Annotated in this window: 48 protein-coding genes and 3 pseudogenes (1 of these 51 running past the window's edge); 20 read left to right on the top strand and 31 right to left on the bottom strand. The window is 41.7% G+C overall.

Translation table 11 applies throughout. The features are described from left to right. The 3 genes from HWQ58_RS02050 to HWQ58_RS02040 all read left to right on the top strand — a co-directional run. A protein-coding gene (locus HWQ58_RS02050) for an alpha/beta fold hydrolase (protein WP_292857071.1) crosses the window boundary here: on the top strand, positions 1-209 show its final stretch. 2,122 nt of this gene lie to the left of the window's left edge; only the last 209 of its 2,331 coding nucleotides appear in the window; its start codon lies beyond the left edge, outside the window; it ends in the stop codon at positions 207-209. Positions 210-307: 98 nt separating this feature from the next. Further along, positions 308-997, top strand: coding sequence for a TIGR00266 family protein (locus tag HWQ58_RS02045; protein WP_292857068.1), 690 nt, complete (start codon positions 308-310; stop codon positions 995-997). 88 nt (positions 998-1,085) lie between these two features. Continuing rightward, positions 1,086-2,270 (top strand): PrsW family glutamic-type intramembrane protease, encoded by a 1,185-nt coding sequence (locus HWQ58_RS02040; protein WP_292857066.1) that lies wholly within the window; start codon positions 1,086-1,088, stop codon positions 2,268-2,270. 429 nt (positions 2,271-2,699) lie between these two features. Here HWQ58_RS02040 and HWQ58_RS02035 read toward each other — a convergent pair whose 3' ends face one another. From HWQ58_RS02035 to HWQ58_RS02025, 3 genes and pseudogenes are all read right to left on the bottom strand, one after another. After that, positions 2,700-3,401, bottom strand: coding sequence for a hypothetical protein (locus HWQ58_RS02035; protein WP_292857064.1), 702 nt, complete (start codon positions 3,399-3,401; stop codon positions 2,700-2,702). A gap of 383 nt (positions 3,402-3,784) precedes the next feature. Further along, a complete protein-coding gene (locus HWQ58_RS02030) occupies positions 3,785-4,552 on the bottom strand; it encodes a phosphatase PAP2 family protein (protein ID WP_292857087.1) in 768 nt (255 codons plus the stop codon). Between the two features lie 36 nt (positions 4,553-4,588). Beyond that, positions 4,589-5,831, bottom strand: a pseudogene (locus HWQ58_RS02025) (hypothetical protein). 94 nt (positions 5,832-5,925) lie between these two features. Between HWQ58_RS02025 and HWQ58_RS02020 the strand changes: the two are divergent. Next, positions 5,926-6,075: a hypothetical protein gene (locus HWQ58_RS02020; RefSeq protein ID WP_292857062.1), complete on the top strand. Its 150-nt coding sequence runs from the start codon at positions 5,926-5,928 to the stop codon at positions 6,073-6,075. A gap of 3 nt (positions 6,076-6,078) precedes the next feature. On the opposite strand, the gene HWQ58_RS02015 is transcribed toward HWQ58_RS02020, so the two are convergent. The 4 genes from HWQ58_RS02015 to HWQ58_RS02000 form a co-directional block, all read right to left on the bottom strand. Continuing rightward, the gene (locus HWQ58_RS02015; RefSeq protein WP_292857060.1) at positions 6,079-6,813 is read right to left on the bottom strand and encodes a glutathione peroxidase; all 735 of its coding nucleotides are present in this window, start codon (positions 6,811-6,813) and stop codon (positions 6,079-6,081) included. A gap of 77 nt (positions 6,814-6,890) precedes the next feature. Further along, entirely contained in the window at positions 6,891-7,820 is a 930-nt protein-coding gene (locus tag HWQ58_RS02010) for an alpha/beta hydrolase (RefSeq protein WP_292857058.1), read from the bottom strand. 22 nt (positions 7,821-7,842) lie between these two features. Continuing rightward, positions 7,843-8,667, bottom strand: coding sequence for an SDR family oxidoreductase (locus HWQ58_RS02005; RefSeq protein ID WP_292857057.1), 825 nt, complete (start codon positions 8,665-8,667; stop codon positions 7,843-7,845). Between the two features lie 109 nt (positions 8,668-8,776). Further along, a complete protein-coding gene (locus HWQ58_RS02000; RefSeq protein WP_292857055.1) occupies positions 8,777-9,262 on the bottom strand; it encodes a glutathione peroxidase in 486 nt (161 codons plus the stop codon). A gap of 898 nt (positions 9,263-10,160) precedes the next feature. On the opposite strand from HWQ58_RS02000, the gene HWQ58_RS01995 reads away from it, so the two are divergent. Further along, positions 10,161-10,616: a DUF2141 domain-containing protein gene (locus HWQ58_RS01995; protein ID WP_292857053.1), complete on the top strand. Its 456-nt coding sequence runs from the start codon at positions 10,161-10,163 to the stop codon at positions 10,614-10,616. Positions 10,617-10,841: 225 nt separating this feature from the next. Here the strand turns inward: HWQ58_RS01995 and HWQ58_RS01990 are convergent, their stop codons facing one another. Next, positions 10,842-11,984 carry a peptidoglycan-binding protein gene (locus HWQ58_RS01990; protein WP_292857051.1) on the bottom strand — a complete coding sequence of 381 codons (1,143 nt, stop codon included), beginning with the start codon at positions 11,982-11,984 and terminating at the stop codon, positions 10,842-10,844. A 335-nt stretch (positions 11,985-12,319) separates the two neighbouring features. Then, entirely contained in the window at positions 12,320-13,390 is a 1,071-nt protein-coding gene (locus HWQ58_RS01985) for an EamA family transporter (RefSeq protein ID WP_292857085.1), read from the bottom strand. 126 nt (positions 13,391-13,516) lie between these two features. On the opposite strand from HWQ58_RS01985, the gene HWQ58_RS01980 reads away from it, so the two are divergent. After that, positions 13,517-13,654: a hypothetical protein gene (locus tag HWQ58_RS01980; RefSeq protein ID WP_292857049.1), complete on the top strand. Its 138-nt coding sequence runs from the start codon at positions 13,517-13,519 to the stop codon at positions 13,652-13,654. A gap of 47 nt (positions 13,655-13,701) precedes the next feature. Continuing rightward, complete coding sequence (locus HWQ58_RS01975) at positions 13,702-15,042, top strand: cytochrome P450 (RefSeq protein ID WP_292857047.1); 1,341 nt, start codon at positions 13,702-13,704, stop codon at positions 15,040-15,042. Between the two features lie 305 nt (positions 15,043-15,347). On the opposite strand, the gene HWQ58_RS01970 is transcribed toward HWQ58_RS01975, so the two are convergent. The 6 genes from HWQ58_RS01970 to HWQ58_RS01945 all read right to left on the bottom strand — a co-directional run bounded on the left by HWQ58_RS01970 (position 15,348) and on the right by HWQ58_RS01945 (position 25,981). Beyond that, entirely contained in the window at positions 15,348-16,616 is a 1,269-nt protein-coding gene (locus tag HWQ58_RS01970; RefSeq protein ID WP_292857045.1) for a bifunctional sterol desaturase/short chain dehydrogenase, read from the bottom strand. Between the two features lie 192 nt (positions 16,617-16,808). Beyond that, the gene (locus HWQ58_RS01965) at positions 16,809-17,756 is read right to left on the bottom strand and encodes a fatty acid desaturase family protein (protein ID WP_292857043.1); all 948 of its coding nucleotides are present in this window, start codon (positions 17,754-17,756) and stop codon (positions 16,809-16,811) included. A gap of 87 nt (positions 17,757-17,843) precedes the next feature. Continuing rightward, positions 17,844-18,467: a Uma2 family endonuclease gene (locus HWQ58_RS01960; protein ID WP_292857041.1), complete on the bottom strand. Its 624-nt coding sequence runs from the start codon at positions 18,465-18,467 to the stop codon at positions 17,844-17,846. Positions 18,468-19,254: 787 nt separating this feature from the next. After that, a complete protein-coding gene (locus tag HWQ58_RS01955; protein WP_292857039.1) occupies positions 19,255-22,608 on the bottom strand; it encodes an efflux RND transporter permease subunit in 3,354 nt (1,117 codons plus the stop codon). Positions 22,609-22,727: 119 nt separating this feature from the next. Further along, positions 22,728-24,206, bottom strand: coding sequence for an efflux RND transporter periplasmic adaptor subunit (locus tag HWQ58_RS01950; RefSeq protein WP_292857037.1), 1,479 nt, complete (start codon positions 24,204-24,206; stop codon positions 22,728-22,730). Between the two features lie 323 nt (positions 24,207-24,529). Beyond that, complete coding sequence (locus tag HWQ58_RS01945; protein WP_292857035.1) at positions 24,530-25,981, bottom strand: MFS transporter; 1,452 nt, start codon at positions 25,979-25,981, stop codon at positions 24,530-24,532. A gap of 100 nt (positions 25,982-26,081) precedes the next feature. On the opposite strand from HWQ58_RS01945, the gene HWQ58_RS01940 reads away from it, so the two are divergent. Together HWQ58_RS01940 and HWQ58_RS01935 are read left to right on the top strand one after the other, a co-directional pair. Then, positions 26,082-26,600, top strand: a complete 519-nt coding sequence (locus HWQ58_RS01940; RefSeq protein WP_292857033.1) for a phosphoribosyltransferase — start codon at positions 26,082-26,084, stop codon at positions 26,598-26,600. Positions 26,601-26,648: 48 nt separating this feature from the next. Beyond that, entirely contained in the window at positions 26,649-26,921 is a 273-nt protein-coding gene (locus HWQ58_RS01935; protein WP_292857090.1) for a hypothetical protein, read from the top strand. Between the two features lie 245 nt (positions 26,922-27,166). Here HWQ58_RS01935 and HWQ58_RS01930 read toward each other — a convergent pair whose 3' ends face one another. The 6 genes from HWQ58_RS01930 to ftsH form a co-directional block, all read right to left on the bottom strand. Beyond that, positions 27,167-27,862 (bottom strand): hypothetical protein, encoded by a 696-nt coding sequence (locus HWQ58_RS01930; RefSeq protein WP_292857031.1) that lies wholly within the window; start codon positions 27,860-27,862, stop codon positions 27,167-27,169. A 155-nt stretch (positions 27,863-28,017) separates the two neighbouring features. Beyond that, positions 28,018-30,183, bottom strand: a complete 2,166-nt coding sequence (topA, locus tag HWQ58_RS01925) for a type I DNA topoisomerase (protein ID WP_292857029.1) — start codon at positions 30,181-30,183, stop codon at positions 28,018-28,020. Positions 30,184-30,340: 157 nt separating this feature from the next. After that, on the bottom strand, positions 30,341-30,565 hold the full coding sequence (locus HWQ58_RS01920; protein WP_292857027.1) for a type II toxin-antitoxin system HicA family toxin: 225 nt from the start codon (positions 30,563-30,565) through the stop codon (positions 30,341-30,343). A 2-nt stretch (positions 30,566-30,567) separates the two neighbouring features. Then, positions 30,568-30,774: a type II toxin-antitoxin system HicB family antitoxin gene (locus tag HWQ58_RS01915; protein ID WP_292857025.1), complete on the bottom strand. Its 207-nt coding sequence runs from the start codon at positions 30,772-30,774 to the stop codon at positions 30,568-30,570. 1,013 nt (positions 30,775-31,787) lie between these two features. Next, on the bottom strand, positions 31,788-32,708 hold the full coding sequence (locus HWQ58_RS01910) for a DUF928 domain-containing protein (RefSeq protein ID WP_292857023.1): 921 nt from the start codon (positions 32,706-32,708) through the stop codon (positions 31,788-31,790). Positions 32,709-33,027: 319 nt separating this feature from the next. Continuing rightward, positions 33,028-34,917 carry an ATP-dependent zinc metalloprotease FtsH gene (gene ftsH / locus HWQ58_RS01905; RefSeq protein ID WP_292857021.1) on the bottom strand — a complete coding sequence of 630 codons (1,890 nt, stop codon included), beginning with the start codon at positions 34,915-34,917 and terminating at the stop codon, positions 33,028-33,030. A 400-nt stretch (positions 34,918-35,317) separates the two neighbouring features. Between ftsH and HWQ58_RS01900 the strand changes: the two genes are divergently transcribed. Then, positions 35,318-35,863, top strand: coding sequence for an NADPH-dependent FMN reductase (locus HWQ58_RS01900; RefSeq protein WP_292857019.1), 546 nt, complete (start codon positions 35,318-35,320; stop codon positions 35,861-35,863). A gap of 739 nt (positions 35,864-36,602) precedes the next feature. Beyond that, positions 36,603-37,949 carry a glutamate-cysteine ligase family protein gene (locus HWQ58_RS01895; RefSeq protein ID WP_292857017.1) on the top strand — a complete coding sequence of 449 codons (1,347 nt, stop codon included), beginning with the start codon at positions 36,603-36,605 and terminating at the stop codon, positions 37,947-37,949. Positions 37,950-38,158: 209 nt separating this feature from the next. Here the strand turns inward: HWQ58_RS01895 and HWQ58_RS01890 are convergent, their stop codons facing one another. From HWQ58_RS01890 to HWQ58_RS01875, 4 genes are all read right to left on the bottom strand, one after another. Beyond that, entirely contained in the window at positions 38,159-39,274 is a 1,116-nt protein-coding gene (locus HWQ58_RS01890; protein WP_292857015.1) for a ferrochelatase, read from the bottom strand. A 251-nt stretch (positions 39,275-39,525) separates the two neighbouring features. Then, positions 39,526-40,053, bottom strand: coding sequence for a DUF3137 domain-containing protein (locus HWQ58_RS01885; RefSeq protein ID WP_292857013.1), 528 nt, complete (start codon positions 40,051-40,053; stop codon positions 39,526-39,528). A gap of 75 nt (positions 40,054-40,128) precedes the next feature. Further along, positions 40,129-41,547 carry a hypothetical protein gene (locus tag HWQ58_RS01880; RefSeq protein ID WP_292857011.1) on the bottom strand — a complete coding sequence of 473 codons (1,419 nt, stop codon included), beginning with the start codon at positions 41,545-41,547 and terminating at the stop codon, positions 40,129-40,131. A gap of 5 nt (positions 41,548-41,552) precedes the next feature. Continuing rightward, entirely contained in the window at positions 41,553-42,116 is a 564-nt protein-coding gene (locus HWQ58_RS01875) for a LemA family protein (RefSeq protein ID WP_292857009.1), read from the bottom strand. 193 nt (positions 42,117-42,309) lie between these two features. Here HWQ58_RS01875 and HWQ58_RS01870 point away from each other — a divergent pair, with 193 nt between their 5' ends. From HWQ58_RS01870 to HWQ58_RS01855, 4 genes are all read left to right on the top strand, one after another. After that, positions 42,310-42,903 carry a hypothetical protein gene (locus HWQ58_RS01870; protein WP_292857007.1) on the top strand — a complete coding sequence of 198 codons (594 nt, stop codon included), beginning with the start codon at positions 42,310-42,312 and terminating at the stop codon, positions 42,901-42,903. Positions 42,904-43,081: 178 nt separating this feature from the next. After that, positions 43,082-44,344, top strand: coding sequence for an MFS transporter (locus HWQ58_RS01865; RefSeq protein WP_292857005.1), 1,263 nt, complete (start codon positions 43,082-43,084; stop codon positions 44,342-44,344). Positions 44,345-44,470: 126 nt separating this feature from the next. Then, positions 44,471-46,366: a biosynthetic-type acetolactate synthase large subunit gene (ilvB, locus tag HWQ58_RS01860; RefSeq protein ID WP_292857003.1), complete on the top strand. Its 1,896-nt coding sequence runs from the start codon at positions 44,471-44,473 to the stop codon at positions 46,364-46,366. Between the two features lie 667 nt (positions 46,367-47,033). Further along, positions 47,034-47,348 carry a hypothetical protein gene (locus HWQ58_RS01855; RefSeq protein WP_292857001.1) on the top strand — a complete coding sequence of 105 codons (315 nt, stop codon included), beginning with the start codon at positions 47,034-47,036 and terminating at the stop codon, positions 47,346-47,348. A 369-nt stretch (positions 47,349-47,717) separates the two neighbouring features. Here the strand turns inward: HWQ58_RS01855 and egtD are convergent, their stop codons facing one another. Together egtD and HWQ58_RS01845 are read right to left on the bottom strand one after the other, a co-directional pair. Continuing rightward, the gene (gene egtD / locus HWQ58_RS01850; protein ID WP_292856999.1) at positions 47,718-48,752 is read right to left on the bottom strand and encodes an L-histidine N(alpha)-methyltransferase; all 1,035 of its coding nucleotides are present in this window, start codon (positions 48,750-48,752) and stop codon (positions 47,718-47,720) included. A gap of 164 nt (positions 48,753-48,916) precedes the next feature. Next, the gene (locus tag HWQ58_RS01845) at positions 48,917-49,123 is read right to left on the bottom strand and encodes a hypothetical protein (RefSeq protein ID WP_292856998.1); all 207 of its coding nucleotides are present in this window, start codon (positions 49,121-49,123) and stop codon (positions 48,917-48,919) included. Positions 49,124-49,204: 81 nt separating this feature from the next. On the opposite strand from HWQ58_RS01845, the pseudogene HWQ58_RS38300 reads away from it, so the two are divergent. Next, a pseudogene (locus tag HWQ58_RS38300) lies at positions 49,205-49,737 on the top strand (nucleotidyltransferase domain-containing protein). Between the two features lie 920 nt (positions 49,738-50,657). Here the strand turns inward: HWQ58_RS38300 and HWQ58_RS01830 are convergent. The 3 genes from HWQ58_RS01830 to bchM all read right to left on the bottom strand — a co-directional run bounded on the left by HWQ58_RS01830 (position 50,658) and on the right by bchM (position 52,834). Next, entirely contained in the window at positions 50,658-51,038 is a 381-nt protein-coding gene (locus HWQ58_RS01830) for a DUF423 domain-containing protein (protein ID WP_292857083.1), read from the bottom strand. A 122-nt stretch (positions 51,039-51,160) separates the two neighbouring features. Then, positions 51,161-51,640, bottom strand: a complete 480-nt coding sequence (locus tag HWQ58_RS01825; protein WP_292856993.1) for a hypothetical protein — start codon at positions 51,638-51,640, stop codon at positions 51,161-51,163. A gap of 507 nt (positions 51,641-52,147) precedes the next feature. Next, a complete protein-coding gene (gene bchM, locus HWQ58_RS01820) occupies positions 52,148-52,834 on the bottom strand; it encodes a magnesium protoporphyrin IX methyltransferase (RefSeq protein WP_292856992.1) in 687 nt (228 codons plus the stop codon). Between the two features lie 692 nt (positions 52,835-53,526). Between bchM and HWQ58_RS01815 the strand changes: the two genes are divergently transcribed. The 4 genes from HWQ58_RS01815 to HWQ58_RS01800 all read left to right on the top strand — a co-directional run bounded on the left by HWQ58_RS01815 (position 53,527) and on the right by HWQ58_RS01800 (position 57,055). After that, positions 53,527-54,636 (top strand): LLM class flavin-dependent oxidoreductase, encoded by a 1,110-nt coding sequence (locus tag HWQ58_RS01815; protein WP_292856991.1) that lies wholly within the window; start codon positions 53,527-53,529, stop codon positions 54,634-54,636. A gap of 130 nt (positions 54,637-54,766) precedes the next feature. Further along, entirely contained in the window at positions 54,767-55,204 is a 438-nt protein-coding gene (locus tag HWQ58_RS01810; RefSeq protein ID WP_292856989.1) for a hypothetical protein, read from the top strand. A gap of 15 nt (positions 55,205-55,219) precedes the next feature. Further along, positions 55,220-55,699, top strand: a complete 480-nt coding sequence (locus HWQ58_RS01805) for a MetQ/NlpA family ABC transporter substrate-binding protein (RefSeq protein ID WP_292856987.1) — start codon at positions 55,220-55,222, stop codon at positions 55,697-55,699. Positions 55,700-55,717: 18 nt separating this feature from the next. Next, a complete protein-coding gene (locus HWQ58_RS01800) occupies positions 55,718-57,055 on the top strand; it encodes an LLM class flavin-dependent oxidoreductase (RefSeq protein WP_292856985.1) in 1,338 nt (445 codons plus the stop codon). 125 nt (positions 57,056-57,180) lie between these two features. On the opposite strand, the pseudogene HWQ58_RS01795 reads toward HWQ58_RS01800, so the two are convergent. Further along, positions 57,181-57,495 (bottom strand): annotated as a pseudogene (locus tag HWQ58_RS01795) (DUF5615 family PIN-like protein); the annotation flags it as partial. Positions 57,496-57,671: the final 176 nt, after the last annotated feature.

Below are 57,671 nucleotides of genomic sequence, written 5' to 3'. Positions count from 1 at the left end.
CTACAACTTTGGGCAAACAGGCACTAGCAGGATTAACAAATGGCACATTGATAGAATTTCCCAATTTTGGGCATGGCGCTTTTGTATTTTCGCAATGTGCTAGAGATGTAGGAGCCGCATTTGTGATGAATCCCACTTCTTCTCCCAATGCAGCGTGCAGGGAAGCTTTGAAAACCAAGTTCGTGCTGCCTTCAACTTCCTCAAACTAGGTTGTCATGCAGCATCCTGCTAAAGCGGCAGCGATTTGAACGGGTGCAAAGTGCAATTTGTCAATTCAATAGCGCGTCGAAATTAAGGAGCGAATTTTATGGAAGTTGATTTGATGTATCAACACGCCTACACCCTTGGGCAGGTGCGTTTCACGGGAGGAGAAAAGGTACAGATCGAGGCTGCTTCAATGGTGGGGATGTCTCATGGTGTGACGCTGGAAACTCGGGCAACGGGAGGCTTTTTGCAATCCCTGAAGCGATCGCTCTTGGGCGGTGAAAGCTTTTTTCAGAATATCTATACAGCACCCTCGCAGGGCGGTGAAGTGTTGGTGGCTCCGTCTTTACCCGGCGATCTGTTGACGTTAGACATCACCGAACCGATGTTAGTACAAGCGGGTGCCTATGTTGCCTCTGATATGAGTATCGAAATTGATTCTAAATGGGGCGGTTCTAAATCGTTCTTTGGTACAGGCGGATTCTTTATGCTGCGGGTACAGGGCAACGGCAAAATGATTGTGTCGTCCTACGGCGCGATTCATGAAATCACCCTGGCTGCGGGAGAATCCTACACCATTGATACGGGGCATTTAGTGGCACTGAGTGAGTCAATGCCGTTCCAGACCCGATCGGTGGGCGGCATGAAAACATTCTTATTTAGTGGCGAAGGTTTTGTAGTAGATTTGAGGGGCCCTGGCAAACTTTTGATTCAAACGCGATCGCAGGATCAGTTCCTCTCCTGGCTAATTCCTAAATTGCCCAGGAGCAGTAGTAGTAGTAGTAGTAGTTAATTCAGTGGTCATTCAATTCGAGTAGGGTTGCTGATGTCGCTTTTGACCCCATTGGAGCCATGATAAATGTAGAAAAAAGACTGAGACAGTGACCAATCTAATCGATCCGGTTGTCAAAGATTACCTGCTTCACAATTCTCGCTGGCGATCGCCTGTAGGTAAGGCAATCTTGTTGATGATTGTGCTAATAGTATCGGTGCTGGCGTATTTAGGTATTTACGCGGACAAGAACCCATTTGTCATTTGGCTTTGGGTTCCCTACTCTATCGCCGGCTCGATTGTGGGTTATTTCCTGATTTCCTTTCTAGACCGCGAGCGGCGAGTCCGCTTCTTTCATTTCCTCACGATAGCTAGTGTTTTCTTCATCACTGCCCCTGCCGCCGCGTTTTTCAACAATATCTCTCCTTACCCAAGGGCAACAGTTGGATTCGTCGAGGAGGGGCTGAAGATTCTGCCAGTTCTTTTATTGGCAATTTATATCCCGAACCTGATCCGGACTAGAAAAGACGGAATCGTCTATGGAGCACTGGCAGGCATGGGCTTTAACATCATTGAGATGGGTCTCTATATCGCTAATCTGATCCATGACTCACCTATGCTAGATACGCTGGTTCAGCAATCGACGCGCTTCGGACTGTGGGGATTAAGTGCTCACATTATCTGGTCGGGTTTTGTAGGCATGGGTATTGGATTCGCGGCAGAGTCAACACAGCGTGGATGGAGTAAGTGGAAGCGATTCGTCCTATTTTATTTGATCGCTGCTATCATGCACAGCGCGTATGATTCAGGTCTTTTGGCGTTTGGAATAATCGTCATAGCTAGTATTGTGAGTTTCTTGAAAGGTATTCCTATTGACTCTGACAGGGTGGGCAAGCACTTTGGACCGCTGTGGGACGGAATGCGATATGGGTCATACATCTACAACATTGTGTTAATCATTATCCTGCTCGTGCAAATCAAGCGGTCATTTCGCTTGGAAAACAGGCTGCAAGCGGCTGAACTGTCAACTGAAGAATCGACTGTGGTTCCAGAAGAGGAGCTGAAGAAGATAAGGAGCGAACGACTGTTCTTTAAGCGCAAGTATAAGAACTTTCCGAAGGCGATTGGGTCAAAGATTGTGCTCTACCAAAATCTGTTGGCAATGCAAAAACATACAGCGACACAGCTTGGTCTTCGCATTGATAAAGTAGAGCCTGTTGTCGTGCTACGGAAAGCAATTCAATTGCTCAGGACAAATCATCTGCAAGGGCGGGTCGAGAGTGTCGTTGATTGACATAGCAGATGCGATCCCCTTACTGCTAATGAGCAAACAACTTGTACCTTTTCTCAATGTTAAGGGAATGTATCCATCGCAGATGGTGGAGAATAAAGCAACGGCAAAATTTTCAGATCAATACACTGTTCAAATCAACCTGCTTTAATCTATGAAAACATTGCGAATCTTGGCTCCTGTCATGTTGGGTTTGTCCGCTCTCACCCAATACGGTTCGGTTAAGATCCCCCCGCCTACGGCGACCTTCTTAAAAAGGGGGTAAATAGGAGGAAAAGCCCCCCTTTTTTAAGGAGGGTTGGGGGGATCTCCGAGAGCCAAATATACATACTAACCGAACCGTATTGACAGTTGAAGGTGCGGAATGTGAGATAAAAACTGCGAAGACATGGGTTTCGTCTTTGTCTTGACGAAACCCAACAATACAGCAGACTAGAAACGAGTTCTGCCAGTGCTCCAGTCGCCTGAATCGCAACTACCACGGAAATCCTCAATCCCATTAATGGCAATCCGTCCACTGCGTCGATCAATCTCAACACGCGGATGATTTAGCCCATTCACGCGGTATTTTCCCGTGATTTGCTCAGGTGTGACACGGAGATCGTTGAGGTTCCACCATCCATTAGTACCGCCTGAATTAATTGGCGGGATGAGCCTTCCGCCCAGATGAATTTTTCCCTGCATATTACGAATCTCGACTTGAACCTCGGAATCGAACTCGTTTGTCGAAGATTCTACACGATTTTGCAGTTCATAGCGATGACGACGTGAGTTCCATTCATAGCTGTTGCGGCTTTCAAGACTTGGTTTGCGACCTTCACCGTAGCAGATTAAGGTCAGTCTTTGCCGCATTGAGTTGTCACTGTTGCGCTCAGGTGCGCCTTGCTCGCGGAGATAGGTATCGATCGCAGTTTGAGCTTTACCAATTTCTCTTGAACTACAGGAACGACCATTTTGAACTAGCTCCCCTTGAGGGCTAAAAAGGACAGTGCAACCGCTTCCTCGTGTCATCCCCGTCACACTAAAATTACCGTTGTCTACAGTGTCAATTATCGCTTGAGCATTCACAGAATTCGCGACTGTAAGTGTAAGTAAACCCAGCGCAATCGGCGTTAAAGCTCGCAATGTTTTCATTGTTATGTTGATTGTTGTTTTGAATAGATATGAATTAATTGGATCACTCTATCACCAAGAGGTTGAATGGTAAAGTCAGTAGACCAAAAAGTTTTGCCAACGCCAAAAATAATAGCCGATGATACCGTTTTTGGATAATTAAGTTGTTAGCTTTACTTACAAAACGAGTTCCTGACAAAAAAATAAAAGACCATATTTTGAAATACAATTTTTGAATTCAAAATAAGCTTACTGAAGCCATGCTCTGGTTTTAATAATCATCTTGCACAAATGCAAAATTTGCCCTCATCCCCCAACCCCTTCTCCCAATTTTGGGAGAAGGGGAGCCAATTTTAAAGTCCCTCTCCCAAGCTTGGGAGAGGGATTTAGGGTGAAGGCTGATATTACTCCTCATTTATCGACTTTATTTCTTCTGGTAGTAAAGTAGTTTCATCTTTAGGAGGTTCGCCATCTACGGATTTGGCTATAGTTGTATACGGATTGATAATTAGACTGACACCAATTGTCCAACCTAATGAAACCATCCAACCTGCGAGAATGTCACTGGGAAAATGAACCCCCAGGTAGAGACGACACCACGCAATAGCTATGATGTATAAGCTGCCAAATATGAGAACCAACCAGCGCCAGGAACTAGCCCAAGTTAAGAATAGCAAAATTGCTACCAGAGTTACACTCGTCATCGCATGAGCGCTGGGAAATGCAAAACTAGACTCAGGTGCAATGGACTGCCACAATTGTGGACGCACTCGATGCATTAATTCCTTTGCTGTGCGGTTGATGATAATGCTTCCTGCTGAGGCGGTGAGTAGATAAGCTAGCGATCGCCAGCGTTTTTGAAATAGTAACATCAGGGCGATCGCACCTAAAATCAGCATCGCCGTCAAAGGCAACCCAATTGTAGCTAGGGTGACAGCTAAAACATCTAACTGTGGGTTTTCTGTAGAATGAACTGCTAACAAAATCGGTACATCCCACGGAAAGCCCGCTTGATTCTCCCATATCTTTACTGTCAGGATTTCAAAAACCTGCAAAGGTAAATAGACTCCGATTAAAAGGAGTAACAGCGATCGCCAACGAGCAATCAACAGGTTTTCGAGAAAATCAAACGGCGACTGACTCTCTTTATTGATTTGTTTCGCTTTTTCCATATCTAAGTTAAAAAGACCGATCGACGGCTTCACTGATTACAAATTATTGGAAACTTGAGAAGTTCCACAATGTTTACAGTACGACAAATGTTTATAAGTAAGATTATGACAGTTCTGGCATTCAATGTACTGATAATAACCGCAGTGTGGACAGTAAGTATCAAGATGTCGAATTTTCTTGGCACAATTAGACACATCGTGATTTTTGAACTCTGCTAGCTGCTTGGACTTTAGCGTTAAAGACAAATTTTTGAAAAAATTGGATGATTCCAAAACCAATAACTGGAATCAGCAAGATATAAACATAATTTATCAGGAAAAGTAAACCGCCAAAAATGGCGCTGACTATATCAAATAAAAATCTAAATATTGCACCTACTTGGAGAAATTCAAATATTTTAACGATTAATGGGATAAAAAAGATAACTAGCAAATGCCAGCTAATTAGCGAAACGAGTCCATATCCTCTTCTTTGGGCAAATTTATGAACTGATAAAGCAATGAAAATCAATGGTAAAAGAAAGAGAGACTGAAAACCAAGCTGAATACTTGGATACCAAAATGATGCCTGCTGATAGCCTTTATCGACTTCTTGAAATCGATTTTCATCTTTAAGAAAATTTATAAAACTAATGCTTTCCGGTTTGGAAAGTAGTTCATTTTTAAGAGTAGAAGTTTCTTGTTTAAGAGTAGAAATTTGACGATTATTTTCTTCTAATGCCTGTTTAGCTTTTTCTGCACTGACTTGATTAATTGATTGTTCGCGGTTCTGTGCGGCAATTTTTTCTAATAGCGTTGAGTTATATTGAGATTTAATAGTGCCATTGGCTTGTTGAAGGCTAGTAATTTTCGCTTGTTTCTGCTCGATAGTTTTGATAATTTGCTGCTTTTCAGGATTGTTAATCTTATCTTTGTAATCGGCATATTGCAAGCACGTTTGAGAAACCTTACCCAGATGTCCTGCTTCGGCTTGTTGATAGTTTCGCCGAAAACTGAGTTGATTGTTCGTGTAAGATGACAATGAAAATCTAACAATTTCATAGTCTTTATCTTTAGTAGTTTTTGTCCGGTAATTTTGCCACTCTGAATAACATGGATAAGCCTCAGTCGGACTGATATGCCATCTGCTAATATCATCAAGTCCGGTAAAAACATTAATTAAGATAAAAATATCAATGATAATAATGACAATCAAACTTACTTTATTCAGTGGTTCGTTGTTGATTGTCCTTGATTGATTAAAAAATTGACTCAAAATTCGGCGGATTCTGGCAAACATATTATATTTTAAATAAAGAGAAATTCAATCCGAATCGATTTTATCCGATCGGTAGTGAATAACTGGAAAAAAATAAATTTATTCATCTGAAGATTTGTTAACTGCTGACGAAAAACAAAATCCCCGACAACTTTTACGAAATCGGGAATCTGTGGTTTTCAATTCTCACAAATCAGGCTACGGTCAAAAATATCATGACTTTCACCTGAAGTTGACACAAGTAACGGCTGTGTATGCCAACTGAACTCTATTTAGCAGCGAAGTAAGCTTCTAGTGCCTCAGATCCACCAATTAATTTACCATCGATAAATACTTGGGGAACTGTTGTCGCACCTGTAACTGCTTTTAACGACCGTGTGGTGATATCTTTGCCCAAGGTAATTTCTTCGTAGTTGATGCCATGTTCTTTGAGCATAGCCTTAGCACGGGCACAGAAAGGACAACCCACTTTCGCAAACAGGGAAACTACTTCGGGCTTCACTGCTTGAGGATTGATATATCTGAGCATTGTCTCAGCATCAGACACCTTAAAGGGATCTCCTGGCTCCTCTGGTTCAATAAACATTTGGTCAATTACGCCATCTTTCACTAGCATAGAATAGCGCCAGGAGCGCTTACCAAACCCCAAGTCTGATTTATCCACTAGCATACCCATGCCTTCAGTAAATTCACCATTCCCATCGGGAATTACTGTAATATTTTCTGCCTCTTGATCCTTTGCCCATTCGTTCATCACAAAGCTATCATTAACAGAAATACAGATAATGTCATCGACACCATTTGCTTTGAAAACAGGAGCCAATTCGTTGTAGCCAGGAAGATGAGTGGATGAACAAGTTGGAGTATAAGCACCCGGTAAAGAGAAGACAACTACTGTCTTATTAGCAAATAGCTTATCGGTTGTCACATCCACCCAATCGTTGTTATTGCGAGTATGAAAAGTGACATTGGGTACTTTTTGTCCTTGATGATTGGGTAACATAATTTTGCTTGCCTTTAGTAATCAATTCCAGTCATAACCTATCATGAGAGAACTGGTACAATGTAACTATTAATCGGCTAAGAAACTTCATTAATGAATGGAGCGATCGCTGCTACAAATTCAGTGGTTGATTCATAGGGTAAAACATTACGCCCGTTTATTTTTATACCTCGACTTTTAGGCAAACAAGCAAGATAGTGAGCCAAGCGTTCATCTGGCGTTTCTTTTTTATTATCTTGGCTAATACTCGATGCAGTTTCTCCTACAACCGCTAATGTTGGTTGCTGAATAGAGGCAATAAAACTAGTATAATCATCTCGCCAAAACCCTGCTAAAAAAGAAAATACTGCATGACGGCTAGCAGGATTTTCTGCACCTGCAAGCAATGTATTCAACCACTCTGCATCCACAGCATTTTCAGAAGCAAAGAGTTGACGAATCGAAAAAGAACGTAAAAATTTTGGGGTGCGTGCATAGCGATAAAAAGCACTGCCAAAAGGCGAATCTAACACATTCCAAAGGAATTTTTCCTGCCATTCTGGTGGTTTATTTGTCATCAAAGCCCACGCTGGCGGCCCAGAAAGTACCAGTCCGGCAATTAAATTTGATTCCTTTTGCACTAGTTGGATGGCAACTGGTAATAAAGCACCTTGTACTACTACAATAACAGGTTTTTGAACTACTTTTTGTAAAAAGAACTGCAACTGTTCTGCCCAATCACTAGGAGTGTAAGCTATACGGGGCATATCACTTTCACCACATCCTAGTAAATCAGGGTTGTAAATTGAATTACGCTGACCTGTATTATACCACTCGCGACAAAATCGCTGCCAAAATCGCCGCGACAATCCTACGCCAATCGGATGAATTAATAGTAAGGGAATGCCCTCAGATGTTGTATTGATTGGTTGATGAACTTCGTAGGCGCAACGATAATTCTGCAAACTGTAAAACTGGCTAGGAGATGCTGTCAAATTGGTTGTGTTAGCTACAGCAGATGGTTGCATAATTCCTAGTTTTTAATACTTGCTAAAAAATCATCTGTGGATGAATCAACTCGTATCCAGCTTCTTTGAGCTTTTCATTCGATACCCAAGCATTATATGGGCGAGTACTCTTGATAGATGTATCCCATTCTACTTTGGGTAAACTATGTTTTTCAAATAAGTTATCTAGCAAGTCTCGGCTAGTGAGATGTGCATCATCTACCAGATTGTAAATTCCTTGCAACCGACGGTGACGAGCAAATTCTATCGCACCAACAATATCATCTAGATGAACCCAATTTGTGATATCCTCGCCATTGCCTGGACGGGTTGTACCAGAATATCTACCAAATATTTTCAACAGTTCTCTACCAGTTCCATAAATCCCTCCTAAGCGAAAGATACAAACACGGAGATTTTCGCTAGATGCTGATAGCAACACATCTTCTGTTTTTCGGAGGATTTGTGCATTTAAATTAGCAGGTGCAAGCGGTGTTTCTTCATCTACCCATACACCATTTCTATCACCATATACGGCATAACTACCTGTGTATATTAATTGTTTTACACTCTTAATCTGTTGTAAGCACGAAACTAAAGTTTGGGCAGTTTGTAGATAGGTTTCTTCATAAACTTCTCCACTTTTTGCCCCAACACTCAAAAGTACAATATCTTGATTGTGCAAAACTGATTTTAGACTATCTATGTCATTACCACAGGTAACTACAACTTTTTGAGATACTGATTGTAGTGCAGGGACACGCTCAGGCGAAGTTGTGGTTACACTGACAACAAAATTCATATCTTGCTGCCAATATTGAGCAACTTTATAACCAACATAACCACAACCAATGATTGCAACGTTCATGACAAATTAGACACAAATAAATTAAACTACTCATTGAGAAAGCTTTCTCAATTAAGGGACTGCCAAAAATCAATATCAATAGTACAACCTAATCACTAATGACTAATGACTATTTCGCTAATTCTTTCTCAATTATGGCAATTATCTCTGGTGAATTTGGCTGAACACTACTATTAAATCGAGCTACTACTTCACCTTGCTTATTAACTAAAAATTTTTCAAAGTTCCAAGCAACAGTTCCTGTTGGCTCAACGGCTTTAGTAAGTCGCTCATAAAGTGGATGCTGCTGTGAGCCTTTGGCATGAACTTTATCGAATAGTTCAAAGGTAACACCATATTTACTCGTGCAGAATTGCACAATTTCTTCATTGCTTCCTGGTTCCTGCGCTCCAAAATCGTTACAAGGAAACCCCAAAATACGTAAACCTGCTTCTCCATACTTTTGGTTCAACTTTTCTAACCCCTCGTATTGAGAAGTATAACCGCAGAAGGAAGCCACATTTACAATTAAGAGTACTTTCCCGGTGTAGTCGTTTAATTGCTTATCTTCACCGTTGATGGTCTTGACTGCAATATCCGAAATTGTGTTACTCATCTTGAATCTGATTTATAGGGAATATTGCCAAGTCTCCCATATTACAGGTACTCTAAATCCGGTTTCTTTAAGGAAAATTAGGTTTGTTAGCCTTGTTGTAACAATTCTAGGTGAGTCATGTAGTTGCAAAATGCTGTATCTTGTATAAATAGCTTGACCAAGCTGCTATCTCAGGATAAGTGTGGAAAATCTGCGTTGCTTTTAATACAAAATTTTGAGTGCAGTGATGAATTGATATACCTTTAAAGTCATAAAGAATTAACTCTTTGTATAAAAAGTTAACAACATCTAGAATTGTGCAATTATGACATCGGAAAATACGTAGCTAGAAAGGATATAGTTGCTTTTTTGTTGCATCATGAGTTATATTTCATCACAAAAATCCAAAAAATGTGTTTTAAGATACAGTTTTTTTGGTTTTAGTAAATAGACAATCAGTCAAATTTATCCGTTTAGGCATAAATTTACCAAAGTGAAATCAGGAACTAGTACCGCAAGGCGGAAGTCAAAAATCAAAAATCAAAAGTCAAAAGTATTATGGAATGGTCTTTTTAGGGATTTTAAATGGTTGCTCTATTTACGCCGTGGCGTACTAGTCTCATAATTTCTGTGAAGGAATGTTTATGTTTTGATTGAGTCAGAGTTTTTAATATTAGAAAAATTGTGTTTCCAGAAAAATAAATAAGTAACTGATACGGAGAATGAGATGATTATTTCCTAAAAGTATTGACTAAAAGCTGAATTTGGTTATCTTAATTAAATTAATTGATGTTGCTAAGTCTATTACTAACATCAATTACCACTTTTACAGCAGAAAAAAATAACCAATGAATAAACGTATTCGTCCCTGGCATCGCCTACTGGCGTTAGCGATCGCATTTTATCTTGTGAAAATTTTATGCTTAAAAGCTTAAGGGTTAGTATGCTGCTATTGGCAGTGATGGGAAATTTGGCATGGTCATTTAGTGCCAAGGCAAATTTTAACGGCAAACTCACCGTGGAAATTGATGGCTTGAAGAATAAACAAGGACAAGTATGTGCCAGTATATTTGCTAGCAGTGAAGGATTTCCTAGCGATCGCGATCGCGTCTTACAAAAGCAGTGTACCAAGATTACTGAAAATCCCTTATCCATTACCTTTGACAACTTGAAAGCAGGTAGCTACGCCGTTGCTGTCTTCCACGATCAAAATAATGACCGCACTCTCAATAGCAATTTTTTTGGTATACCAAGGGAAGGTTTTGGATTTTCCAGCAACCCAGAAATTCGTACAAGAGCGCCTAAATTTAGCGAAGCAGCATTTTTAGTGGCAGGGCCAGATACCAATATCCAAATCCAGTTGAAATATTTTTAAGCTGACAGCAGATTCAGCTTGGTACACTGCCAATTTTAGATATTAGATTTTGGATTGAAGGAAAAATCTAATATCTAAAATCAAATGACCGAAAACGACTCATGATACAAGCCCCTAGATTTATTTATGGGGATCATTAATGCAAGAATTTTGAATTTTGAGCGTACCCCTTTGGGGAAGCAAGCTACGCGTAGCGTCTCGTAGAGAAGCGACGTGACTCCTGCTTTATTGTTCTAAATCATTGTCTGAATCTTCTTGTAGATTCTGTTGTTCCGGCAAGCCACGTATTCGATTCATCTGAGTTAAAGCATATCGTGCTGTTGCTTGCACATCGGCATCTGGGTCTTCTAGCGCATGGCGCAACATCTGACTCATTTGACCCATCATGTCATAAACGCGCGTCAGGTCACGGATCGCATTTTGCCGCACTTGTGGACTTTCATTTTGAATTGAAATTGCTAAAGCACGGTTCATCGGTTTGAGTGTGCGGATGCTAATTTCTGACAAAGCTGCCAAAATTAAGCTACTTTCTTGAGAATCAGCATCAATTATCAGGTCAACCAGATGCTGAATTGCCCGCGAATCTCCCTGCTGACCCAAATCCCAAATAGCCTTGCGCCGCTTCATTGGGTCAGAACTGCGTAAATCTTGAATTAATTCGTCAACGATATTGAGTTTAGCAAGACGGGAAGTTTTTTCTGGTAGCAGTAATTGTGGGGATGGTGGTGTAGTTGTTTGTATAGTGACAGTCTCCAGTAAAGGTGGTGTAATCGGGTCTTTGTTAGCTTCACTCAAACTTTTAGGCTCTGATATTTCGGACTTTTGCACTTGCTTGACCTTCTGAAACCACCTCAGCAGATAAATAAGTGCGCCAGTACATCCTAGAACTCCAATGGCAAATAGTAACCACCAGATAAAACCTCTTTCGGATGGCTTGGGATTTGCAGAAGTCGGAGCAATAGAGGTAACTTTTGGAGAGGTAACTATTGGAGAGGTGACAAACTGCTTTTTAGCCTCCATTGCTGCTTGCAGTTTCTCCTGAGTCACCGGGCCAGCAATCCCATCTAATTTTAAACCCTTTACTTTCTGGAATTTATATACAGCGATTTCCGTATTAGTGTTGTACTGTCCATCTACCACACCACTGTAGTATCCCAACTGCTTTAATTGGGTTTGTAGTCTCTGCACATCTGATTTTCGACTACCATATCTCAAAACAGCCGGACTAGCAGTAACTGTCGAACTAGCTTGTGCAAGTTCTAAAATTTTAGGTGCTAGGTTAGGTGTGGCTGCGCTTGAGCGATTTGGGTAAAAACCCACGCAAGAAAAACAGGTAAATATCAGAATTGAGGAACGGCATAGACTCATATTGCAAGTTTCAGCCTGAACGTGCTTTTCAAGTCTTCGATACCACAATAGCTTCTAGACGACCAAATGTTAACTGTCATTTTTAATTGGAAATGGGGCATTGGGCATGGAGCATTAGGAGTACTGAGTGCTGAGTGCTGTTAGCGGAAGCGGGGCGTTTAGCCCGTGCTGAGTTAGGAGTTAAGAGTTAAGAGTTAAGAGTTAAGAGTTAGGAGTTTTGTTTACCCCCTTGTCCTCTTGTCCCCTTGTCCCCCTATCTCCCTCATCTCCCTCATCTCCCCACTGAATTACGAATTACGAATTACGAATTACGAATTACAAATTATTTTAACAAGTTAGGGTAATATTTTTGGTTCAGATTCTCTAACTGCTAGGCTTATAGAGTTCAATTTTTTAGCAGATGTTTCTAAAACTGGTTGCTGCTGTATATTAGCTATCTCGCCGACAGTAACTGTGTCGTTTTGTCCTGCTAAAGTATCGCGTTGGTTAATCAGATAGATGCTGATTAAAGTGAGAAATACTCCTACCCACTGCAACGGACTGAGAACTTCTGAGAGGAAAAGATTGCCGAATAGTAGCGCAAAGACGGGTGTCAGAAAGGTGAGAGAACTAAGACTCGTAAGACTGCCACTAGAGGCAAAGTAGAAGAATAACCCATAAGCGATCGCACTGCCAAATACGGTAGCATAACCCAAAGCCATGAAATCAGATCCTCCCAGATTTTCCCACTGCTGGGATTCAACGACTGATGAAATTCCCCATAGTGGCAATCCGCCCAAAATCATGTGCCATCCTGTAGCGCTTACAGGGTCAGCATGTCGGCATACAAACCGAATCAACACTGTTCCCACTGCCATTGATAGTGCTGCTAACAGCATTAACCACTCGCCACTAGCAAACAAATCTTGCCAGTTGCCGATTGTCATATTTGCGCCTGAGTCGAAAAAATGTAAAATCCACTCATTGGGTAAGCCAATTAAACTAATGCCTGTGACTCCCAAGCCTAGCCCCAGCCATCCCCAAAAACCAATCTGTTCTTGGAATAGCCACAACGACAGCAAGGCAACAGCCAAGGGTTGCGAGTCAATCATCACAGACCCTAACCCCGCACTAGTTCTGACTAATCCTTCTGCCAAAAAGCCTTGAAACAGTGTCCCATCTACTAGGGCAAATAAGGCAATCCACAGCCATGCAGCCCAACCCTTCGGCTGGGGTTTACCCATGAATGCTGCTGCAATCAGAATTAACATGCCTGCTGGTATCAGACGCACACCTGCCATGAATAGCGGTGTGGTATGGGGTATCACTCCTTTCATGGCTACCATTGCCGTCCCCCATAGGAAAAAGGGGGCGATTAACAAGAGGGGGGCGAAGGGAAGTCGAGATGCACTGAGTTTCAGTTGCATGGTTTGCTGATGCCTTTGTTTAACAAGCGCAAAAATTACTTTACCTAATTTTACCGAATTATGTAGTTTTGCGTAGACATCGCCTTTGACGGGTGCTTTGCACCATCGCATCGCGTCTTAGAGACAGTGAAACTCTCCAGCCTCGTGATTGTACAAGAAATGTTGTATGGAAAAGAATTCACATTGTTAGCCCGCGATCGCTTGCTAGATAGCTTAATAAATGCGGTCATCAGCCAGTCCCTAAATACGGTTACTCAGGCATAATGGGTGTATTTGTTTGAGATTATGAAGTGGAATCACAGGTAAATATTATGCTTAGTCAATTACCGAATTGCATTACTAGCCCTTCCTGGTGGCAATTGATCGGATGGATTGCCGATCCGATTGGATTTCAGCAAAAGTATAGTCAAGAGTATGAAGACATTTTTTCCATGCGACTGAGTGGACTCGGTTCTTATGTAATTCTTAGCCATCCCCAAGCCATTCAAGAAATTTTCAGTCAAGATTCTAAATTTGATATTGGTCGTGGGAATAAACTTGCAGAACCTTTGATTGGGCGAAATTCTCTCATGTTAATAGATGGTGCCCGCCATCGACGAGAACGAAAATTATTAATGCCCCCCTTTCATGGAGAAAAACTACAGACTTATGCTCAACAAATCTGCTTAATTACCGAGCAAATCGCCAGTCAATGGCAAATCAATCAACCTTTTGTGGCTCGGTCTGCCATGCAGAAAGTTAGTCTAGAAGTAATTTTACAAATTGTCTTTGGTTTAAGTGAAGGGGAACGCTATCAACTAATTTTACCTCTACTTACTAGTTGGTTGGATATGACTGATTCTCCTTTGCGCTCCAGTATGCTATTTTTGCCATTCTTACAACAAGATTGGGGAAAATGGACTCCTTGGGGGCAGATGAAAAGTAGACAAAGCTATATTTATGAGCTACTTCAAGCAGAAATTGAAGAGAAAAGAACAAAGAACAATCACCAGGGTGATGTTCTGAGCTTGATGATGGCAGCACGGGATGAAAATGGGCAAGCAATGACCGACGATGAATTAAAAGATGAATTGCTGACAATTTTATTTGCTGGACATGAAACTACTGCAACAACGCTAGCGTGGGCTTTCTATCAAATTCACCGAAATTCAGATGTTCTCTTAAAATTGCAGCAGGAACTCGACAGCTTGGGAGAAAATTCTAACCCGATGCAAATTGCCCAACTTCCTTACTTAAGCGCAGTTTGCCAAGAAACCCTGCGGATGTATCCAGTCCTGCCAGTGCTTTTCCCCCGCATTACCAAATCATCCATAAATATTGCAGGATACCAGTTTCCTCCTAACACAACCTTAATGCCAAGTATCTACCTCTTGCATTACCGGGAAGACTTGTATCCTAATCCTCAACAATTTAATCCCGAACGTTTTTTAGGACGCCAGTATTCCCCTTGGGAGTTCATTCCTTTTGGTGGCGGAAGTCGGCGATGTTTAGGATATGCCCTTGCTCAGTTAGAAATCAAATTAGTCCTCGCAACAGTTTTATCGAATTATCAACTTACCTTAGTAGAAAATAAACCTATTAAACTGCAACGACGTGGATTTACCCTTGCTCCGAATGGTGGAGTTCGGATGATGGCTATTAAAAAACGATAAACTTGCTTGGGAGGAACTTCCGTAGCGATCGCTTTCTCAAGTTTATCCAAATTCTGTTTCCATTTAGTCAAAGTCCCTCTCCCAAGCTTGCTATGGTGTACACACATCTTGGTAATCAAGCCCAAACCCTGGATTTACCCCCCTTAGTCCCCCCTTGTCAAGGGGGGAAATATCCGGTTCTCCCCCGATGCTTTGGGGGAGTTAGAGGGGGTGAGGAGAACTTGTGTGTACACCGTAGCCCAAGCTTGGGAGAGGGACTTAGGGTGAAAGCTCATTGATTCATGCAAGAAGTCTATTCTTTTCGACTATTGTTTGCGTAAGTCCTGTTCGCTTTTCGCTGTCCGGCTAAAGAGTCGATAGTATAGTGACGTACTAGTTTCTTTTAAGGGAAACAGCAGATAGGTGAGAGGATTTATTGCCACAATAATATTTCGGAAGTCTCGTCGGGCGAAAAACAAGATTGCACGAGCAACTTGCTGTGCAGACATCACTCCATAAGGATTAAGTTGACTCTTAAATGGGCCAAGAATTAACTTGCGAATTACACAATCCCCATCCAAACGCTTGAGGGTAACAATATCTCCTAGCGCTCTTTTGCTGAGTTCATAAAGTGGACTCAGTGCTGGAGAAACCTCAGCCTCAGAAGTGTTTACCCAGATTTCCTTGGTTGCTTTTGCTTGTGGGCCTGTTACAGTTGTCGAAAATATATCTATCAACCGCAATGCTGAAAAGGTATTCACTTCATAAGAGGAGTTGATAGCCTCCGGTGTGCGGCTAGCATAGACATTGACTCCATGATTGATAATTAAAATATCTACTTTCTCTAAACTATCCTTCAGATTGGCTTCGTTGCCCAACTGCCAGCAAACCACCTTTACCCCAACTTGCTCTACTAATTTTTCTGGATTAGTGGTTAATGCCACGACTTTAGCATTATTCTTTACAAGTTCAGCCGCCAACGCTTGCCCCAACGCTCCTGATGCTCCGGTTAAAGCGATGGTTTTACCTTTGAGAGATAGTCCTGTACCAAGAATTTTATCCACTAGGGGAAAGACGCCACTGTAGTAGGCATTAACATTATCAAAATGATGCCGCCAATGGTAAGACCGATTTACCCACCAAATAGATGGAATTGTCTCTAAAGGGCCGGGTAGGTGGTTGTAATCTGTATCAATTTTTCCTTGAAAATATCGCACAGACGCGCCATACAAAAAGGTGCAACCATAAGCTACTCCCAGCCATAACCCCTTCTGCTGAACAATTAAGGCAATGACTATCAATACCACCAGCAGTAAACTCGATTCTAAAATGTCGTGATAAAGCTGAGATTCTTGGTAAACTTTCAGGGAAACTATCGATAAATCGCGGCGATAAGCCATGTGGTGCTTGTTGTGCCATTTAGCAAGCCAATTAACTTGGTGACACAAAGCATGGTAACTGTCTCTCAAGACTTCAGCAAGTAAAAGTGAGAAAAGTGCCCAACTAGCAAACTGTAAGCTGGCATTTAGCCAAACCCAATTAATTTGTAAGCTTGTTTCAATTCCTATCAAGTTTTCAGCTAGCATTTTTATCATGTTTGTCTATACTCGTTTTTTTTAATCATTCTTCATGATCTGATAAAGGTGCGTTCAGGTCGAGTCTAGAGCAAATTAAAATCAAAGAAAATGGGGAGTGGGGACAAGGGGGATAAGGAGGAATTATTGAACAAGTCTCTCCCTTGTCTCTTCTCCATGCCCAATGCCCAATGCCCAATGCCCAATGTCCAATTACGAATTAGTTATAATATCCCAATTGACTTTCAGATATCCAGGTTCAATGTGGGTAAAGTGTTTGCTCAATTGCTGATGTGCTTTTGGTAGCGCGTGGAACGGAATTGATGCGTACAAATGATGCTCTGCATGAAATGGCATATTCCACATGAAAAATCTTACACACCAGAGTGTGAGCGTTGTGCGCGTATTGGTGAGCAGATTTGCATCAAGAGTGCAACCTGTATGTTCTGCTAGCAGAATAAAACGGAGAATTGGCTGACCGACAAGCATAGGTAGCAGCCAATAGAGGAAAAACCAAGGCTGATTAACTACAATTGAAAGAGCGATCGCACCTGCATAAATACCTAATTGCCAACGTGTAGAACGAATAACTTCGGCTCGTGCGGCTTCTGGCACAAATGGAAAATTGTCAAATTGACCAGTGGCAACTTGAAAATGCCCGTGTATTTTACCCCACCACCACGGTAAACCGCTAATTATCAACAAGTATTTGCCCAGGTTACTTGGTTTGGGATCGGTCAATTCTGGATCTTTGTCAGGAACGCGAGTGTAACGGTGATGCCATTTATGATAACGGCGAAAAAACGTGCTGTTGTAAAATGATAGCAAGCCGGAAAACCAAGCCACAGCATCATTCAAACGATTGTTAGCGAAAGCCGTTCTGTGAACGCATTCGTGCATTGGTGCAAACATCGAAGCCAGACTGAAGCCGTAGATTATCAGTGCTGCTATAGCCACCGACCAATTACCAAAGTTTGTTGCCCATAGGTAGCCACTGCAACCCATAACAGTGAGATGAAAAACTAGCTGAACTAGCCCTTTGCTGTTGGAGCGATCGTTTAGAAGACTTAATTCTTGTACACTGAGAATCTGGCAGATGTTTTGCTTGTTATCAGCTTTGTGTTCTAATAATTCAGATTGAATAATTGACTCATTAGACATAATTTTAAGTAGGTCGGCGTGAACAGTTGTGCGTGGGTTCTCTTTTAACTCCTGAATTCTAATGTAATTTTAATAGACACTCTGAATTTAGCTGACCACACCAGCGCGAAAAATTTGTTCTGCGGTTAAATTCAACTCTGGGAAAGTTGGTGATTGGATACGGTCATTACCTCGAAATTTATTAATTAGATACTCACCTTCTTCTAAACAGCAAACCAAGATAGTAGGTTGTTTTGGCTTGCCAATGAATTCTCTACCGCCCAATGCGGCATAATCAACAATCCAATATTCAGGAATTCCCATTTCCTCATAATCAGCGTATTTTTTATGGTAATCATCACGCCAATTAGTACTCACTACCTCCACCACTAAAGGAATGGATGCAGCTTGGCTTACAGTAGATGCTTTTTTCCATAGAGGTTCATTTATTAAATTAGGCTGATTTAGTATAAGGACATCTGGTGAATAAGCTGATTCGTTTTCAAGTGGTTTGACGAATACTGTTTTTGGGATGAAATAAGGAAGATTTAAACGACTATATTCTAAAGTGATTTTTGTGGCTAAAAATCCTGTAACCTCTTCGTGGTCGCCTGTTGGTTGTGCCATCTCAACAATTACTCCATTATGGAGTTCATAATGTCGTTGTGGGTTGTCTGGGTACTGAGCAATAAATTCATCGAATGTAACTAGTTTGCGTAAGACTTGAGTCATGGTTTTATTCCTCAAAGCAAAACTGATATCGCAATCTTAAATCAATTGTGACAAAAAAGTTCCCCGACTTTTTTGATCCTCGCGATCGCACCAAGCACCCAACCCAGGCGATCGCAATTATAGTAAAGTTAAGCAAGTTAAAAATTCACTTTTGCCTTCACGTTTCGGTGTTTTGCGCAGTCTGTAGCAGCTTCCGTCTTCCCTGTAGGAACTTCTGCCTTCACGTTTGGGTGTTTTGCGCAGTCTGTAGCAGCTTCCGCCTTGAGAATAGCTACGAGTATTAAATAGCTGGAGGTATTCGTAAAAGCGATGTCTACGACGGGCTACGCCTACGCAAACACAGGTTTCAAAAAATATAAGTAAGTGGGCTTTGCTAACCAAAATTACCTTATACCAATCCAATTAATGATTGCAACACATCTTTGGGTAAAGAGGCGATGAATCGCGTCTCTACAGATGGTCTATTTGTTGCATTCTTTTTTCAAATTGGTATTACTTGTAAACAAAATTTTTGGATGAAATATTCTGTTCATATCAAAAGCCCCCTACAGCTTTAGAATTAACTTGTAGAGAGCTTTTGTTAGTTTGTAAATGGGTTGTGAGGATAGAACTAGGTGGGAAATGCCCTAAGACTAGTTGCGAGCAGCTTCTTCGATTTTCTTGCGAAGGCTAAGTGGAAGCAAATATTTAATAAAGGCTTAATAAAAAATCCTATTTTTCCCAGAATGAATCGTTTCAACACGACTGAACAAATGAACCAAGCGTTATTTGTTCAGTCGGGGGAACGTCATATTGACTGTTTTCGCCAACTGCGTTTTTTGAGCTTTGTTTGCCAAGACTCCATGTAGGTATAGAAAACGGGTGTTAAATAAAGTGTGAGAAACTGTGAGAACACTAACCCCCCAACTACAGCTAAACCAAGGGGACGGCGTGTGTCTGCTCCGGCTCCCAAACCAAGGGCGATGGGTAGCGTACCCATGAGCGCTGCCATTGTCGTCATCATAATTGGGCGGAACCTCACCAAGCAGGCTTCATAGATAGCATCATAAGGAGTTTTACCGTTTTGACGGGCAACGATCGCAAAGTCAACCATCATGATCCCGTTTTTCTTTACAATGCCAACTAGCAGGATAATGCCTACGAAGGCGTAAATATTCAAGTCAACTTGAAACAGCAATAGGGTCAGTATTGCCCCAAATCCAGCCGAGGGTAAACTAGAAAGGATTGTCAGTGGATGAATGAAGTTCTCGTAGAGAATCCCCAGCACGATATAAATCACCAAGATGGCAACTAGCAGTAGTAATCCTAAACCCTGAATTGAAGATTGAAACGCCTGCGCTGAACCTTGGAAACCTGTACTAATAGTAGGTGGCAGGGTTTGACGGGCGAGTTCCTCAATTTTGCCAGTGACGTTACCAAGTGATACTCCTGGCTTGAGGTTAAAGGAGAAGGTAACAGAAGCAAGCTGCCCTTTGTGGTTAATAGTCAACGGTCCTACATCTTTGCTCAAGGTAGCTACAGCGTTAAGAGGTACAAGTTGTCCACTAGGGGCACGAACTGAGAGTAAATCTAGAGCGTTGGCATTTTGCTGATATTTTGGTTCCACGCCCATAATTACTTGATACTGGCTATCAGGGGCGTAGATGGTGGAAACTTGACGAGTACCATAAGCATTACTCAGAGCAGTTTCGATCTGATTGGCGGTCAAACCTAGAGCTGAAGCTTGGTCGCGGTTGATGTCTACTTTTACTTGCGGATTTTTGATTTGCAAATCGCTGTTGACATCTTGTAAATCCGAGAGCGAACGCAATTTCTCTTCTAAAGCTGGAGCATACTGGTAAAGTTCCTGAATATTGGGAGTTTGCAGAGTAAATTGATACTGCGCTTTTGTCTGTTGTCCACCGACATTGATGGCTGGGGGATTTTGTAAGAAAACCTTGATTCCAGGCACAACTAACAACTTCGGTCGGAGTTCCTGCACAACTTGATCAGCACTGAGATGGCGCTCATGGCGCGGTTTGAGTTCGATTAAAATTCGTCCAGCGTTGGCGGAAGCATTTGGCCCGCCAGCCCCGACGCTGGAGTTGACAGAATCGACATTTGGATCACGGTAAGCGATCGCCGCTACAGCCTGTTGATGTTTTACCATCTCATCAAAGGATATATCTTCTGATGCCTGAGTAGTTGCCGTGATTTGTCCGACATCTGCGTTGGGAACAAACCCTTTAGGCACAATTATAAATAGATACACTGTTGCTACAAGAATCGCTCCCGAAATCACCATCGTTGTGCGGTGATACTTGAGTGATTTTTTCAAACTCCAATCGTATCCGCCCAATATCACATTAAAAATGTTTTCTGAAAAGTTGTAGAGACGACGGTTAAAGTTTTGGATTTTGGATTTTGGGTCGCACCTTTGGTGCGCTGACAGCGCAACTTGGATTTTGGATTGGGAATTAAGAATTTCTTCCTCATCTCCCACACTATGGGAAGCTAAAGCTACATCTCCCTCAGTCTCTTTATTCAATTTTGAATTTTGAATTTTGAATTTTGAATTGATTTCTCCCTCACCCTCTTGTTCATGATGAGGTGGACTTAAAAATCTCGAACACAGCATTGGCGTTAAGCTGAGGGAAATTACGCCAGATACCAAGATTGCAACGCTGATGGTAACGGCAAACTCACGGAATAATCGCCCCAGAATGCCTTCCATGAACAGTATCGGGATAAATACTGCTACTAAAGAAATGGTCATAGATAAAATTGTGAAACCAATTTCTTTAGAACCATTTAGGGCTGCTTCCATGCGGCTTTCACCCATTTCCATGTGGCGGACAATGTTCTCCAGCATGACTACGGCATCATCTACCACGAAACCTACTGAAAGGGTCAACGCCATCAGCGATAGGTTATCCAGGGAGAAGCCTAGCAACACCATAACCCCAAAAGTCGCTATTATCGAAAGCGGTACTGCCAAACTGGGAATGACTGTTGCCGAGATATTGCGGAGAAACAGAAAGATTACCAGCACCACCAGAGCGATGGTGAGCAACAGCGTAAATTGTACATCATCCACCGACTCGCGAATTGATTGGGAGCGATCGTAGAGAATATCCATGTTCACAGCCGCCGGAATCTGTGTCCGAAAGGTGGGTAGCAGTTTCTTAATTGCATCCACTACTTGAACAGTATTAGTTCCCGGTTGGCGCTGAATTGCCAAAACGATCGCCCGCACGCCAGAATTTTGGATTTTAGATTTTGGATTTTGGATTGAGGACTTCTCTTGTGCGCCTTTACTCTCCTTTTTGACAGGAAAATACCAACTCGCAATCTTATCATTTTCCACACTGTCCAGGACTTGACCTAGTTCACCTAACTGCACTGGTGCGCCGTTTTGATAAGCCACATTTAGGGAGCGATAGCTGGCGGCATCGTTGAGTTGACCGTTTGCTTGGATGGTAGAATTCTGTTGCTTACCGTAAAGTGTGCCGGTAGGTAGATTGACATTTCCATTTGCGATCGCATCAGCTACTTCATCAATTCCTATTCCTTTTACACTCAGCGATTCGGGATCAAGCTGAATTCGTACCGCATACTTTTGAGAACCAAAAACCTGCACTTGCGCCACCCCATCCACCATTGACAGGCGTTGTGCCAGCAATGTCTCAGCATACTTGTCTACAGTTGACAGGGGCAGAATGGACGAATTCAGGGAGATATAAAGAACTGGCTGATCCGCCGGATTTACCTTTCGGTAAGACGGGGGATTAGGCATATTCGTGGGCAACTGCCTCGCTGCCTTAGAAATGGCAGACTGCACATCTTGTGCTGCCCCGTCGATATCCCGATTTAGGTCAAATTGCAGCGTAATCTGTGCACTACCCAAAGAACTGGTAGAGTTCATCGAACTCACTCCCGCGATGCTAGAAAACTGCTGCTCTAAGGGGGTTGCGACTGAGGCAGCCATTGTTTCAGGACTAGCTCCGGGCAGATTAGCTGTTACCTGGAGTGTTGGATAATCTACATTGGGTAAGTCGCTAACGGGTAGCTGTTGGTAAGCGATCAACCCAAATATCAAAATGCCAACCATAACTAGAGTCGTCATGATTGGACGCCGGATAAATAGCTCGGAAATGTTCATCGCGTTCCCTCGAATTGAGTGCTGAGTGCTGTTAGCGGATAGCTAGGGTTGAGCCAGTGCTGTTAGCGTCAGCGGGGCGTTGAGCCAGTGCTGAGTCAAGAGTGCTGAGTTAGGAGTTATTATTTCCCCTCTGCCCCTTTGCCTCCCTGCTCCCCTGCCCCTCTGCTTCCTACTTCCGGTTTCACTTGGACTGTGGCACCAGGCACAAGGTTGAATTGTCCATCAGTAACTACTTGCTCACCTGGTTTCAAGCCTTGCTTAATCACCGTTTCATTCCCAACGGTGTCGCCGACGGTAATTAAACGCATTTCTGCTGTTTTGTCAGGTTTGACTACATAGACAAACTGTCCCTGTTGTCCACTCTGTACCCCTTGAGAAGGCACAGTAATGGCATTTGGTTCTTCGCTGAGTTTGAGTACTACATTGACAAACTGCCCCGGAAACAGCCGCTCATCAGCATTGGCAAAAGTACCCTTAAGTTGAATTGTGCCTGTTTGGGTATTAACTCCACTATCAACAAAGGTAAGTTCGCCCCGTACTGGATGCCCTGCATCTTTAGGAGGTAAAGCATCAACTTTTAACTTGCCGTTATTCGCACTGTATTTTTTGATATCTGGCAGCAGTCGCTGGGGAATAGAAAAGTTGACGTAAATCGGGCGAATTTGGCTGATTGTAATCAGCGAATCATCGGCATTTGCGGCATTTGCCTTGACTAAGTTGCCTTGAGTTAGCTTCAAGCTACCCGTGCGTCCAGCAATTGGTGCGTAGATGGAACTATAAGAAAGCTGAACTTTGGCATTGTCGATCGCAGCTTCATCTGATGCTACTGCTGCCTGGGCGTTTTGGACATCTGCTTGGGCTGCCGCCACTGCTGCTTGAGCATTTGCCACACCGCCTCGATCTGCGTTCACTGTCGCCTGTTGAGCATCAGCACTGGTTTGATACTGTTCGGCCTGTTCTTTACTGATTGCCCCTTGCTTGAGCAAACTACTATAACGTTGCGCTTGTGCATCTGCATTTGTTGCCTGGGCTTTATCCTTGACTACATTCGCTTTTGCCTGGTTCACTTGAGCGATCGCTTTGAGGACATTTGCCTGTGCCTGTTTCACCTGGGCTAAATCTTTAGCTTTGGCAGCATTAGCTTGCATCAGCGCAGCTTGTAAAGGACGAGAATCAATTTTAAATAACAAGTCTCCTTTTTTAACGTTCTGCCCTTGCTGAAAATAAACACCAGTAAGCTGACCGCCAACCTGAGACTTGACAGATACTGTAGAATATGCTTCTACCGTTCCCGTCGCCGATAGCTGTATTGGAATCGTTTTTTGAGTCGCAGTAGCAACCACCACTGGCACAGCTCGTTTTTTTCCTGCTTCTTTGCCACTTGATTGGGCTTCGGAAGCATTACAGGCACTACACAAGTAGGCTAGACTTAATATAAGTAGCGAGAACCGCCCTCTTTGAATAATGCTCTGAAAACGAGGAACAGTTTCAGCAGCCAAAGACGAAGGCTTTATCGTCTGAACAGGAGCTAAACAGCGCATATCAACAATTTGGGGGAAAGGGGAAGCACAGACACATACTAGCTTGTCTTTAGACATCGCATTCTGGGCAAAATGGTTGGTTGCGATTGATTCTAATTAGATAAGCACAATATTAGTTAAACTAAACATTAGTGTACTAATAATTTATTTTTTAGCCTACCCCTTTTGGAAAGAAATTGTTTTTAAGCCGTTGCGATCTGTGACTTTATTTATCTTTGATCTATGTGCCTCAGAGGGGAAGCCTACTGACGGCGAAGCAACCTAATATTGGCAAACTAATTCGTGCCCTGCGGCATTTTTTGGTTTTTCATAAATAAATTTAGTTGCTCTGAGACCTTTTTAGCTCTAAGGAGAATGATTTTCTAAAACCTCCTGCCCCTTTAACTCCCCCTCTTTTCTTGCCGTTCTTTGAGTTTAAGCATAATTTCCGCGTGCATCTCGCGGGTAATTGGGTAAAAATACGTTAAAATTAAGCCAAAAATCAAACAAACTGTCGGTATGGGGCCAACAGCAACGCGAATAGCAAACAGTGCCGATTCCGGTTGCATCGGTAGTGGACTTCCGGCTACAGATTCTTTGAAACCGGCTACTTGCAAAGCATTTCCTACCAAAAATAGCCCGAAAGCTAAACCAAATTTTTGTAGCAAAACCATGAAGCCATAAAAAATGCCTTCTCTGCGTTGTCCAGTTTGGAGTTCATCTAATTCAATCACATCTGGAATCATCGACCAGGGAATTAGATAAGCTGTGGATACACCAATACCAGCCATGACAGCCATCACATACATCAAAACTATTTGACCAGGTTGTAAGAAAAATAGTCCGGCGGCTGCTATAATCCACAAACTCATTCCCAGAAAATAAACAACTTTTTTGCCGATTTTTTTACTCAACGCTCCCCAGACAAATAGCATCAACAGAGCAGTTCCTTGGACTGCAATCATGACTGTGGGCACATCTGATTCTTTGAGTCCCATACAATTGACTACAAAATAGGGAATAATGCTGGCTGTTACCTGCACACCTAGCCAAGAACAAAGATATATACCAATAACAAATAAAAAAGGTCGGTTGCTGAAGACAATTTTTAACTGTTCAAAAAAGGGGAGAGATGCAGGTTCTTCAGTTTGGCTGCGTTTGGCCTCAAAAGCCAGGATGCGATCGCGGACTCCAAAAACGCACCAATATAATCCTAAAATCGAAATTACAGTAGAAACTGCTGCTAAAACAAGATATTGTTGTTGGCGATCAGCAATCAGTGAAAAAACAATTTGCGTTAAAATCAACGATAAAATGCTGCCACCAATAGAAAATGTAAAGCGATAGCTGTTAAGGCTGGTGCGTTCGTCGTAATCTTGAGTCAGTTCTGGAGTCATCGCTGTATAGGGCAAATTCACAACCGTGTAAAACGCTTGAGATATCACCCCAATGACTACGTAATACCAAAATAATGGCCAAATATTATCACTCTGATTTGCACTAAATTGCGGTACAATCCACTGCAAGAAAAAGAAAATTCCAAAGGGGATTGCTCCATAAAACATCCAAGGAAGACGACGTCCCCAACGACGAGATTTCGTTTTATCAGTCAAGAACCCGACAAACGGATCGTTTATGCCATCCCAGATTTTGCCAATCATCAAAATACTGCCAGCTAAACCCGCAGGGATACCAGCAACATTCGTGAAGAAAACCAGCAGAAAAAAGACGGAGATATTTGCAGTGATTGCTGGCCCTAAATCTCCTGCACCGTAAGCCAGCTTTGTTTTTAAGTCGAGTTTTTCACTATTAGGATCTCGTTGGGCATCGCCATCAGCAGCCGAATCATTCATAAAACTTTGCACTCATACTAAAATAAAAAGTCTGCGACGCCGAATAGCCCATCGTAGACATCGCTTTCAATACTAGCTATCTACCACTCCCGTTAGAGTTATGCCAGACCTTTATGTTTCTTGGTCAGATTATCACCAAAAAATTGAACAACTGGCTATTCAGATTTATGAATCCGGTTGGGAATTCAACCAGATTATCTGTCTTGCCAGAGGAGGACTACGAGTTGGAGATATTCTTTCCCGTATATACCAGCAGCCACTGGCAATTTTAGCAACCTCATCTTACAGTGGCACTGGTAAGCAAGAAAGAAGTAATTTAATTTTCTCCCGCTACTTGACAATGACTGCTGAAAAGTTAGGTTCGCGCATTCTCCTAGTGGATGACTTAGTAGACTCTGGGGTAACACTCCAACAGACTATACCTTGGCTCAAGCAAAATACTGATTTTCCCATTGAGGAAATTCGCACCGCCGTTCTTTGGTATAAAGCCTGTTCAGTTATAGCACCTGATTATTATGTGGATTACTTGGCTGACAACCCCTGGATTCACCAACCATTTGAACACTACGAGCAGATGAACATTGCTGAACTTGCGGCTAAAGTCAGTCAACCGTGTTGATAAATCGACATCGGGTGAAAAAGAATTGTAAAGAAGCAAAATTGTACCGTGCTTAATGATTTGTCTGTGGATGTGGCTGTGGCTTTGCAGCAGCCCTTAGAACGTATTTCGGTAGAAATGGTCTTTCGTAGCTTATATTTTTTTGATCGCGCAGATCGCACAATTCACAACTACAACTTATATCATGTCCGCCAAATTACCCATAATAAAAGAACCCCTCCCCGCAGGCTCTTAGGGGAGCAAAAGCTGCACTTTAGTTCTTTGGGGTTCCGGGTATTATACTTAATTGCACGGACATCATATTATTCCTTGGTTGGTTGAGCATCAGCGTTCTATGGGTCTTGTCAAAGCTGTTCGCCCACGACATCGACGCAACGCTGCAAGGTCGCTTGACATCTGGGCTGAGGCTTTAACTTGACACGAATGGCGAGACGCCCACCCCACAAGAAGTGGTTGAGTATTTTTTTATCTGGAAGTCTCTTAACTTTGGACTTTGGACAAAAAAGAAGTGTTCACGGATAATTTACGCGAACATCCCTTTTTGTCCAAAGTCCAATTATTTCAAATTAGGCACATTTAAAAGCTTTTTGTTTACGGTTTATCCATGCTCCCAAAGCACCGACAAGAGCAATACCGCTTGCACAGGTGGGTTCAGGAACAGAGGTAGGTATAGGTGGTAAAGCGTCCAACTCAACCAGACGAGCACCCTCGAAAGGCTGTATATCGCTTCCTTGCGTAACTTCAAGCCGCCAGGACTGTGCGGTTATGTTGCCAACAAGAGATGGGATTGTCAGATCGATATTTTCTGGGAGTGCTGCATTGTTACCAGTCTGTAGCGCATAATTGGGATTAATATTTTGGTTAGCGACAACAGTCTCAAAAACACTGTCAGAATTTGTATCAGCAAAGAGTGAAAAATTGCTCATCGCACGACGAAAACCAGAAGATTCGCCATCATTGTGGGCAAATAACCTTACACCACCAATTGTAACCGGGGAAGCAGTGGCAAACTCAATGAAGCTGATTGAGCCAAGACCACCATTACGCATAAGTGTATGACCGTCCTCAAACCCTCCACTTGTACGAAAAGCGTTAATGGGATCAATGATTGTGTCGTCATTCGTGATCACTGTGCCTTGTGTAGAATCGAATGCATCGGTAGAAACGGTGCCTGGTACAATATCTGCTTTTGCTACTTCTATAGTTGCAAGAGAAAGAACAACGCCAAAGATAGCAGATCCTAATTTTATTAAACTTTTCATCTTTGATTCCTGATAAATAAAGCAAATAGTATCATAGTTTTAATTAATAAGATTGTATAAATTGCAATATCATGTTTGAGTAAAAACCGAAAAAACCGATAGACAAGGACTAAAGTCCTGACTACAAACTTATTTAGAGATATCAGCAATGGAGTCTAACAATTCAACTCCCCAAACTTAGGACTCCACCACCCTTTTTGTGTGCTGAAATAAGCCACCTCTTTATGTTTGGTATCCTTACGCGATCGTGAGTCAGAACATCGCAACATTGTCTTACTCTGCCCCTCTTTGATATAACTGTATTCTTCCAGAGGTTTCTTACATACTGGACAGGGATATGCCGTCATCTTCACAGGAGGCTTTTGTTGATTCTCAGTCTGGACTGCTTTAGTTTGTGGTGGCTGCCAAGTTTTGTTAAAGTCGCTCCAAAATAGCACGACATTTTCACAACTTTTTGTGCATTTGAGGAAATATTTCTTTTTGACTTTACTACTCGGAATTTTGGCGAGAAAATTTTTGCATTCAGGGCATCGCGTTTTGGAAGTTTCATATTTGCGCTCAGTTATCACATTAGCTTTACCTGTTGAAGAACTCGCAACTACAGTTTTAGCTTTGGAAAGTGCTGGTATAAAGTAATCCTGATTCCAACTAGTTAAATAATGCTGCCAAGAGTTTTTTCCTTCGGAAATGGCATCAAGGGCATCTTCCATTTTCGCTGTGAATTCCGCCTCTAGTAAATCAGGCAGTGCTTTGAGCAAAAATGCATCAACTTCTAACCCTAACGCTGTCGGTTGCAGATGGTCTTTTTTCAACTCCACATAGTTTCGTTTTTTTAAGGTAGCAACAGTAGGAGCATAAGTACTTGGGCGACCAATTCCTTTACGTTCCATCAATTGCACTAATTTTGGTTCACTATAACGGGGTGGTGGCTGCGTCTGCTTCTTTTCATGTCCAGCATTCTCCAGTTTCAATGCTTGTCCCTGTTGTAATGAAGGTAAAACACTATCCTTGCTGAGATTGTTCCAGTACCGGGCATAACCGTAAAATTCAATTACTTGCCCTCTCGCTGACCACAGTAGAGAACCAGACTGAGTAATCACCAGAGTTTTACGCAATTGGGCAGCACGACACTGAGAGGCAATTGACCGTTTCCAGATCGTTACATACAGATTAAACTCATCATCAGGAAGTTCAGAGCGCAATTGAACTGAGGGGCGAAACACATCCGTTGGACGAATCGCTTCATGTGCTTCTTGAGCCGATTTGCTACTGCGATGCTTGGCGACTTGCTGTGGTACATTCTGCGGATCGTTTTGCTCCAACCATTTACGGGCGCTGGCACAAAATTCTGGACTCAGCATTACTGAGTCTGTTCGCATATATGTGATAAGCCCTGCTTCATACAGCTTTTGGGCAACAATCATAGTTTTATCAGGAGCAAACCTCAATTTTGAACCGGCTGCTTGCTGAAGGCTGGAGGTTGTAAATGGTGGAGGTGGCTGGCGACTAACGATTTTTCCTTCAAAATGAATCACCTGATGAGGATGTCGCTGTGCTTCTTCAACTAAACGTGTTGCCTCTGCTTCGGAAAGAACACGTTTAGATTCCGGTGTTTCTGGACTATTACCTACCTTCGCATCATCATGAGTTTCAGTTTCTTGTTCTGCTGTATCTTTTGCAGAATCGACCGTTCCTTTGTAAAAAGCCCGGAATCCTTCAGCATAATCTACCCAGACACTCCAGTAATCTTGGGGTACAAAAGTCAGAATTTCGTTTTCTCGCTGACAAATCAAGTGCAACGTCGCGCTTTGGACTCTGCCAACACTCTTAGCGCCGTTATTCAATGCCCAAACTAAAGGACTACCTTTATAACCTACCAACTTATCTAGGCAATCTCGGCACAACCCAGCACCGATTAAATTTTGGTTTAGCTTTTTGGGATTAGCGATCGCACTCTGCACCGCCGATGCTGTAATCTCAGTATAAATTACTCGTTTCGGTTCCCTTAAACCCAGCGTTTCTTTGAGATGCCAAGCGATTGTCTCGCCTTCCCGGTCTGGGTCAGTTGCTAAGACAACTTCATCAACCTGCCTCACCGCAGACTTGAGCTTGTGGATTGTTTCTTTCGCTCGTTGGTCACGCGGGACGTAATTGCACCGAACATTACTACCATCCATGACGAAGCCCAAGGAATCGTCCCCTTCATTGCTGAGTTCTCGGATATGACCACAACTTGCGAGAACTTTCCAATCTGAACCCAGAATTTGACTGAGTTTTTTGACTTTTCCGGGAGACTCGACTACAAGCAGGCGTTTGATCATAGCAACTGCATTCTTGATTCTAAGCAATAAACTGGCAATTGCAATCAGCGATCGCCTATCTTCGTCATCTGGATTTTCTAGAATACTGTACCAAAAAGCTTGGGAAATTGCTGAACTCAGTTTATAGGTAAATCATTTCAGCGCAATGACCACGCCATTAGATAGCGGCAATGAATTCATTAACTGTAAGTCCAGCAGTACGGATGAGACTACGTAATGTTCCTTTTGCCACCTCACGATGATCTGGAACAGATAAGGTTACTGTTTCGCCTTTCTTAACCAGGATAATGTGACTAGCACTTTGACGTGCAAACTCCCAATCGAACGATTCAAACACACGGACAACTTCACGTCCACTTAGAACCGGAAGGGCAGATGCCATGATTAAGCTGTAACCTCTACTTGATGAGTTTCCACAGTGAGCGGTAAACCAAGTTCGGCACGAACTTGAAGACAAGCTGCGATCGCGTCTTTGATATTTTCGAGGGCTTCTTCTCTTGACTGACCTTGACTAACACAACCAGGTATACTGGGGCACTCGACAATCCAAACCCCATCTTCATCACGATCAAGTATTACATTGAACTTCATACACTGTTTTTAGCAAAATAGTTGTAGTTATTTATTATTGTAACCTGCAAACATTTAACCAAAAAAGTAGCCGAGTGATCGCGTTACGTATAAAGTCAACTTTGTACTTAACACATCTCAAATTGCTATCAGTCTTTCAGTTTATCGAGTCTTTAATTAAGAAGAACGCGGAAGTAATTGAAATTATCAAAGACTCTATGAAGGCAGGGCTATTTCATTCTAAAATGTCACATTTTATGCTTAGTTGATCGGTTGTGCAGTAATAGTGAATTTCAGAGAGAACTTTGCTTTTCCCAGAGTTGTTTGGGCCTACAAATACAGTTATGGGCGTTGTGATTACTTCCTCTGAGGGTAATCTTGAGCCTCTTCCAAATTTCAGTTTGATTGTCTTTATCATTCGTCAAAAACTACGGATCGCTTGGGTTGCTTTTGTCATATATTTATATCTCTAAGAATTTATCAGAGATATCCTTACTGCTTACTGCCCTAATTGCAGAAGATACACAGACATCCCACTGAAGATTTACTCATCTTTAAGTCGATTAACAGCCAACTGTCTGCGTCAAAGCCTGCTTTAAGTAAATAGACAGTATAATTCTGTATATCTTCCAACTCATTCATTCTTAATAGTATTTTTGTATTGTTAGTTTTTTGACCCACTGGGCGGTAAAAAAATGCTGCTTTCAACGTTAAATCAGCTGATCGCACTCATCGCTTTTTGTTGCGCTGGCACTTCCTGTTTCTCTAGCAAGTTGACTTCCAGCAGTAATTAGCGATAATTAATGCTATCTGCACCAAGCAATTCTTATGGGGACAGTTTGCGATGTCTACGACGGGCTACGCCTACGCACTACAAAGTAATGTCAAGCGACTTTAACTGAACTGTATTGCTGCATCAAACTCGGCTTTGTATAGGTTAAGCTTGGGTAGATATTTACGAACGGTTAATCTTAAATTCAAGGGTAAAAAACCCGGCTTTTCTATCAAAACCGGGTTTTTAAGTAATTATTAATTTATTTCTGAGCAGTACAACAGGGCAATAAAGGCTTGTTTACAATTTCTTTTATCTCTACTGAATTTAACAAATCTTCCCAATATTTCTGAACTTCGGGATCATTAGGACGCTGGCGGCGTAAATTAGCTAAAGTTCTTAGAGAATCCTCCCAAAATCCAGCGGTTGCAAATAAAACTGCCCGATCTAAGTCTGTGTTTGGTTGATTTAGCTGAAGAGACAAGTTTTCATCTTGCGATCGCACAATTGTACCTTCTACATAAGAGTCTTTATCGCGATTATTAGGATCGCAAATCATCGAAAAAGTCCAATTATATTCTTTACCGATTTGTAAAGATGGCTGATCGACGGGTACATTTATACTAACAATACCATTTTGCCCAACAGGTTTGAAAGTTCCTTTATACAATGGGTCAATGCTATTACCTTCCCGCAAAACAAATTCTAGTGCTTGCACTGTTGTAGAGGTTTGAGGAACGTAGAAAAAGAATGTAGGATGCTCTGCTGTGGTTTGTTGAGCTTCTTTATCTGTTGGTGTTAGCGGAATAATATCTTGTCCAGTTTGAAAGCAACTTCCCCGTGTTCCTGCTGACCTTACCCTACCAGGTCTACCTGGGACAAAGGCGATACGATTTCTACTGCTACCGCGTTGAATATAACCTGTAACATTTCTAATTGCAGCAGTAGCATATCTATCTCCAGGACGTAGCCGTTCTGCTTGCTGAAAATTCAATAAAGCTTTTCTATAGTTTCTCCGTTTGGTTTCATTATAACCAAGCTGCATATATTGGGTGTAAGCAGATTTTGCTTGTGCCAGTTGGTAAACTGACTCTGTTGCTAAAACCTGAGTAATGCTTACAGGCTCAAAGGGCAGAAATGCTAAAGCAGCAAGCAGATAACTTGCCCACAATCTATATTTCATGATGTTTATGTTTGCTTGTAGTACATTGTTTGGGTATATATAATACAATAGCTCAAGCTTTACAGTGACAAGACTTTATCTGTGCTACTTTCTGATAAGGCTGAGGTAAGATTGTAATTTTTTTACAACAAAATTCCCAACTTTTTTAAGAAGTCGGGAATCTTAACCTTTGAATTTTCAGTAGTCTAAAGTTAGTTGATAGACTATTAGCTTTTGCCTATTACTTAATAGACATCTGGTGAAATTAAAGATGCATTATCCAGAACTCTTGTAGAGACTTAGCAGTGCTATGTCTCTACATTATTTCCCACTCATATTTTTAATGAGGTACAGCCAATTGTTCGTCGGCTACTTGAACATGAGCGGCAACAATTTTGCGGAATACATCACCTTCAATTGTTTCCTGTTCTGCTAGCAAATCTACTAAACGCTCCAAAACTATGCGGTTCTCTTCCAATAGTTCTTTGGCCTTAATGTAGGAATTGCTAACAATTTCACGCACTTGTGAATCAATTTTGGCAGCAATTTCCTCAGAATAGTCTGATTTATTCATCCAGTCGCGTCCTAAAAATACCTCTCCACTCTGATTTTCTAGTGACAATGGCCCTAATTCTGACATTCCGAAGCGTGTCACCATCTGCCGCGCCATCCCTGTCACGTGTTGCAAGTCATTGCTTGCACCCGTGGTCACTTCTGGCTTCCCAAAAACAATTTCCTCGGCGGCGCGACCACCCAAAGTAGCAGTAATTCTCGATTTGAGTTGGGAACGGGAAATTAATCCCTGTTCTTCGTTGGGAGTAAACCAAGTTAATCCGAGTGCTTGTCCCCGTGGAATTAATGTAACTTTCTGCACAGGATCGTGGTCTTTGAGCAATGTGCCTACTAAAGCGTGTCCAACTTCATGATAGGCAATCAAGCGCTTGCTCTTGCTGTCTACTAAGGCGGTACCTTCCATACCTGCAACAACTCGGTCTACAGCAGCATCAATTTCTAAAAGGGTGACAGCTTCTTTACGTCTTCTAGCGGTGAGAATAGCGGCTTCGTTGAGTAAGTTAGCTAAGTCTGCGCCAGTAAAACCAGGGGTGCGGCGAGCGATCGCTTCTAATGATACGCTAGGATCGATTTTCTTATTGCGCGCGTGGACTTTCAAAATTTCCAGTCGCCCTTTGAGATCGGGTGGATCGACCATCACTTGTCTGTCAAAGCGTCCTGGTCTGAGCAACGCTGTATCTAAAACATCTGGGCGGTTAGTGGCTGCAATAATAATGATCCCTGTGTTACCTTCAAAACCATCCATTTCGGTGAGCAGTTGGTTGAGGGTTTGTTCGCGCTCATCGTTACCGCCACCGATACCAGCACCCCGTTGTCTACCTACTGCGTCAATTTCATCGATAAATATTAAACAAGGGGCATTATCTTTGGCTTTCTTGAAGAGGTCGCGCACGCGAGATGCACCCACACCTACGAACATTTCCACAAATTCTGAACCGGAAATACTGAAGAATGGTACACCTGCTTCACCTGCGATCGCTTTTGCTAGTAAAGTTTTACCAGTACCAGGGGGGCCAATTAACAGCACACCTTTGGGAATCCGTGCGCCTACAGCAGTAAATCTTTCCGGCTGTTTCAGGAAAGTCACAACTTCTTCGAGTTCTTCTTTAGCTTCTTCAACCCCGGCGACATCTTCAAATTTCACTCCAGTTTTTGCCTCCATTTGGAAGCGAGCTTTGGATTTGCCGAAATTCATCGCTTGGCTAGAAGCATTAGTAGAGCGCCGGAGGAACAATAGCATTAAAGCTACCAGTGGCAAAATCCACATCAAATTAATCAACAGTCCAACAGCAGCTCGACTGTTAGCGGAGGAAACTTCGCCAAAATCAACATTTTTGTCTTTGAGAATGTTGACTAATTCTGTGTTTTGCGCCAAAAGTCTCACCTGTTGCGGTGGTGTATTATCTTTTTGCCCCTTGAGATAAACCTTTGCTAGCTGTTCGGTTTCGTCAAGCTCTACTTTCTCGACTTCTCCCGCCTTCACTTTCTCGATCAAGTCACCATAATTTAGGGAGGTGGTTTCTGCTTTTTGTGCCATGACAGGAGTACTTCCGAAAATTCCTGGCAACATAATCAGACTAGCAGCGATTCCACCAAACCAAGCAACGCGCTTTGAGGACTGCCTTTTTATCAATGCTTTTTTTCCCAAATTTGTCATAATAATTACCCTTTGTCTGCTGGCACAAGTTAAGCGCTGGTTTTATGCCTATTCTTCTATCAAAAATTGTAATAACTGGAAATTACACTTTTCTTATCTAGTCTAACTTCCACACAAAAGCATTCCCAAGTTTCTTCAGGCTATTACATAAAGTTGAGCGAGGGTTATCTAGATTTATGCAGCTGTTAAGACTGGGCATTGGGCACAAGAGGCAGAAGCGCAAAGGGGCACAGGGGAAAAACTTACTGCAACTTCTCCTCTGCTCCCCTGCTCCCTTGCTCCCCAGTAGATATTAATTTGACACATTCTGGCACAAATCGCTAAGATAAACATAGTCATAACGATTCCGCTTTTTAAGAAATCTGATAATAGTAGCTAGTTAGTAGTTTATAGGTTAATTATGGTGAAAATTATTGGCATTGGTGGTAGTTTAAGGCCCAATTCTTATACCCAGGTTGCTTTAGAAGTCGCAGCGCAAAGGGTTGAAGCTGTAGGTGCAGAGGTAGAAATTCTCGATTTACGGCAATTGCAGCTACCATTTTGCACTGGCGCAAAGGAGTATCCAGAGTATCCAGATGTTCAGCGGTTGCAAGATACAGTTAGTCAGGCTGATGGATTAATTTTAGCGACACCTGAGTATCATGGTGGCGTTAGTGGTGTCCTGAAAAATGCTCTGGACTTAATGAGCTTTGATCAACTATCTGATAAAGTAGCAGGATTTATTAGTGTTTTGGGTGGTCAGTCTAATAGCAACGCTCTAAACGAACTACGGTTAATTACCAGATGGGTACATTGTTGGTCTATCCCTGAACAAATTGCGATCGGACAAGCTTGGGGTGCTTTCAGTCCTGAAGGCAAACTAGTAGATGAAAAGCTCTCTCAAAGATTCGATCAATTTGCTCAGAGTTTAGTTGAGAATACTCGCAAGCTGCGGGGCGTAAATTAGTTAGTAGGGTGGGCAAAGCTTGACCCACCCTACTCAACTTAATTGTGGTGGTGATTCCCAGCTAGTTGGGGATTAATAGTCTAATAGTAATGCTTTAAATGACCTACGGGTAATTATTCGTTGGGTACACGGTTAGGTAATTCCGGAACAAATTGCGATCGCACTAGCTTGGGGTGCTTTCAGTCCTGAAGGCAAGCTATGCTATATAAAGGGCAAACTCTTTAATATGGCTCTCTGAGAGGGTGTAAGGGGATCTACAGTGAATGGCTGTGTCTCAGGTAGTGCTAACTGGTAAATTTGACGCAACTGATCTAAATTACTCAGATTGGTAGATTTTAAACAAAGAAAAACCGAGAGCAAGTATATTAGTTTGTGAACCTGACGAGGGACATGATATGATTTTCTCCTCTTGGTTAAATCCGCGGGAAACACAGTTTGATTGTGTGTCCACTACTACTAATGTAGATTTATAACAAGAGATTCTGGACACACTACCATAGTCAATCCCTCAAGCCGAGAAAGGATTGAGGCAGTTTTCTTGTGGCAAGGTTCTAGAAAATGCTGGCAAGTTCTACGCCTGATAGCCTCCTATTGACGGTAATGCAATCGGATTGCCTCAAACAGAGCCAGTATGCAATGGATATCTAGGTAACTGGATGGTTTCTATTCAGTTTGTGGGCGAGTCTAAATTTGTTATTTGTGTACGGATGGTGGCGGGATTACCCTTGCGGAGGTTTTGATGAATGTAGTAAAGCGTCGTATCGGTCTTGAGCAAGAATTTTTTCTGGTAGATGAGGCTGGTAACTTAAGCGATCGCGCCGATGAGTTTTTGAAAGATTGTCACTTAATGGCGCAAACACAAGGTTTAGACCCAAAGTACTTTGTGCCAGAGTTTGTCAAAAGCATGGTAGAAATTAACACACCTCCTGCCGACACTGGTACAGAACTAGCAAAAGTTTATCTCAAAAATCTCAAATTGGCGCTTTGTGTGGCGCAACAGATGGGTTTACGCCTTTACCCTCTGTCTAGCTACCCTTTGCATATTACACCAGTTATGCGCGATCACCCTAATTACCATATCCAAGCGCGGACTGTCGGCTATGATAAATTCTTGCACGCCGCCAAATGTACAGGTACACACCTGCATTTGGAAGTCCCGCCTGGGGTAATTGACCCTAATGTTGTAGTCTCCTACAACTCGACATCAGCAGAGCGAGAAGAACTACTAAATATCTATAATTTAGCTACAGCTTGCGACTCAGCACTCATTTCCCTGACGCGGGCGTGTCCCTATTATGAAGGACAGGCGATCGGGCTAGCCGCGCACACAATTCGTTATCGAGGTAGTGAAACCTTTGGCTGGGAAGGAGTTTACACTCATTTACAGTCTGTCGGCGGACTCATGCCTTATGCATTAAATGTAGAGGGTTTAGTTGAAGAGCACTTTGCTCGTTACTATGCTTGGTTGCAAGCGATGGAAAAAGCCGGAATTGAACCAAACCTGATATTAGAAGCAGAAGTCAGCTTACTCAAGTCAGCTTGGAATCCAATTAGACTCAACAAACTCGGCACTGTTGAAATTAGATGTATAGATAGTAACTATCCATCGGTAACTTTAGCTGTAATTACATTGCTTGAGAAGGCAGCTAATCGAGTCAGGCGGGAGAAGTTAACGGTTAGACCAGCTAAAGAAATGCAGATATTTGAACTAGTTGGCTCTAGTCTGTATGTACCAGATTTTGAATATCTAAATGGTGAACTGCTCTATACCTCAGCTACAGAGGGAGTTAAAAATCCCAAAGTTAGGGCTTACGTCGATTCAATTTTGCAGTTTGCCAGCGCAGAGGGTGGCGAAGGTGCAAATTTTCTCTTCAAATTGAGCAAACACCTCGATCGCTATCAAACGATAGAAGCTGGGATATTGCAAGAGTTTACACAGACAACTGCTCAACTTCCATTAGATGCCGGTTTGGATTTAGTGCGCTCTTGTTGTGACAAGCTAGAAGCCCAGGTTTCATGGATAGACCCAGAAAATCCCCTAGCAGCGTTGGATACTGATGAACGATTGTTACTACAGCAGTATTAAAAAAACTAGTTATATGTTACTAGGTGGGGCAGACGGAAATTTAAGCTTGAGGAGGCGTCTGCAACGGTGCGATTTGAAGATGTAAGACCTAAGCAAGGTAAAGAGAAAGCGCAGTTTTAGAGCAAAAATCCCACGCCTTGAAGCGTGGGAGTGTCAACTGAATACACCATAAATGTAAGGTGGGCAAAGCTTTGCCTACTCTACAAAACTTAATGATGGTGGTGGTGATGATGCCCAGCTAGTTGGGGATTAACTGCCAAAGTTTGGTCTGACAACAGCTGTGCAATATGACCATCAGCCCATTGGGCTGCCATAGCCAAAAATTCTGGATGGTCGTTGACACAAGCCATTTGCACATAGTTCGTACCAGGATGCTGTTTTTCCAAAGCATGGATGATATGGTGTACATCCAATAAAGTTTCGTGGTTTTCTGTGGCAAAGCCAATTGGCATAAAAATTAGCACTTTTGCACCTAATTGAATCAGGTTATTTGCAGCTTGCTCGGCATTTGGCTGTGTCCAATCAATTAAAGGCGTATCATGATTGAGCCAACCCACGGAGATTAAGGGATAGCGGTTAATCAACTTATCCCGAACTAAATCGTACATTGCTTCACTTTCAGCAATCCCAGAAGTAAAGCCTTTAGCTTTATGGGGACAACCGTGATTCATTAGCACAATGCCGATTTGAGAAGGTAGGTAGGCTGCGGCTAAATCAGCAGTAATTTTTTCTTCAACCAGATGAGCCATTAAATCGATATAGGCTGGTTCGTTGAAGAAAGAAGGAATGTAGCGCTGTGCTTTAACCCAGTGTTCTTCACCATCAGTCAACTCAACCAGAGCATTGTTAACTTGCTCGATCGCAATACCACTAGTAAAGATAGAATCAACAACCAGCAGTGGGTAAATTAGCAGTTTCTCGAAGCCTTGGTTTTTGATTTCTGCCAAGACTTGATTGGGTAGAAAAGGAGCGCAGAAGTTGAAAGCCTTGAAAACTTGAACCTTATCGCCCCATTTTTCTTGTAAATTCTTCTCGATCCCAACCCGTTGCTGTTCAAAGATGGCATTGTGTGGGGAGATAAAATCGTGGTGTGTGTGTCCCCACTCGTGGCGGTCAAATAGCGCCAAAAGCTTTGCCAGAGGGGGATAAATCCAGGTTGGTACTGGTGCGAATTTTGCTGTCAGTAGATTTAAAGCCTGTTCGTTATAGTTGGCGAAATCTTCGTAGCTTTCGACTTCGCCGTAGCCCATAAGCAATACGGCTACACGGTCTTTACCTGATAGATGCTCGTGGGTGTGTTGTACTTTTTCCGGCGTGGCAACCACAATTAGTTCCTCAATATAACCAGAGTGCAAAGAGATATAAAGTTAGGGAATAGTTTGTACATTTTCCCCACTTATAACTTAATTATCCCATCCAGGGGGATAGGATAGGTGGGAAAATCAAGATAATACATCAAAAGACATACAAAACTTACGTAGGGCATTGGGCATCTGCTATGTTGCTGGAATTGCGAAAGTGCTTAAGATCCCAAAAAGCCGCGTTTTCAGTGAAATTAATTTGGTGCAGGTTTTTGCTAAATGCGTTTATCCAGATTTAAGTCTTCAACAATTCCCAACATCAAGTTGAGAGTTTCAAAATATTCTCTTAAAGGTGCAAAGCTCAACACACTTTTATATAGATTAGGATAAAATATATTATTTTCTACTGCTTCTTCAATGGCTATGTATATCATGTCATCAACAAAGGAAATATAAATATTTCTATTGGTTTTCTTGCGAAAGTTAACTATTAAACTAGTAGATAAGACATAGCGTGCTTCTATTTGGTCATCACCATAAACAGTGAAAAATTTAGCAAATTCTGGATCTTCTAATTTAATTACTTGTTTTTTAGCATGATTAAGAGCATGAATATTAGCGTTAATAACTTTTGGTTGAACGATTGTAACAGTTCGCAGATTTTTGTTAAACTTAGCTTTAAAACATAATCCTTTAAAGATTAGACTTGTTCGGGTAAATTGATTTTTTATAACTTCAGATTCAAATTTTTTATATCCAATTTTTCTAACGCGCAAAATATGATTAATTATATATGGAATCATTTTTACAAATCTGAATGTTAAAGCGCTAAATGTAAATGGCAAAATAAAAATATATAATGATATAATACGTAAAACTTAAAGTACAAATATATAAACTATATTAGATTGAATTATTGTTTCATATCTCCTACTCATAAAAAAGATAATATCTAAAAAATTAGTCCAATCATGTTTTAATTCTAATTGTGCACGAATATTTGAGAAACAGATATCAAGACCATTGATTTTACCATAAATATAAATATCATGTTCAATATTATTTGGGTTGAGAAGTCCTTTAAATAGTTGGCTATGTTTAAAAGAACTGATATTGTTTTCAATATCTTCTTTTGAGCAAGAACTAAGATAGTTGAAATTCTTATTGTGATTTACAAAAGTAAATACTTTTTCAGATATTTTGTATGTAAAACCTGCGGAAAAGCCTTGAAAAATTGTTGAGTAAAAAAATATCCAAATCCAAAAAAACAATAAAAAGGCTAATAAATAATTTAAAAATGAAAAAAGAAAATTTATAAGTACACATATAAATACTACGGCTATTGGTGTAGGGTGACTTTCAAACAATGAAGGTTCTTCAATATAAATATAATCTTTGACATCAAAAGATATCATGGAGAGAAATTTGAACGTTATAATTAAAACAAATAAACAAAGTAGATGAATAGTGACAATAGATAATAAAGCTGGTTTCCTACGAGATTCAAATACTTTTAATTCGCTCAAGAAATTTTTCTGACAAAATACTTTGAATTCTTTTAATGTTTTTGGTGTAAATTTTTCAATAACTGATTCGGGTTCTTCTGGCAAGTTTTCACTTGCTGGTTGTAGCTTAACTTCTGATTCATTGGGGTTTAGTGGAGTCGCAGACACATCAATATTATCTGTAAATAGCTCTGTAAATAAAAGTTGCCTTGCCCATTTTCTCGTTGCTTCGTCTTGATTAATCAGGAGTTGCTGACAAAGAGCGATCGCTTGATTAATTTGCCCATTTTCTTGATATGCTTTTATCAGCCATTTATGTGCTAGCAAATAGTGTTTCGTAGCCGGAGAAGCAGCTTGACAAAAAATCTTTAATGCTTGGATTGCTTTTTGATAACGTTTTTTAGTAATAGCTTCATACCCAGTGTTTATCAGTTCAGTTGCCTGTGCAGGCGTGAGTGAACTTTTAGTTGAATTGAGTGATGATTTTTGTGCTGTAGGTTTAGCTTCTGAAAAGATTTCGGCAAGATAGTATTGTGCTAATATCTGAGTCGTTTGATGTTTACTATTGCTCAATTCTTGGCATAAGTTAATTGCTTTATCAAAGCATCCATTGTAGAGGTATGCGTCTAAAAGCAATACTCGTGCATATAAATATTCTTTTGTATTTGTTTCTGCATTATTTTGGAAAAAACTTTCCAAGCCCTGAAGTGCCAACTTATAGTTTTTGTATGCTAATAGTTTAGCTATTCCATTTAATAATTTTTGATTGTGTGCGGAACTAAATTTTGGCATATTTTTTAAAATGATTTATGGTTTATTTCAATATTTACATTATTTCTTGCTTGTAGATGAGCTTGAAACGGTAATTTTAATTGATATTTCATCCACGAAGCTATAATATTTGTCGGAAACATTTCTACGGCGTTATTATATTCAGTTACGGCAGAGTTATAAAATCTTCTAGCGGCGGAAAGTTGTTCTTCTACTTCACTTAAGGAATATTGTAATTTGATAAAATGGTCGTTTGTTTTTAATTCGGGATATATTTCAACTATTACTATAATTTTGCTTAACATTCTCGAAATTTGGTCTTCTACAGCAACTCGGCTATTGTCGCTTAAACTCTTTGAGGTTGCTCTACTTCTGAGTCTGCTAATTTCTATTAATGTTTTTTGCTCAAATTGCATATATATTTGAGCTAAGGTAACAAGTCTAGGTATCAAATCGCTTCTTTTTTGCAGAATTACATCAACAGTAGAAAATGCATTACTAACTTGATTTTTTTTCTGTATTAAACTATTATATATAATAATAAAAATAATTAAAACTAAAAATACAAAGCTAATTATAAAAATAAACATTTGACTGATTAGGTTAATCTTAAGATTATTTGTAATCTAAATTAATATTTTTTAAAATAGTATTCTTTCGGAAAAATCTGTGAAAAGGCTATAATCTTTTCAGTAAAAATAAGGTAATATATAAGACTATTACTTGATTTTTGAGAAAGCTCTGTATATCGGAAGAGTAAAAAAATCAAAGGTAATGTTAAAGATGAATATAATTGTTTGCCCTGGAATTCATGAGCCAGCATTAACTGAAAGCTTTAGAGTAAGATTGTTAGATTTAGTCGGTAATAGCGCGATCGCACACAATCGCGCAAACATACTGGTTTATCCGGGTAAAGACGTTTTGGTTTTATCAGCCTTGCATATTTTGCAGTTTTTGCGCGTTAGCGTAGCTCACCGCAGGTATCGCTTGACCGATTCTCTAGAATCACCAATTATATTTATTAGCTTTAGTGCTGGCGTAGTTGGGGCAATAGGGGCGGCACATTTGTGGCAACTCTTGGGTGGTCGTGTCAAAGTGTTTATTGCTATAGATGGATGGGGAGTACCACTACAGGGAAATTTTCCTATTCATCGGATGAGTCATGATTATTTCACCCATTGGAGTTCATGTTTGCTAGGTAGTGGGCAAAATAATTTCTATGCAGAGCCAGCAGTTGATCATTTGTCCATTTGGAAATCTCCCCAAACTGTACAAGGTTGTTGGGTAGATTCGTCCATTGAGATTATTCCACCCAAAGGTCGTCTGACAGCAGCTGAATTTTTGCTTATGCTGTTAAAACGCTATGAAGCAAATTAATCCGGACAATGGAGTAAGTAAACAGGAGTTAGGAGTGAGGAGTTAGGAGTGATGAAGGAAAAAAGTTACAGGTGACAGGAGATAGTCAAGAAAAACTATCCCCTATCCCCCCTATTCCCTATCCCCATGCCCCATGCCCCATGCCCCTATGCCCCATCTACCCAAAGAAAGTATCTAAATGTTTCCAACTGAACCTGCCGCTGTTAATAACGGCTTTGGCGCACTGCTAAAAAACCGTGGTTTTATGCTCCTGTGGATTGGGCAACTGCTGTCCCAGTTAGCAGATAAGGTCTTCTTCGTTTTGCTGATTGCTCTGCTGGAGAACTACCCACCGCTTCCAGGGTTGGCACGAAACTCGATGTACTCAACCTTGATGCTGTCGTTTACAATCCCAGCAATTTTGTTCGGCTCTGCTGGTGGTATCTTTGTTGACCGCTTGCCAAAAAAGCTGATTATGGTTGGCTCAGATATTGTGCGGGGAATATTGACGCTGTGTCTTCCCTTATTGCCACGACAGTTCCTGATTTTGTTAATCCTGACCTTTGCCATTTCCACTGTGACGCAGTTTTTTGCACCAGCCGAGCAAGCAGCCATTCCCTTATTGGTGAAGCGAGAGAATTTGTTGGCAGCCAATGCGCTGTTTAGCAGCACGATGATGGGAGCTTTAATTGTTGGCTTTGCAGTAGGAGAGCCGATTTTAAGTTTGGCAAAAAGCTTTATGGGAGAAGAATACGGCCAAGAGTTTGTGGTTGGTGGACTATACATATTATCAGCTGCAATTATGCAGCCGATAAGGTTTAAAGAACCCAAACGACCAAAGGAACATCGGGTATCAAATCACCCTTGGGCTGAATTCACCGAGAGTCTACGCTATCTCAAGAAAAATCCTTTGATTTTAAATGCCATGCTGCAACTGACAACTTTATATTGCGTGTTTGCAGCCTTAACGGTGCTGACGATTCGGTTAGCCGAGGAGTTTGGTCTAAAAGAAAAACAGTTTGGCTTTTTCTTAGCAGCAGCAGGGGTGGGTATGGTATTTGGTGCAGCAATTTTAGGTAACTGGGGTGAGAAATTGCATCGCAAGCCCCTACCTTTAATTGGATTTTTGATGATGGCACTAGTTTTAGGGGTATTCACTTTTACGCACAACTTATTGCTGGCGCTAGGACTCTGTGCATTTTTGGGTGTAGGTGCTGCTTTAATTGGTGTCCCTATGCAAACTTTAATTCAACAGCAAACACCACCTACCATGCACGGTAAAGTATTTGGCTTTCAAAATCATGCCGTTAACATCGCTTTGGCGTTACCTCTGGCCATTACTGGGCCCTTAACTGATGCTCTCGGCTTGCGAATTGTGCTTGTAGCAATGAGTGTTGTTGTCGTAGTTGTCGGTGTTTGGGCTTGGCAAAATACCCGCAAAGTCTTGCAAGACGTAATTTAACTAATGTAAGCTAATAATCTAGCTTTATATTTAATATAAAAATTAATCAGATTTTGATTGAGGTTTTCAATTAAAATGAAATCTTAACTACAGAATTCAGCATTAACTTTAGCTATAGTCTGAGGTTTGACCGTGCGATCGCTTTCCCCAATTAGTCTCCCACAAATCGAGAATCACAAACAGTCTCGTGCTTCTAGCCCACCAATCGTGCCCAAACGTGCATCTGGCGGGTTTGCTCTGCTTGACAGCCTTGTTCGCCACGGCGTTGATTATATTTTTGGTTATCCTGGTGGGGCAATTTTACCAATTTACGACGACCTATATAAGGTGGAAGCAACTGGTGCTATGAAGCACATTCTCGTGAGACACGAGCAAGGCGCAGCCCACGCCGCTGATGGTTATGCCCGTGCCACAGGCAAAGTAGGAGTATGCTTTGGTACTTCTGGCCCAGGAGCAACTAACTTGGTGACAGGCATCGCCACAGCCTACATGGATTCAATCCCGATGATTGTGGTTACAGGACAGGTAGCACGTCCGTCGATTGGTACAGATGCGTTTCAGGAAACTGATATTTACGGGATTACCCTACCAATCGTCAAGCACTCTTATGTGGTGCGTGACCCCAAAGATATGGCGCGAATTGTCGCCGAAGCCTTCCACATCGCTAGTACTGGGCGTCCGGGGCCAGTTTTGATTGATGTCCCCAAAGATGTCGCTTTAGAAGAATTTGACTATATACCTGTAAAACCAGGTTCAGTAAAGTTACGCGGTTATCGTCCCACGGTGAAGGGAAATCCCCGACAAATTTATGCCGCGATCCAGTTGATTACTGAAAGTCGCCGTCCGCTATTGTATGTGGGTGGTGGTGCGATCGCAGCTGGTGCCCATGAAGAAATCAAACAACTAGCTGAATTATTCGATATCCCTGTCACCACAACCTTAATGGGGATCGGTGCATTTGACGAACATCATCCCCTCGCTTTGGGAATGTTGGGGATGCACGGCACTGCTTACGCTAACTTTGCCGTTAGTGATTGTGACTTGCTGATTTGCGTTGGCGCTAGATTTGATGATCGCGTTACAGGCAAGTTAGACGAATTCGCCTCCCGCGCTAAAGTAATTCACATCGACATCGATCCGGCAGAAGTCGGCAAAAACCGCGTCCCCGAAGTGCCCATCGTCGGCGATGTGCGGAACGTATTAATAGACTTGTTACGTCGCTGCCAAGAAGTAGGGATTAAGGCTACACCAAATCAAAACCAAGAGTGGCTGAATCTAGTTAACCGTTGGCGCGATGAGTATCCTCTGATAGTGCCGCAGCATTCCGACAGTATTTCACCCCAAGAAGTAATTGTAGAAGTCAATAGCCAAGCACCCCACGCTTTCTACACCACAGATGTCGGACAACATCAAATGTGGGCAGCACAATTCCTGAAGAATGGCCCAAGGCGCTGGATTTCTAGCGCTGGTTTGGGAACGATGGGTTTTGGCTTACCTGCGGCAATGGGCGCGAAAGTGGCGTTTCCTGATGAAGAAGTCATCTGTATCAGTGGTGATGCTAGTTTCCAAATGTGTTTGCAGGAACTAGGAACAATTTCACAGTATGGAATAAATGTCAAGACAATAATTATCAACAACGGCTGGCAAGGGATGGTGCGCCAGTGGCAGCAAGCCTTCTATGGTGAGCGTTACTCATGCTCCGACATGGAAGTAGGGATGCCAGACGTAGAGTTATTGGCAAAAGCTTATGGGATTAAGGGCATGGTAATCAGCGATCGCAGTCAATTAAAAGATGCGATCGCCGAAATGCTGGCACACAAAGGGCCAGTAATCTTAAATGTCCACGTCACCAGAGACGAAAACTGCTATCCAATGGTAGCCCCTGGTAAGAGCAACGCTCAAATGGTCGGCTTACAGAAGCAAGCACCGAAAGCGGCAGCCGAGCCAGTGTATTGTAGCCATTGCAATGCCAAAAATGCTCCCACCCACAATTTTTGTGCTGAGTGTGGGACAAAGCTCTAACGCTTTTTGATAATTCAGACTAGAGAGGTAGGGGAGCAAGGAGAAGGGGAGAAAGATGCTAAAATTCCCCCTAATTCCTGCCCCCTTTCCTCTTGCGTAGACATTGCTTAATCTTCCTGATTAGGTTGAGGTAAAAAGATATTTCCTAAGTAATTCACTAAATCGCTTTGACTGTTGGAATCTAGGTCAAAATAATGTGCAGCTTCACAGAGAATTAGTATTAGTTAGTTAAATATGCGAGTGAGAGTTAATTTTATATAAATCAGTTTTTTAAAAATTTCAGTAACATTCCTCTTTTATTAACAAGTTAAATATAAATAGAATATTAAAAGTTGTGCTGGCTTAGTTGATTAAAAAACGTCAATTATTCCAGGTGTATCTATTTGCTAACTCTTTTTCAGGCAGATTCAGTAGTCTTAAAATAACTGCTCTCTTTCTTTTTACAAAAGAGAGTTTAGCTTCCCCTTGATTGAGGAAGGTTAGATTGTTGTTAGCGAATTAATGTACTAAGCATTAATAGTCTGTTCATTTAGAAATCGCTGTGTTCAAGTTTTATTAAACAACAGCGTCATGATTTCTATTGGAAAATTGCAGTTTTATTTCTAACTGAGAACAAACACAACTTCTTTAAGCTTTGAATATTTATCAATCCATTTTACCAATCCCCATGCAACAATATATTTCTCATTTGCTCATATTGGTATTAGGAGCAAGTTCAACTTTCCTCGTTACTCCATGTCAAGCTCAAACTCCGGTAAAAACCAACAGTCAAAATCCTGAGAATGTTAGTTCCATATCTTCAAGTTCACCTTCGGCTACAAAATTAAGTGATTTTGCCAATTCTACTAATAGCAAACCACCTCTCCTTTCTGAGGCAACTAATAACTCTTCTGCTACTAATGCCAATATAACAGCAAATAAGCCTCGTCCACGGGTTCCTATATTTAGCAGAATTTTTGCCACACCTTCGATGCAGCAATAATTAGCGGCTAAACATTTAGTTTACTTGCTTGGGTTGATCGGAATTTCCATTCATACGTTTTAACCTCTCTCCTAAAAGGAGAGAGGCTTTAAGTGTTACCATACTCAGTACTGAGTACTGAGTAAGAAAAAGAGTACGGGCTAAACGCCCCGCTTCCGCTAACAGCACTTTCGCACTAAGGTATTTGCCCCGCCCCTAGTGGGCGGAATCTTATAATCGGGAGAAGGTTGATACCCCGCCCACTAGGGGCGGTCTATAATACTCAGCACTCTTCATTCCCTAATGCTTGTAGGGAAGGGCTGTTTTTGTTAAATATATATTGGACTCAACTGAGAACCGCTATATATGTGAGTCATACTCTGATTTGCTTTATGCTTGCACCTGACAGAGCATTAAGCCAAACCATTGATTTGGATCTCTCCACACATGAAGAGGTAATAAACCTTGTGCAGTTAGTTGCTGTTTGATATTATTGAGGTCAAATTTGCGGGAAATTTCAGTGAGGATAGTCTCACCTAGTGCAAAATTAACCTTAAGATTAAGAGCACGTAATTCTACAATTTGCGATCGCAGGCTGCATAAATGCATTTCTATTTGATGCTCGCTTTCATTGTAAAATGCTCGGTGTTCAAACTGGGTGGTGTCAAAGTTACCTTCAAACAGCTGATTTAAATGTTCCAGCATATTCAGGTTAAATGCAGCTGTCACTCCCTGGCTGTCGTTATAAGCTGGTTCCAAAATCTGTTTTGGCTTTCGTAAATCTATCCCCAATAAAAAATACTCACCTACTTGTAGAGCATTGGTAATTTGAGAGAAGAACACATCACACTCATCAGGGGTAAGATTACCTAAACTGCTACCAATAAAACAAATCATCCGACTGGGTAATTGCGTCGGTAGGAGTTTTGCAAGGGCTAATTCATAGGTTCCCGCTAGTGCATAAACTTGGAGTAAAGGATAATCTTCTAATAACTGCTTGGCACTACTTTCCAACATACCTGCACATACATCAATTGGTAGGTAATGCAAAGGATAGCTTAGTTGCTGGTAGGCATCTAGTAAAATACGGGTTTTACTAGAACTACCACTGCCAAGTTCTACCAATTCACAAACGCCAGTTATCTTGGCAATTTCACCAGCATACTGCTGTAAAATCGTTGTTTCTGTGCGTGTAAGATAATATTCTGGTAAATCACAGATTTGCTCAAATAGATCGGAACCACGGTCATCATAAAAGTAACAAGGGGGTAGAGATTTAGGTGTTTGAGTTAATCCCTTCACTACATCACTCCCAGCACTAGGTGCAACTATTTGAGTTGCTCCTACCAAACGCTCTATCTGCAAGCGTTTTTCAACACTGCTTTGAGAAGTAACCTTGCTGTTAACAGCTTTAGATATCGACATGAAACCTCCGTTTGCTTGGCGTAATAGGTTACTTTGATAGCAGACCTTTACTCCAATCAGTGAAACACATAGCCATAGTTAATAAAATCATGCCTGAGCAAGATAGCTCAAGCTTTAAAGCTATTTTTCGACATTTTCCCATTAGAATAATCGCAAGTAAGCACCTAAGTGCTATGTTCTAGCGGCAATAAAGACTTGATACAGGCAATATGCCCCAAGTACCAGCCAACAAGACTAAAGTCAGAATGAGATTGACTAGAGAATGTGGCTTCGTCCATATCCTGAAATAGCGCAAAAGTTTTCGAGCGAAATTTATCGAAGACTTGAGAAATAGCCTCTTTCACACTAGATTTGCTCAATTTGGATCTCACAGTCTGCTCCCACACTAATGATGCTATTTAAGATGTTCTAAAGAAATAGGCGAACCGAGGTAAGCAAGTAAACGGCACATTATGAATATTCCACTTTCACTTAACACAATTATTGGGCAACAACCTTACCCACTTTTATTCACCATCATCAGTGGTTCCCACTTATATGGCTTTCCATCACCTGATTCTGATTATGACTTGCGTGGTGTGCATATTTTACCAATTCAAGAAATAGTCGGATTAAAGACTAAGAATAAAACTATTGAAGTTTCAGAAATTCGTGAATCTTTAGAGATTGATTTAGTCACTCATGATGTCAAAAATTTTTTTTGATGCTACTGAAAAAGAATGGTTATGTGTTAGAACAACTGTACTCACCTTTGATATTAACAACTTTACCCGAGCATGAGGAATTAAAATTTATTGCTATAAATTGCATTACCCGTCATCATAGCTATCACTATATTGGTTTTGCTGCAACACAATGGAAACTTTTTGAAAAAGAACATACTCATCGAATAAAACCATTACTTTATGTTTATCGAGTCCTATTAACTGGGATCTATCTGATGCAGATAGGGCTAATTGAAGCTAATTTAATTAAGCTAAATTAAATTTTCAATTTACCATATATTTCTGATTTAATCGCCCAAAAGTTAGCAGGTGCAGAAAGGTCTATTTTGTCAGATATTAATCTATCTTTTCATCAAAGAGAATATGAATATTTACATAATAAATTGCAGGAGGCATATAAATCTAGTCCATTACCTGAAGTAGCTTCAGCAAATGCAGATTTACATAATTTGTTGGTACGCCTGAGATTGAACAGCTATTAATTATGAGTTCATAACTCTTTGATCGCGATTTTTTAAAGAATAGGATTTTATTCATTAGGGATTTAAGGGTGTAAGGTGAAGTCCTTTGGATTGAAACCAAAGGACTTGCTGGGCTAAAGACTCATGCGGGTGGTTGGGGCTAGATATCCCCCCCCCTACCACCATGCAACCCCCACACCCGCCCCAACGGGGCTTGGTAAGTTTAACATCTTGAGGTTTTAGGTATCCAAGTCTCTCGCAACTAACAAGACCTTTAGTGAGCGCTCAGTCGAGCCACAAAAAGTTTTATAGTGGGGTTAAAATCACTATTGCAAAACTTAATAGCGAATACCAAAGCAGGTTGCGCCGTTTCATAGGTCTGAATAATATTACAAATGTAAAATTTCTTAGCTGTTATTTAGTAATATACTTGTGCAGTGTATTGCTTTTTTGTATTTATGACTTCTGTAAGATTACGGAAATAAGTTTGATGAATTTGGCAATCCTATTTGTTGGAAGATATTGAGTGTGTTCCACTTTCTAAAAAATACTTAGTGATTATAAATGACGCTTCATCTTGCACAGAAACAAAACCCGCCTGCACGGGTTTTATAAAAGCTTGTATATAGTCTATTCAGATAAAACCCGCTGTAAAAAAGAGAAAATTCAGCTTGCAATAAATGGAGTTAGGAGTTTTTAACTCCTAACTTCTAAATTTTTTACAACTTCAAATTCCAAGCAGCAAAAGCTAAAGCACCCCAACCTGCAATCAAGGCTGTGCCGCCTAGTGGTGCGATCGCTCCCAAGGATTTAATACCAGTTAAGCTAAGGGCGTACAAGCTACCTGAGAAAATAGCAATGCCAATGATAAACAGCCATCCACTGGCGATAAGAGTAGGTTGAGGAGACTCGGTACGACTAATTAGTATTGCTACTAAGAAAAGTGCTAGAGCATGATACATTTGGTAACGAGCGCCAGTTTCAAAAATTTCTAGCGATCGCTCACTAATTTTTTCCTGCAAGGCATGGGAAGCAAAAGCACCAGCAGCAACTGACAAACCGCCTAAAATGGCAGCTACGCTCAAAAAAATCTGCGTCATTAGACCTAGCCGTAAGTTGGGTATTGTAGTCATTGGTCATTGGTCATTAGTCATTAGTCATTAGTGAATAACAAATAACAAATAACAAATGACAAAGACAAAGGACAAATGACTAATGACAATTAGACATCAAAATGATATGATACAGCCCCTTCTTCGTTCACCTTAAAGTTTGCATTGAATTCTTTAGCTTTTTCATCTAAATATTGTCTGGCGTGGGCTGCGGGTAGTTGTGACTGCATGGCAAAACCTAAAACAGTTACGCGCCCGTGATTTTCTTGTAGCATCTCATAAAAAATTGATTGCAGGCGATCGCTAACTTGTTGATTAATTGCCTTTTTCTCCTGCCGACTTTGACGGTACAATCCCAATGCTAACCATGTGCCCAGTGTTAGGGTAGGGATACCAAAAATTAGACCACCAACAGCAGCATTATTATCTTCATAAGTAGCATTTGGTGCGTTAAACTCATACTCACCCGTGGGTATTATGATGGCTTTACGTGTAGCAAATTTTTCTAATGCCGCTGTTGCTGATAGAGTTACAAACATGAATCCGAGTGTCAATAGCCAACCGGCAGCTAATTTTTCAGCAGTCTTCATAGTTTCACTTCAGATTTACACTTTGTTTGCGATTTTAACCTTACTTTCGCAAAGCTTCCAATATATCAATCTACTCCCGGCGACAGTTTTTTAGCTTTTGCACAAGGCTTTTTTGCCTACATTGCTTAATTAGTCTAGGGTTGGTCAATACAACTCACCTGTTATGGTATGAAATTAGGGAATTAGAGAAACTAGATAAACAAGAAATTAAATACACTGATGAAACCCTTGGAGTCAGCATCCCCAGAAGTTTGATATCCTCTGTTAAAGCTTCAAAGAAGAAGTTTTATCTGAATAAAACGTAAATGTGGTTATTTGCTTTCACTATTCTCTTGGGAGCAGCTGCGATCGCTTAGTTTGTAAGAATGTATGATTATGCAGAGCAGAACAACGATTATTTAGAGAAAAAATAAAGCTTGATGCCAACGGCAATATCTACCATATCTCAGGTTTGAGATTGTCAAATCGCAGCAAGATGTTTATTATACCTTTGCTGCGATTTTAACCTTAATTGCGTGTAGCTTCCAGTAGGCGAGAAAAATAGAAGCGAGTCTTCGTCATTGCCCGTCGTTGCAATGAAAAGCCATTACTTTCCAAGATTTTCACCACATCAGCCTCACGATGCAAATATGCACGAGTGGCTTTACTTGGCCCAGGAAAGAAACTACCAATTTTCTTGAGTATACTCAAGGCGCAGGTCTTCGGCGCAAAACTGAGAATTATCCGCGACTGTGCCAAAGAACAGAGGTGAGATATCATCTCATCGGCTTTTTCTTGAGGGTAATGGATGAGAACATCTAGGCAAATAACGGTATGGTAGCTACCATTCAATGATTCCAAATCCTGCACAGCAAAAGTGGGATTTTCGGCATTTCCCAAAGTTTGCTTTGCTCTATCCCTGCCTTCTTTTACCATTTTTTCTGAAATATCGGTGGCATAGACTTTGGTACCATCTACTGCCAGGGGAATGCTGAGACTACCGACACCACACCCAGCATCACAGATTGATAGCTGTGGTAAATTGTTATCAGCCTTCAGCCAACCGAGAACTGTATCCACAGTTTGCTGGTGTCCATTGCGGATGTCTAATTGGACTTTGTTGACTTCGCCATCGCCGTAGATTCGCTTCCAACGGTCAAACCCTGTGGAATTGAAATACTCGCGAACAATCGTTTTGTCGTCGGCTGCGTTCATAAACTTCGATTTTTAGGGGTTCCCAATGCTTAAAATTATCATTGATAGGAACCCATAAGAGCGGTCTTCCAGATTTTTCCAGATGATAGTTCGCCGATAAGCAAGGATACTTACGTACATAGAACTCAGACGTTGTTTGAAAAGTCGGAAGGATGGTAAAAAAGCTCTCTCAGTATAAGCTGTGAATAGATAGTAACCCAAGTTGCGGGTTATCGACTGATGTGTGTTTGTCACCCGTCAATTTATGCGATCGCGCACAACAAAGTCGCGGTAGCGCGTAGCGCCTTAGACTCATCAGTGAGAGGTTAAGGTTATAGAGCTTTTGTCAATAAGCAACAGTACTTAAAATTCTGATAAAAATGGGGCTAATCAACAGATTTTTTGGGCTATCGCCTGCATATCGACACTACGTTTTCGACTACCGCTTTTTGGCTTAGGAATTAGTCCTGATAGTATTTTCCACTGTTCTAAAGTCAGATTACGCAGGATAGATGGATTCATAGCTCTCATAACGCTGTCATACCTAAGTATTTTTTCTCCTGACAGGATACCGTTATGTGGGCTTTCTTACTTTTCAGACATCTTCTATGCAAATCTCATAGTATTATACGGAAAATATACCAATTTACCGTATGATTATTCTAAGTGCAAAAATAAAGTTTTAGTGCCGACTACAAAGGTTCTAGAAAGCTATGTCTGAACCACGCTATGGGATTTGGATTCCTGTTTACGGCAACTGCGGCGTAATGAACCATCCTCTTGAACCTCGTGATGCTAGTTACTCACGAGCCAAGAATTTAATCCAGTTGGCCCAAAGGTGCGGATTTACCACAACTTTAATCGCGCAACATATCATCAATCCCAGGAACCAAGAACTTGACCAGCTAGAAACCTGGACAGCAGCAGCAGCTTTAGCAGAAGCAACAAACTCTATCGAGATTATTGCAGCTGTTAAGCCATTACTGTTTCATCCTGCCGTCTTAGCAAAGATGGCCTTAGGTATTGATGCAATCAGTGGTGGACGTTTTGCGATTAACTTAGTAAGTGCCTGGTTCAAGCCAGAAATGGAAAAACCAGGAATAAACTTCCTTTCTCACGATGAGCGTTATCGCTATTCGGATGAATGGATTAGGGTCGTAAAAGCCCTATGGAGTGGAGAAAAAGTCAACTTCTACGGTGAATATTTTCAGATCAATGATTTGAAGCTCAATCCTCCACCTATAGCCAAACCACATCTGCGTGTATATTTAGGGGGAGAGTCAGAACCAGCCCAAGAACTAGCCGCAAAAGAAGCCCATACATTTTTCCTCAATGGTCGTCCGATTGAAGTCATCCGCGAAACCATTGCGGCTGTTGCTCAAAAAACTAAGTTTCGCTCTCAACCTTTGGGCTTTGCTATGTCGGCTTTTGTCATTGCTCGACCGACAGACGAAGAAGCGGAAGCGGAATATCAAAACCTCAGAGCAATGGTACTAGCACAAGACGATCGCTCAGAATTACTCAAAGGAGTAGATTCTGAAGTAGTTATGTTCAAAAACATGGCTAAGTACCCTGGTGTGGGGAGCAATGGCGGTACAGCAGCAGGATTAGTTGGTAGCTATGAAACTGTAGCCAATCGGATTGCTGAATTTACCAAGGTAGGAATTGATACTTTCATGCTGCAATTCCAGCCTTTTGCCCCAGAAATGGAGCGTTTTACTGCCGAAATCATACCAAGAGTGCGAGCGTTAACGGTAGATGGTGAAGCGATGTCTGCGACGGGCTGCGCCTACACTAACTTGAAAATAGGGGCTAGAGGCTAAGAATTTTAGATTTTGGACTTTCCTGCAGAACGCTACGCGTAGCTTGCTTTCCCGGAGGGGTACGGCTACGCTCAGTCGAGCGATTTTAGATTTTGGATTAAATTGTTCTCCACTACCCAAAGGAAACTTTATGACAGCAATACTTACTCGTCCAGCTTGGACTACTGATTTAGAACTGGAAATTTTTGACAAACTACTTGAGAAACACGCCCCTCACATTCCGAAAAAGCGATCGCAAGAACCTAGATCGCCGGAAACTAATGAGGAAAGAGAGAATTTCTACCACTTCCGTGTAGCTGGTGCAGCCCATGACCTGTTTATTGTACAAGTCTGCGCTAAGATAATTGACTCCTTTCCTGACCCAGAATTACAGCTATTTTTGAGTAGACAAATCGGTGATGATGGCGCACACGCTCAAAATACTCGTTTAAGAGCGCAGGCTATATCGGGACGTGACCCAATAGAGGATATCCAAAAGCAGGTGCAGAAGCATTGGGATTATATGGGTGATTTACCCATTCGTAATTGGCAAGGCTTTTTAGCATTTGAGTTGCATTACGAATATTAGGCTGCTCCAGATTGTGTGCGCGATAATCCAGACATTCTTAAGACAATTTTACAAAAGTTAGAAAAGGCTGGTACTTGGTCTAGAGAAAACTATCAGGATTCAGCTAAACTCCTTTCTAAACTGTACAAAATTGCTCTAAAAACAATGGAAACTGTAGAAGAACGTGGCGGTCAAAAGCAACGAGTAGGTATTGCTAGGGCTTTGGCTGGAGAACCAAAAAAGGAGTTAGACAATTACGCTATTGTTAGAGCGTTGGACGATCTAGATTTAGCTGTGACATCTGCATCCTTCCTTGTGCAAGTAAAGGTATCTTTAAACCCCATTGTGTTAGACGAGATTGCCATAGCTAACAAAAATTATGCGGTGGGTTTAGCAACTGTACAATCAAAAGCAAATGATCCCAACATCCAAAAACTAAATCAATTGGTTGTTGATCCCAAATTGAAGGATTATATCAACAACTACCTCAAGGGGACGATCGCACCTGTATTTTAAACTTAATATGGAGGACTAATGAGCAGATTGAAGCAATTAAAACTAGGTGCTTTTATGCGCCCGGTAAGCATACATACAGGCGCTTGGCGCTATCCTGGCGCTTTGCCTGACGCTAATTTCAACTTCCCAGCGCTGAAACGATTCATCCAGAAACTAGAGCAAGGCAAGTTTGACGCATTCTTCATGGCTGACCATTTAGCGGTGCTGGATATGCCAATCAACGCACTCAAGCGCAGCCATACTGTCACATCCTTTGAACCTTTCACCCTACTTTCTGCCCTTGCCAGCGTCACCGAACACATCGGGCTAGTAGCCACCGCTTCCACGACCTATGACCAGCCTTACCACATCGCTCGCCGCTTCGCGTCTCTCGACCATATTAGTGGCGGTCGTGCTGGCTGGAACATCGTCACCACAGCCAATCCAGACGCAGCGCTCAACTTTGGATTACAAGAGGAGGTAGAGCATGATGAACGCTATCGGCGGGCTAGAGAATTTTATGATGTTGTCACGGGTCTTTGGGATTCCTTTGCTGACGATGCGTTTATTCGGGACGTGGAAGCAGGGATTTATTTCGACCCTGCAAAGCTTCACGTTCTGAATCACAAGGGAAAATATCTCTCGGTGCGGGGGCCATTGAACATCGCTAGACCAGTCCAAGGCTGGCCGGTAATCGTTCAGGCAGGCGCATCCGAAGCCGGACGGCAATTAGCCGCCGAAACCGCTGAGGCTGTGTTTGCACCTGCTAGTAATCTGGAAGCTGGCAAAGCTTTATTTGCAGACATTAAGGGACGGGCGCAGGCGAAGGGACGTGACCCAGACAGCATAAAAATTCTGCCAGGTGCTTTAGTCATCGTGGGGGAAACCGTCGCCGAGGCACATGCCAAGCGTGTTTATTTGGACAGCCTAGTACATTATGACAGTGGGATCGCCAGCCTCAATAGTGCGCTTGGCTACGATGTTTCGGGTTTTGATCCAGATGGTCCCTTGCCAGAAATCCCACCGAATAACGCTGGTCACTCTTCACGAGAAAGAGTAATAGCCTTAGCGCAACGTGAGAACTTGACTATTCGACAACTGGCGCAACGCATTGGCAGTTACGGCGGGCTGGCTTTCGTCGGCACACCCCAAACCATTGCTGATGAAATGGAGCAATGGCTGACTCAGGAAGGTTCTGACGGTTTCAATATCATGTTTCCTTTTCTTCCTGAAGGGCTGAATGATTTTGTTGACAAAGTTGTGCCAGAACTCCAACGGCGTGGGATTTTCCGCAAAGAATATGAGGGTAAAACCCTGCGCGAAAATCTCGGATTAGCGCGCCCTGCTAATCGTTTCTTCCAGACTAGTTTGGTGTGAACTGCGATCGCTGTTATCAGTTATCAGTAAACAGTAGACATCTCCGAAAATGAAGGAACGGCGAACAACCGTTCGCCCCTACAAAGGGTTTTGGCGAACGCATATTTAATTTTTGGAGATGTCTATCACGGAATGAAAATTCGCCGTGCACCTTGATAATCCTCGATGTCAATCACGATATCAACCAAGCGATCGACACAACGTTCTCAATAGTCCGGTTCAGTCATCAACTGATCAATATTACCTATTGTGACAATAGGCAATGATGTAGGGGTGTTTTCCTCGCGCATTACTTGCTCCAAGGAGTCCTTCCCCTTCATGCTTCGATTAGCTGTAATTAAAATCATCTGGTTATCCTGAGCATACCGCCAAACAACTCGATCATCGCTTGTGACTGCTAAACCCACTTCTTCAAACAGAACAAAGCGAATTGAGATTAGCAGGTAAATACCCTCGAAATACAAATTATTGAATAGCCCACTCTGGTTTGTCTAGTTTCTTGAAGAACTCTTCAATGTCCGAAACTAGAGTTCGACTACTAGTCATATATTTACGGAAATTATACCAATTCTCTAAAAGCTGGCTACAGATAAAGCTACCAAAATATATTGCCTTC

The organism is Nostoc sp. LPT (assembly GCF_017115165.1).
Lineage (GTDB): Bacteria > Cyanobacteriota > Cyanobacteriia > Cyanobacteriales > Nostocaceae > Nostoc.
The sequence above is the reverse complement of the archived record's forward strand: the minus strand, read 5'-3'. Positions and strand labels throughout refer to the sequence as shown.

Excerpts from the sequence above, each read along its gene's own strand:
- HWQ58_RS01920 (WP_292857027.1), bottom strand. The coding sequence starts at position 30,565 with ATGGCATCTGCCCTTCCGGTTCTAAGTGGACGTGAAGTTGTCCGTGTG.
- HWQ58_RS02045 (WP_292857068.1), top strand. The coding sequence starts at position 308 with ATGGAAGTTGATTTGATGTATCAACACGCCTACACCCTTGGGCAGGTG.
- egtD (WP_292856999.1), bottom strand. The coding sequence starts at position 48,752 with ATGTCGATATCTAAAGCTGTTAACAGCAAGGTTACTTCTCAAAGCAGT.
- HWQ58_RS01885 (WP_292857013.1), bottom strand. The coding sequence starts at position 40,053 with ATGATTCCATATATAATTAATCATATTTTGCGCGTTAGAAAAATTGGA.
- HWQ58_RS02015 (WP_292857060.1), bottom strand. The coding sequence starts at position 6,813 with ATGTTACCCAATCATCAAGGACAAAAAGTACCCAATGTCACTTTTCAT.
- HWQ58_RS01875 (WP_292857009.1), bottom strand. The coding sequence starts at position 42,116 with ATGTTTATTTTTATAATTAGCTTTGTATTTTTAGTTTTAATTATTTTT.
- HWQ58_RS01945 (WP_292857035.1), bottom strand. The coding sequence starts at position 25,981 with ATGAATGATTCGGCTGCTGATGGCGATGCCCAACGAGATCCTAATAGT.
- HWQ58_RS01810 (WP_292856989.1), top strand. The coding sequence starts at position 54,767 with ATGACAGCAATACTTACTCGTCCAGCTTGGACTACTGATTTAGAACTG.
- HWQ58_RS02000 (WP_292857055.1), bottom strand. The coding sequence starts at position 9,262 with ATGAGTAACACAATTTCGGATATTGCAGTCAAGACCATCAACGGTGAA.
- HWQ58_RS01865 (WP_292857005.1), top strand. The coding sequence starts at position 43,082 with ATGTTTCCAACTGAACCTGCCGCTGTTAATAACGGCTTTGGCGCACTG.
- HWQ58_RS01955 (WP_292857039.1), bottom strand. The coding sequence starts at position 22,608 with ATGAACATTTCCGAGCTATTTATCCGGCGTCCAATCATGACGACTCTA.
- HWQ58_RS01970 (WP_292857045.1), bottom strand. The coding sequence starts at position 16,616 with ATGATAAAAATGCTAGCTGAAAACTTGATAGGAATTGAAACAAGCTTA.
- HWQ58_RS01965 (WP_292857043.1), bottom strand. The coding sequence starts at position 17,756 with ATGTCTAATGAGTCAATTATTCAATCTGAATTATTAGAACACAAAGCT.
- ftsH (WP_292857021.1), bottom strand. The coding sequence starts at position 34,917 with ATGACAAATTTGGGAAAAAAAGCATTGATAAAAAGGCAGTCCTCAAAG.
- HWQ58_RS01990 (WP_292857051.1), bottom strand. The coding sequence starts at position 11,984 with ATGAGTCTATGCCGTTCCTCAATTCTGATATTTACCTGTTTTTCTTGC.
- HWQ58_RS01940 (WP_292857033.1), top strand. The coding sequence starts at position 26,082 with ATGCCAGACCTTTATGTTTCTTGGTCAGATTATCACCAAAAAATTGAA.
- HWQ58_RS01930 (WP_292857031.1), bottom strand. The coding sequence starts at position 27,862 with ATGAAAAGTTTAATAAAATTAGGATCTGCTATCTTTGGCGTTGTTCTT.
- HWQ58_RS01975 (WP_292857047.1), top strand. The coding sequence starts at position 13,702 with ATGCTTAGTCAATTACCGAATTGCATTACTAGCCCTTCCTGGTGGCAA.
- HWQ58_RS02005 (WP_292857057.1), bottom strand. The coding sequence starts at position 8,667 with ATGAACGTTGCAATCATTGGTTGTGGTTATGTTGGTTATAAAGTTGCT.
- HWQ58_RS01995 (WP_292857053.1), top strand. The coding sequence starts at position 10,161 with ATGCTTAAAAGCTTAAGGGTTAGTATGCTGCTATTGGCAGTGATGGGA.
- HWQ58_RS01880 (WP_292857011.1), bottom strand. The coding sequence starts at position 41,547 with ATGCCAAAATTTAGTTCCGCACACAATCAAAAATTATTAAATGGAATA.
- HWQ58_RS01800 (WP_292856985.1), top strand. The coding sequence starts at position 55,718 with ATGAGCAGATTGAAGCAATTAAAACTAGGTGCTTTTATGCGCCCGGTA.
- HWQ58_RS02035 (WP_292857064.1), bottom strand. The coding sequence starts at position 3,401 with ATGAAAACATTGCGAGCTTTAACGCCGATTGCGCTGGGTTTACTTACA.
- HWQ58_RS01815 (WP_292856991.1), top strand. The coding sequence starts at position 53,527 with ATGTCTGAACCACGCTATGGGATTTGGATTCCTGTTTACGGCAACTGC.
- HWQ58_RS02030 (WP_292857087.1), bottom strand. The coding sequence starts at position 4,552 with ATGGAAAAAGCGAAACAAATCAATAAAGAGAGTCAGTCGCCGTTTGAT.
- bchM (WP_292856992.1), bottom strand. The coding sequence starts at position 52,834 with ATGAACGCAGCCGACGACAAAACGATTGTTCGCGAGTATTTCAATTCC.
- HWQ58_RS01985 (WP_292857085.1), bottom strand. The coding sequence starts at position 13,390 with ATGCAACTGAAACTCAGTGCATCTCGACTTCCCTTCGCCCCCCTCTTG.
- topA (WP_292857029.1), bottom strand. The coding sequence starts at position 30,183 with ATGATCAAACGCCTGCTTGTAGTCGAGTCTCCCGGAAAAGTCAAAAAA.
- HWQ58_RS02010 (WP_292857058.1), bottom strand. The coding sequence starts at position 7,820 with ATGCAACCATCTGCTGTAGCTAACACAACCAATTTGACAGCATCTCCT.
- HWQ58_RS01830 (WP_292857083.1), bottom strand. The coding sequence starts at position 51,038 with ATGACGCAGATTTTTTTGAGCGTAGCTGCCATTTTAGGCGGTTTGTCA.
- HWQ58_RS01825 (WP_292856993.1), bottom strand. The coding sequence starts at position 51,640 with ATGAAGACTGCTGAAAAATTAGCTGCCGGTTGGCTATTGACACTCGGA.
- HWQ58_RS01870 (WP_292857007.1), top strand. The coding sequence starts at position 42,310 with ATGAATATAATTGTTTGCCCTGGAATTCATGAGCCAGCATTAACTGAA.
- HWQ58_RS01910 (WP_292857023.1), bottom strand. The coding sequence starts at position 32,708 with ATGAAATATAGATTGTGGGCAAGTTATCTGCTTGCTGCTTTAGCATTT.
- HWQ58_RS01855 (WP_292857001.1), top strand. The coding sequence starts at position 47,034 with ATGCAACAATATATTTCTCATTTGCTCATATTGGTATTAGGAGCAAGT.
- HWQ58_RS01915 (WP_292857025.1), bottom strand. The coding sequence starts at position 30,774 with ATGAAGTTCAATGTAATACTTGATCGTGATGAAGATGGGGTTTGGATT.
- HWQ58_RS01900 (WP_292857019.1), top strand. The coding sequence starts at position 35,318 with ATGGTGAAAATTATTGGCATTGGTGGTAGTTTAAGGCCCAATTCTTAT.
- HWQ58_RS01895 (WP_292857017.1), top strand. The coding sequence starts at position 36,603 with ATGAATGTAGTAAAGCGTCGTATCGGTCTTGAGCAAGAATTTTTTCTG.
- HWQ58_RS01960 (WP_292857041.1), bottom strand. The coding sequence starts at position 18,467 with ATGACTCAAGTCTTACGCAAACTAGTTACATTCGATGAATTTATTGCT.
- HWQ58_RS01950 (WP_292857037.1), bottom strand. The coding sequence starts at position 24,206 with ATGTCTAAAGACAAGCTAGTATGTGTCTGTGCTTCCCCTTTCCCCCAA.